This window comes from Ruminococcus sp. Marseille-P328, from assembly GCF_964249465.1.
Classification (GTDB): domain Bacteria; phylum Bacillota; class Clostridia; order Lachnospirales; family Lachnospiraceae; genus Blautia_A; species Blautia_A faecis.
Genome location: NZ_CAXUBQ010000010.1, coordinates 59,697 through 117,367, shown reverse-complemented (window position 1 = coordinate 117,367; position 57,671 = coordinate 59,697). Strand labels below are relative to the sequence as shown.

The 57,671-nt window shown below is 45.2% G+C and carries 47 protein-coding genes, 1 pseudogene and 1 riboswitch (1 of these 49 only partly in view); of the genes and pseudogenes, 5 read left to right on the top strand and 43 right to left on the bottom strand.

Going from position 1 to position 57,671, the window contains the following annotated elements; all coding sequences use genetic code 11:
• From ACESTK_RS09055 to ACESTK_RS09000, 12 genes and pseudogenes are all read right to left on the bottom strand, one after another.
• Positions 1-883: the 5' portion of a ParM/StbA family protein gene (locus tag ACESTK_RS09055; RefSeq protein WP_118584046.1), read on the bottom strand. Its footprint begins 65 nt before the window's first position; the window shows 883 of its 948 coding nt (coding positions 1-883); the start codon lies at positions 881-883; its stop codon lies off the left edge, out of view.
• Between the two features lie 114 nt (positions 884-997).
• Entirely contained in the window at positions 998-1,561 is a 564-nt protein-coding gene (locus ACESTK_RS09050) for a hypothetical protein (RefSeq protein ID WP_118584045.1), read from the bottom strand.
• Positions 1,537-1,710, bottom strand: coding sequence for a hypothetical protein (locus ACESTK_RS09045; RefSeq protein ID WP_173719018.1), 174 nt, complete (start codon positions 1,708-1,710; stop codon positions 1,537-1,539). Before ACESTK_RS09045 ends, ACESTK_RS09050 begins: the two co-directional genes overlap by 25 nt.
• Before the next feature lie 435 nt (positions 1,711-2,145).
• Entirely contained in the window at positions 2,146-3,087 is a 942-nt protein-coding gene (gene metA / locus ACESTK_RS09040; RefSeq protein WP_173716862.1) for a homoserine O-succinyltransferase, read from the bottom strand.
• Positions 3,088-3,379: 292 nt separating this feature from the next.
• Positions 3,380-5,335 carry an NAD-dependent DNA ligase LigA gene (gene ligA, locus ACESTK_RS09035; protein WP_373119564.1) on the bottom strand — a complete coding sequence of 652 codons (1,956 nt, stop codon included), beginning with the start codon at positions 5,333-5,335 and terminating at the stop codon, positions 3,380-3,382.
• A gap of 259 nt (positions 5,336-5,594) precedes the next feature.
• A pseudogene (locus ACESTK_RS09030) lies at positions 5,595-6,248 on the bottom strand (pseudouridine synthase); the annotation flags it as partial.
• Positions 6,249-6,564: 316 nt separating this feature from the next.
• Positions 6,565-8,187 carry a Na+/H+ antiporter NhaC family protein gene (locus tag ACESTK_RS09025; RefSeq protein ID WP_187565602.1) on the bottom strand — a complete coding sequence of 541 codons (1,623 nt, stop codon included), beginning with the start codon at positions 8,185-8,187 and terminating at the stop codon, positions 6,565-6,567.
• A 158-nt stretch (positions 8,188-8,345) separates the two neighbouring features.
• Positions 8,346-8,565, bottom strand: a riboswitch (Lysine riboswitch).
• A gap of 61 nt (positions 8,566-8,626) precedes the next feature.
• Positions 8,627-9,403, bottom strand: coding sequence for a hypothetical protein (locus ACESTK_RS09020; RefSeq protein ID WP_373119562.1), 777 nt, complete (start codon positions 9,401-9,403; stop codon positions 8,627-8,629).
• Between the two features lie 11 nt (positions 9,404-9,414).
• On the bottom strand, positions 9,415-10,530 hold the full coding sequence (locus tag ACESTK_RS09015) for a DUF6077 domain-containing protein (protein ID WP_373119561.1): 1,116 nt from the start codon (positions 10,528-10,530) through the stop codon (positions 9,415-9,417).
• Positions 10,531-10,533: 3 nt separating this feature from the next.
• A complete protein-coding gene (locus ACESTK_RS09010; RefSeq protein WP_373119560.1) occupies positions 10,534-12,822 on the bottom strand; it encodes a xanthine dehydrogenase family protein molybdopterin-binding subunit in 2,289 nt (762 codons plus the stop codon).
• A complete protein-coding gene (locus ACESTK_RS09005; RefSeq protein ID WP_118584038.1) occupies positions 12,819-13,304 on the bottom strand; it encodes a (2Fe-2S)-binding protein in 486 nt (161 codons plus the stop codon). Before ACESTK_RS09005 ends, ACESTK_RS09010 begins: the two co-directional genes overlap by 4 nt.
• A complete protein-coding gene (locus ACESTK_RS09000; RefSeq protein ID WP_173719042.1) occupies positions 13,294-14,112 on the bottom strand; it encodes a xanthine dehydrogenase family protein subunit M in 819 nt (272 codons plus the stop codon). The genes ACESTK_RS09005 and ACESTK_RS09000 overlap by 11 nt, the downstream gene beginning before the upstream one ends.
• Before the next feature lie 318 nt (positions 14,113-14,430).
• Here ACESTK_RS09000 and ACESTK_RS08995 point away from each other — a divergent pair, with 318 nt between their 5' ends.
• Complete coding sequence (locus tag ACESTK_RS08995; protein ID WP_173719024.1) at positions 14,431-15,027, top strand: AAA family ATPase; 597 nt, start codon at positions 14,431-14,433, stop codon at positions 15,025-15,027.
• Between the two features lie 174 nt (positions 15,028-15,201).
• Here ACESTK_RS08995 and ACESTK_RS08990 read toward each other — a convergent pair whose 3' ends face one another.
• From ACESTK_RS08990 to rfbD, 6 genes are all read right to left on the bottom strand, one after another.
• Positions 15,202-16,482 (bottom strand): DUF362 domain-containing protein, encoded by a 1,281-nt coding sequence (locus ACESTK_RS08990; RefSeq protein ID WP_373119559.1) that lies wholly within the window; start codon positions 16,480-16,482, stop codon positions 15,202-15,204.
• 7 nt (positions 16,483-16,489) lie between these two features.
• On the bottom strand, positions 16,490-17,158 hold the full coding sequence (locus ACESTK_RS08985) for an ABC-2 transporter permease (protein ID WP_118578594.1): 669 nt from the start codon (positions 17,156-17,158) through the stop codon (positions 16,490-16,492).
• Positions 17,155-18,003 (bottom strand): ATP-binding cassette domain-containing protein, encoded by an 849-nt coding sequence (locus ACESTK_RS08980; protein WP_373119574.1) that lies wholly within the window; start codon positions 18,001-18,003, stop codon positions 17,155-17,157. The genes ACESTK_RS08985 and ACESTK_RS08980 overlap by 4 nt, the downstream gene beginning before the upstream one ends.
• Before the next feature lie 5 nt (positions 18,004-18,008).
• Complete coding sequence (locus ACESTK_RS08975) at positions 18,009-18,380, bottom strand: GntR family transcriptional regulator (protein ID WP_117853413.1); 372 nt, start codon at positions 18,378-18,380, stop codon at positions 18,009-18,011.
• A gap of 352 nt (positions 18,381-18,732) precedes the next feature.
• Positions 18,733-20,028, bottom strand: coding sequence for a dicarboxylate/amino acid:cation symporter (locus ACESTK_RS08970; protein WP_118578602.1), 1,296 nt, complete (start codon positions 20,026-20,028; stop codon positions 18,733-18,735).
• 1 nt (position 20,029) lies between these two features.
• On the bottom strand, positions 20,030-20,878 hold the full coding sequence (gene rfbD / locus ACESTK_RS08965; protein ID WP_118578604.1) for a dTDP-4-dehydrorhamnose reductase: 849 nt from the start codon (positions 20,876-20,878) through the stop codon (positions 20,030-20,032).
• Positions 20,879-21,064: 186 nt separating this feature from the next.
• Here rfbD and ACESTK_RS08960 point away from each other — a divergent pair, with 186 nt between their 5' ends.
• The gene (locus ACESTK_RS08960) at positions 21,065-22,834 is read left to right on the top strand and encodes a PQQ-binding-like beta-propeller repeat protein (RefSeq protein ID WP_373119558.1); all 1,770 of its coding nucleotides are present in this window, start codon (positions 21,065-21,067) and stop codon (positions 22,832-22,834) included.
• 160 nt (positions 22,835-22,994) lie between these two features.
• Here ACESTK_RS08960 and rsmH read toward each other — a convergent pair whose 3' ends face one another.
• The 9 genes from rsmH to deoC all read right to left on the bottom strand — a co-directional run bounded on the left by rsmH (position 22,995) and on the right by deoC (position 31,199).
• The gene (gene rsmH / locus ACESTK_RS08955) at positions 22,995-24,092 is read right to left on the bottom strand and encodes a 16S rRNA (cytosine(1402)-N(4))-methyltransferase RsmH (RefSeq protein WP_148462297.1); all 1,098 of its coding nucleotides are present in this window, start codon (positions 24,090-24,092) and stop codon (positions 22,995-22,997) included.
• A 161-nt stretch (positions 24,093-24,253) separates the two neighbouring features.
• The gene (gene udk / locus ACESTK_RS08950) at positions 24,254-24,877 is read right to left on the bottom strand and encodes a uridine kinase (RefSeq protein ID WP_173716872.1); all 624 of its coding nucleotides are present in this window, start codon (positions 24,875-24,877) and stop codon (positions 24,254-24,256) included.
• Between the two features lie 9 nt (positions 24,878-24,886).
• Positions 24,887-25,807 carry a carbohydrate kinase family protein gene (locus tag ACESTK_RS08945; protein WP_118578612.1) on the bottom strand — a complete coding sequence of 307 codons (921 nt, stop codon included), beginning with the start codon at positions 25,805-25,807 and terminating at the stop codon, positions 24,887-24,889.
• 76 nt (positions 25,808-25,883) lie between these two features.
• Positions 25,884-26,705 (bottom strand): purine-nucleoside phosphorylase, encoded by an 822-nt coding sequence (locus tag ACESTK_RS08940; RefSeq protein WP_373119557.1) that lies wholly within the window; start codon positions 26,703-26,705, stop codon positions 25,884-25,886.
• A 119-nt stretch (positions 26,706-26,824) separates the two neighbouring features.
• Positions 26,825-27,553 carry a Crp/Fnr family transcriptional regulator gene (locus ACESTK_RS08935; protein WP_373119556.1) on the bottom strand — a complete coding sequence of 243 codons (729 nt, stop codon included), beginning with the start codon at positions 27,551-27,553 and terminating at the stop codon, positions 26,825-26,827.
• Positions 27,554-27,669: 116 nt separating this feature from the next.
• Positions 27,670-28,860, bottom strand: a complete 1,191-nt coding sequence (locus ACESTK_RS08930; protein ID WP_187565611.1) for a phosphopentomutase — start codon at positions 28,858-28,860, stop codon at positions 27,670-27,672.
• 25 nt (positions 28,861-28,885) lie between these two features.
• Positions 28,886-29,866, bottom strand: coding sequence for an adenosine deaminase (gene add / locus ACESTK_RS08925; protein ID WP_373119555.1), 981 nt, complete (start codon positions 29,864-29,866; stop codon positions 28,886-28,888).
• A gap of 117 nt (positions 29,867-29,983) precedes the next feature.
• Complete coding sequence (locus tag ACESTK_RS08920) at positions 29,984-30,409, bottom strand: cytidine deaminase (protein WP_373119572.1); 426 nt, start codon at positions 30,407-30,409, stop codon at positions 29,984-29,986.
• A gap of 124 nt (positions 30,410-30,533) precedes the next feature.
• Positions 30,534-31,199 carry a deoxyribose-phosphate aldolase gene (gene deoC / locus ACESTK_RS08915; protein ID WP_373119554.1) on the bottom strand — a complete coding sequence of 222 codons (666 nt, stop codon included), beginning with the start codon at positions 31,197-31,199 and terminating at the stop codon, positions 30,534-30,536.
• Between the two features lie 124 nt (positions 31,200-31,323).
• On the opposite strand from deoC, the gene ACESTK_RS08910 reads away from it, so the two are divergent.
• On the top strand, positions 31,324-31,446 hold the full coding sequence (locus ACESTK_RS08910) for a DUF6783 domain-containing protein (protein WP_373119553.1): 123 nt from the start codon (positions 31,324-31,326) through the stop codon (positions 31,444-31,446).
• Here ACESTK_RS08910 and udp read toward each other — a convergent pair.
• The 9 genes from udp to ACESTK_RS08865 all read right to left on the bottom strand — a co-directional run bounded on the left by udp (position 31,443) and on the right by ACESTK_RS08865 (position 45,779).
• Positions 31,443-32,222 carry a uridine phosphorylase gene (gene udp / locus ACESTK_RS08905; RefSeq protein WP_373119552.1) on the bottom strand — a complete coding sequence of 260 codons (780 nt, stop codon included), beginning with the start codon at positions 32,220-32,222 and terminating at the stop codon, positions 31,443-31,445. The genes ACESTK_RS08910 and udp overlap by 4 nt on opposite strands.
• Positions 32,223-32,228: 6 nt before the next feature.
• Positions 32,229-33,170, bottom strand: coding sequence for an ABC transporter permease (locus ACESTK_RS08900; RefSeq protein WP_173719035.1), 942 nt, complete (start codon positions 33,168-33,170; stop codon positions 32,229-32,231).
• Complete coding sequence (locus ACESTK_RS08895) at positions 33,170-34,300, bottom strand: ABC transporter permease (protein ID WP_226821942.1); 1,131 nt, start codon at positions 34,298-34,300, stop codon at positions 33,170-33,172. The genes ACESTK_RS08900 and ACESTK_RS08895 overlap by 1 nt, the downstream gene beginning before the upstream one ends.
• Entirely contained in the window at positions 34,293-35,834 is a 1,542-nt protein-coding gene (locus ACESTK_RS08890; RefSeq protein WP_373119551.1) for an ABC transporter ATP-binding protein, read from the bottom strand. The genes ACESTK_RS08895 and ACESTK_RS08890 overlap by 8 nt, the downstream gene beginning before the upstream one ends.
• 200 nt (positions 35,835-36,034) lie before the next feature.
• Positions 36,035-37,201, bottom strand: coding sequence for a BMP family protein (locus ACESTK_RS08885; RefSeq protein WP_118578632.1), 1,167 nt, complete (start codon positions 37,199-37,201; stop codon positions 36,035-36,037).
• Positions 37,202-37,416: 215 nt separating this feature from the next.
• A complete protein-coding gene (locus ACESTK_RS08880) occupies positions 37,417-38,757 on the bottom strand; it encodes an MATE family efflux transporter (protein ID WP_373119550.1) in 1,341 nt (446 codons plus the stop codon).
• A gap of 141 nt (positions 38,758-38,898) precedes the next feature.
• Positions 38,899-41,529 carry a pyruvate, phosphate dikinase gene (ppdK, locus tag ACESTK_RS08875; protein WP_118578636.1) on the bottom strand — a complete coding sequence of 877 codons (2,631 nt, stop codon included), beginning with the start codon at positions 41,527-41,529 and terminating at the stop codon, positions 38,899-38,901.
• A gap of 166 nt (positions 41,530-41,695) precedes the next feature.
• Entirely contained in the window at positions 41,696-42,952 is a 1,257-nt protein-coding gene (locus ACESTK_RS08870; protein WP_118578638.1) for a 6-phosphofructokinase, read from the bottom strand.
• A 274-nt stretch (positions 42,953-43,226) separates the two neighbouring features.
• Positions 43,227-45,779: a family 78 glycoside hydrolase catalytic domain gene (locus tag ACESTK_RS08865; RefSeq protein WP_295261755.1), complete on the bottom strand. Its 2,553-nt coding sequence runs from the start codon at positions 45,777-45,779 to the stop codon at positions 43,227-43,229.
• 221 nt (positions 45,780-46,000) lie between these two features.
• On the opposite strand from ACESTK_RS08865, the gene ACESTK_RS08860 reads away from it, so the two are divergent.
• Positions 46,001-46,879, top strand: coding sequence for an aldose 1-epimerase family protein (locus ACESTK_RS08860; RefSeq protein ID WP_226836935.1), 879 nt, complete (start codon positions 46,001-46,003; stop codon positions 46,877-46,879).
• Positions 46,880-47,045: 166 nt separating this feature from the next.
• Here ACESTK_RS08860 and ACESTK_RS08855 read toward each other — a convergent pair whose 3' ends face one another.
• The 5 genes from ACESTK_RS08855 to ACESTK_RS08835 form a co-directional block, all read right to left on the bottom strand.
• On the bottom strand, positions 47,046-48,116 hold the full coding sequence (locus ACESTK_RS08855; protein ID WP_226855375.1) for an acyltransferase: 1,071 nt from the start codon (positions 48,114-48,116) through the stop codon (positions 47,046-47,048).
• Positions 48,117-48,330: 214 nt separating this feature from the next.
• Positions 48,331-49,725: a glycine--tRNA ligase gene (locus tag ACESTK_RS08850; RefSeq protein WP_118578644.1), complete on the bottom strand. Its 1,395-nt coding sequence runs from the start codon at positions 49,723-49,725 to the stop codon at positions 48,331-48,333.
• Positions 49,726-49,934: 209 nt separating this feature from the next.
• The gene (gene recO / locus ACESTK_RS08845) at positions 49,935-50,702 is read right to left on the bottom strand and encodes a DNA repair protein RecO (protein WP_373119549.1); all 768 of its coding nucleotides are present in this window, start codon (positions 50,700-50,702) and stop codon (positions 49,935-49,937) included.
• A gap of 2 nt (positions 50,703-50,704) precedes the next feature.
• Positions 50,705-51,613, bottom strand: coding sequence for a GTPase Era (gene era / locus ACESTK_RS08840; protein WP_118578648.1), 909 nt, complete (start codon positions 51,611-51,613; stop codon positions 50,705-50,707).
• 31 nt (positions 51,614-51,644) lie between these two features.
• A complete protein-coding gene (locus tag ACESTK_RS08835; protein ID WP_373119547.1) occupies positions 51,645-54,569 on the bottom strand; it encodes an insulinase family protein in 2,925 nt (974 codons plus the stop codon).
• 51 nt (positions 54,570-54,620) lie between these two features.
• On the opposite strand from ACESTK_RS08835, the gene ACESTK_RS08830 reads away from it, so the two are divergent.
• A complete protein-coding gene (locus tag ACESTK_RS08830) occupies positions 54,621-54,890 on the top strand; it encodes a DUF6783 domain-containing protein (protein WP_373119545.1) in 270 nt (89 codons plus the stop codon).
• A 114-nt stretch (positions 54,891-55,004) separates the two neighbouring features.
• Here the strand turns inward: ACESTK_RS08830 and ACESTK_RS08825 are convergent, their stop codons facing one another.
• Positions 55,005-57,398: a Spy0128 family protein gene (locus ACESTK_RS08825; protein ID WP_373119544.1), complete on the bottom strand. Its 2,394-nt coding sequence runs from the start codon at positions 57,396-57,398 to the stop codon at positions 55,005-55,007.
• Positions 57,337-57,671 (bottom strand): hypothetical protein (locus tag ACESTK_RS08820; protein ID WP_373119543.1); only part of this gene is annotated, 335 nt, incomplete at its 5' end. The genes ACESTK_RS08820 and ACESTK_RS08825, both read right to left, overlap by 62 nt.

Here is a 57,671-nt window from a genome sequence, read left to right as displayed (position 1 = left end):
TATCATTGATAATATTGTATTCTACACCGAATCGTTTCCATACAATTTGGATGAAATCTGCCAATAAAATAGAACCTCCTCCAAGAAATACTGTCTGTGTCGTATTGAAATCAATTCCAAGCTCACGAAACTTTCCAAGTAATTCTGTCACATATCCGATAGCAACCTCACGTACACGTTCTTTTAACTCTGGTTTATAGCAACCACCTCTTTCCAATATAATATTGTCAATATCCTCTTCATCCAAGAGAATACTGTATTTTTGTCTTATCGCAGCTTTAATACTGTTATATAACCGAATGACACCATTTTCTAATGAATCGACATACTCCATTTCCAGCTGTCCAAATCTTAAAACCATATAATCTACGGTAAAGCCACCAATATCGATTAATAAAATTTTTGGTATTACCGATAACTGTTTCTTCACAGCAAGAAGACAATATGCGGCATATGCCTGTATATAAACTTTTACTTCTTTGAAAACAATTCGGTATGAAATGCCTTTATAGCAAAATTCAACTACTGCCCCATTCCGATAAAAATACTCCCTGAATTTTTTTCGCTGTTTCCCATAATGCGCAGGCGGCAGTCCTACCAGAAGCTCAATCTCCTGTAAATTTTGCGGAAGCAAACCTTCATTTTTTTCGCGGTAAGATAATTCTTTTGCAATGGCAAATAATGTCAGAATATAATACCGATCATCTGCGGTCTTATCTTCCATATACGAGATTCTTCTATTCGTTGTCATATAATATTTTCCTTCGTACTCAATCACCTCTTCCAACTCTCCTGGCAGTGTATCCAAAATTTCCACCCCGGAATTGAACTCACAGTTCTCTGTTTTCATGTGTTTATTACCGGTATCCACTGAAATAATCATATGTATTTCTCCTTTCAAAATCCAAATATAGTATTGCTATACGCCTTTTTTGCGTCCTTGCAATTTCACTATAGAGATTTTGGAAAATCTGTGTCAATAGGATTTTGGAAATAATTATTTTTCTACGTAATCTTCACAAACCAGCTTCAGTACACGTTCACTTTCTCCCTCATAGCCCCATAATATGCTTCCTACAGCTTCAAAAGCCTGTTCACGCCAACGAAAATATGTAGTCCTGTGAACTCTTGCATATTGCGGAAAATGTAGTTCCAGCTTGTCCAGGATTTCATCAATGTTCTCTGGTTTTGTTGACGATAAATAACTGTAATAAAGTACCCAATAATACCGCTCCCCCTGCGGATGGTACCTTCGCATAAGATCAACGGCTTCATCAATTAAACGCAAATATTGGTTTGATCGGTTGATGGCCTCTACACGCTCTTTCTCAGATGCCAAATCTCTTTCCACGTCCATTCCCGCTTGATAAATGCTTTCTAAGAATTCATCCACGTCTGTACCATACTCCATATGGAATCGACGTTTAACCTGATTAATTTTAATTTGCATCTGCCAGTTTACAGCCCGATAAATTTTGAATAATTTAATAACGTCATGATAGGCAGTATTTTCTTCCCCCTTATATTCCTTTGAAATTACTCCTGATCTTCCCCTTGCCACAGCTCTGTCTCATCCTTTCTCTTTTCATTTAATTTTCTAAACGCCTTCTCCATTTCGTCGTCCATTTTTCCAGCTCTAACAAGGCAGCAATACATGAGTATAATTACCACTGCCAGCAGGATCCAGAAAAAAAGCCAAAAATGCCACATTTTTGATTCCTCCGTTTCTAATTTTATGGAGTGGTACTATACTCTCCTATTATAAATAATGGAATTACTTGTCGAAATGTGTAAAAAAATGGAAAAAAAATGCGATTTTTTTAAGATTTTTTTGATTTGAAATAAGAACCACATTGAAATACAATCGCACCAATAATGCATCTTCTCTTTTTCTAAAAACAAAGCCCAATAATATCTGGGCTAAAAATTGTCCCAAACACTAAAATAAGCCCATAAGTTATCAAATAACCCATGGACTTATTCATGTATTTTTATTCATCAAAATTTATAAAAAATATTCATTTACACACCTTTTACATTCTTATTTTGATACCCCATTTTCACACCTCTAGTACTCCATTTTTACTCCATTTTCGTAATAAATAGCGTGAAATTATAATAATTTACGTGAAATGCGCAACTCTCTTAACCCCTGGAAATACTGGAAAAATCAGGTGTTCCGTACAGGTCATACGGGGTGCTCTGGTAGACGTAATAATTTAGCCAATTGGTATACAGGTTGTTGGCATGGGCTCTCCACAGCAGAAGCGGACCGTTTTCGGGGTTGTTGTCGCGGTAGTAGTTTTCAGGCATTTCGATGGGGAGACCTTTGCCAAGATCGCGTTTGTACTCGCCGTCCAGGGTGACACGGTCGTATTCCGGGTGACCCATCACAAAAATCTTGCGGCCGTCTTCTGCCATGGCAAGAAAAAGACCTGCTTCGTCGGATTCTGCAAGGACAGTAAGGTCTTTGCAGGCGTGTACATCTTCAATAGGAACTTCTGTATGGCGGGAATGAGGTGCCAGAAATACATCATCGAACCCTCTGACCAGCGGAATTTTGCGGTTCATTACCTTGTGCCAGAAAAGGCCAAACATTTTCTTATCCAGCTTACGTTTCTTCAGTCCATAGAAATGGTAGAGCGCAGCCTGAGCAGCCCAGCACAGGAAAATGGTAGATGTCACATGGGTCTCTGACCAGTCCATGATCTGGGTAACTTCCTCCCAGTAATCAACCTCTTCAAACTCCATCTGCTCTACCGGTGCTCCTGTAATGATCATTCCATCAAACTTCTTATCTTTCAGTTCAGAAAAAGTCTGATAAAATTTGTTCAGATGACTCCTGGAAGTGTTTTTCGCCTGATGGGACTCCACTGCCATAAAGCTTACGTCAACCTGCAGAGGAGTATTGGAAAGAGAGCGAAGAAGCTGAAGCTCGGTTTCCTCTTTCAGTGGCATTAAATTTAAGATCAGAATATAAATCGGACGGATATCCTGGTGCATAGCACGGTTCTCGTCCATAACAAACAGGTTTTCTTTTTCCAGAATCTCCTTTACCGGGAGATCACTTTGTATTTTAATTGGCATTGCAATTTCCTCCTACTATTATACATACTTTTTGTCATTCCTTTCGCTTCGCTCAAGGCACAAGCAAGTTATGAAAAAGTTACTGTTCACTGGTAACGTTCCGCGAGGTGTTTTTTATAAACAAAGTTCACAGAAAACCCGAAAACCTCGTCGCGAGATCATGGGATTGCATGATTTTTATGCATCGCAAAGGGGATTGCTGTAAACGAAGTAAGCAAAAAACACAGATTACCAAAAGGCATTCTGCAAAATATACCGCAAAGTACAACGTACAGATTACCCAAATTTTCTTTTAAATCCCCGCCAGCTCCAGGAAATCCTCCTCCGACAAAATCGGGATTCCCAGTTCCTGAGCCTTCTTGTTCTTGGAAGAAGCAGATGTTTTATCGTTATTAATCAGATAGTCTGTTTTCTTTGTTACAGAGCCGGTCACCTTACCGCCGCGGGCTTCGATAAATTCCTTTGCCTCAGAACGGTTGGAAAAATGCTCCACACTGCCTGTAATAACAAAGGTTTTCCCTGCAAAAACCTGTTCTGCTGAAGTCTCCTCATGAACCAGATGAAGATGACTGAGCAGATGATCCAGCTTCTGATTATTCTCTGCGCTCTTAAAATAATCAGCCAGACTTCCGGCGATTACCGGACCGATTCCTTCAATCGAGCTGATCTCTTCTTCCTCCGCATGGCGGATTTTCTCTATATCATCGTCAAAATATTTACAGATCACCTTGGCATTTGCAAGACCGATACCTGTAATCCCAAGACTGTAGATCACCTTGGCAAGAGTAGTTTTTTTCGCTTTCTCCAGACTCACCATCAGATTATCAAAGGACTTCTGACCAAATCCTTCCATTTCTACGATCTGATCTTTATATTTTCCAATTTCAAAAATATCACCAAAATTATGAATAAATCCCATTGCAATAAACTTCTCCAGAGTTGCCTCTGAAAGTCCGTCAATATTCATGGCATCACGGCTGGTAAAAAGGCTGAAGGACTTAATCTTCTTGGCAACACAGTCCGGATTCATGCAGTATAATGTCTCCACATCGTTTTCCTTGCGGATACGCGCCTCCCGGCCGCACACCGGACATTTATCCGGAATTACCAGATTGCCGCTTCTTGTAAGATTCTCCGCAATCTGTGGAATGATCATATTGGCTTTATACACCTTAATGGTATCTCCAATTCCAAGCTGCAGTTCCTTCACAATACTGATATTGTGCACGCTTGCACGGCTTACTGTAGTACCTTCCAGCTCCACTGGTTCAAAAATTGCAACCGGATTAATCAGTCCGGTTCTTGACGGACTCCATTCCATATCCACCAGCCTGGTTTCCCGCATTTCATCCGCCCATTTAAAAGCAAAGGAATTTCGCGGAAATTTCGCAGTACTCCCCAGAGACTCCCCATAGGCGATGTCATCGTAGGTCACCACCAGTCCGTCTGACGGAAAATCGTTGTTTACAATTGTCTTTGAAAAATAATCCATGGCTTCATCCAGACTTTCAGAGGTAACCAACTTATACTCCACCACCTCAAAGCCCTGTTTCTTCAGCCAGATAAACTGCTGCTCCCTGGAATTAGAAAAATCCACATCCCGGGCACTTACCAGGGCAAAGGCATAAAAACGCACATTTCGTTTCGCCGTAATCTCGTTATTCAGCTGACGCACGGAACCACTGCAAAGATTCCGCGGGTTCTTATATTTGGCATCTGCATCGCCTATAGTCTCGTTGATCCGCTCAAACTCAGAATAAGTGATAATCGCCTCACCCCGAAGCACCAGCTGACCTTTATAAGGGATGCGAAGAGGAATATTCTTAAACACCCTGGCATTGTTGGTAATAACCTCACCTACAATTCCATTCCCCCTTGTTACTGCTTTCACAAGTTCACCGTTCTCATAAGTAAGAACAATGGTCAGTCCGTCCAGCTTCCAGGATAAAAGGCATTTGTGATTTCCTATAAATCCACGGAGCACTTCCCTGTCTTTTGTCTTATCAAGGGATAGCATGGGGCTTGGATGTTCTTCCTTCGGAAGTTCATTGACTGCCTCGTATCCTACACGGACAGTAGGACTATTTGTGAGTACAGTGCCGGTTTCTTTTTCCAGCTGCTCCAGCTGGTCGTACAGGCTGTCGTACTCCTGATTGCTCATGATTTCCCTGTCTTCCTGGTAATATGCCTTCGCGGCCTGGTCCAGCTTTTCTACCAGTTCTTTCATTCGCTGTAGAGAGTGTTCCATGATGTCCTCCTGTTTTACTGTTATAATTACTGCAAGCAGACTTCCTCTGTGAGACAGACTGCCGTTTTTTTGAAATAGTGCGGGAAGCAGCTGGCTTATTTTGCCTTTTTTCTTCTGGAATTGAAGAAAAGGGAATGCTGTCTCTCCCCTGTTTTTTTGAAAATACAGGTACACTGTCCTGCCTTCTGGCTGCGGGAAGCTGGGAGGAATCTGCAATTCCACGTTCCAGCTTCTTCCACTCCTCCTGGGTGGCTTCTCTGTACCCGCCCTCTTTCAGGCCATCTATTGTCAGTTCCATGATTCGTACGCGCTTCAGACTAAGCACCTGATATCCCAGATATTCACACATTCGGCGGATCTGCCGGTTCAATCCCTGGGTGAGAATAATCCGAAAAGAATTTCTCCCTGTTTTTTCCACAAAACACGGACGGGTAATGGTATCCAGAATAGGAATTCCAGATGACATTTTTTTCACAAAATCACCATCAACTGGTTTATTCACAGTCACCAGATATTCTTTCTCATGGTAGTTTCCCGCACGCATGATCTTATTTACCAGGTCTCCCTGGTTTGTTAAAAGCAAAAGCCCTTCGGATTCCTTATCAAGACGTCCTATGGGATAAATTCGAACCGGATAATTCAGATACTCCGTAACTGTAGTCTCCTGGCGCTGTTTTTTTGTGCTGCACACCACACCTCGGGGCTTGTGAAATAAAAGTAGAACTTTTTCTTCTACTTTTTTCACAGGCTTACCATCCACAAATACAACTGTATCTGCTGTAATCCTTTCTCCCGGTTCTGCCTTATGACCTTCCACAGTCACCCGTCCGTTCTGGATCAGGCTGTCAGCCTCACGTCTTGAACAGAATCCCGCTTCGCTTAAGTATTTGTTGATTCTGATTTTTTCGTCCATTTTTCCATTATATAGTTTTTCCCGGGCATATGCAAGGCAAACCTTGCCCCAAGCTCCAAAAGCTCCAGAACACATAAAAAAAAGCTTTCCCGCAAAGTGTAATGCACATCTTGCAAAAAACCTTCTCCACACACGCTCCAAAGCGAATATTAAGCAGCCAATAGAGAAGATAGAAGCATGCAAAAAAGCCAGGACAATTTCCCCGCCAATACTCTGCAGACACTGTAAATTCTTTCACACTGCCGCAGGCATTACACAGGAAAATCCATCCCGGCTTCCACATTCTTTTCTTATTTTTCCAATAAGAAAAACCTCTTTATTCCGTTTTCAGATCTGAAAACTTCATTTTCACAACACACATAGCTCCCATCATCAGTGCTACACCGATGATCAGGCACAGTGGGCTCTGGATAAAGCCGGCGAAAATGTAAGTTACAAAGGATACCACTGCTGCCACAATGGCATAAGGCAGCTGGGTTGACACATGATTTACATGATCACACTGAGCTCCCGCGGAGGCCATAATAGTCGTATCCGAAATCGGAGAACAATGGTCACCGCAAACAGCACCAGCCATACAGGCAGAGATGGAAATAATCATCAAGTCTCCCGGTGTGTTTTCAAATACATGAACAACAATCGGGATCAGAATACCGAAGGTTCCCCATGAAGTACCAGTAGCAAATGCCAGGAAGCAGGCTACCAGGAATATAATAGCCGGAAGCATATTTACCAGTCCTTCTGCAGAAGACTTCACCATTTCCGCAACAAACTCAGCAGCTCCCAGACTGTCCGTCATACTCTTTAAGGTCCATGCAAAAGTGAGGATCAAGATTGCCGGTACCATGGACTTAAAGCCCTCCGGAATGCATGCCATACAATCGCGGAAGGACAGCACTCTGCGCACCATATAAAGAAGAATGGTAATCACCAGACCGAAAAAGCTTCCAAGCACCAGTCCGACAGAAGCATCACTCTGGGAAAAAGCAGTTACAAAATCTGTACCGCTGAAAAATCCTCCAGTATAGATCATACCGATTACACAGCAGATAACCAAAGAGATGATAGGGATCAGAAGATCCATAACCTTTCCTCTTGGATTCACCGGTCCATCACCTTCGCCAGAAGCATAAGGACGGGCTGCTGTGGTAAACAGATCCCCTTTTAACGCATTGGACTCATGCACACCCATAGCACCAAACTCTTCTTTCATCAAAACCATGGATACCATCATTACAATCGTAAGAAGTGCATAATAGTTATAGGGAATAGCTCTTACAAACACGGACATTCCATCCTCTCCCGGAACAAAACCGCTGACAGCAGCTGCCCAGGATGAGATTGGTGCAATGATACATACCGGCGCAGCTGTGGCATCGATCAGGTATGCCAGCTTCGCGCGTGATACATTGTGCTGATCTGTGATTGGTCTCATAACACTGCCTACCGTCAGACAGTTGAAATAATCATCAATAAAAATCAGCACTCCAAGCAAAATGGTTGCCAGCTCTGCCCCAACTCTTGTCTTGATGTGTTTGCCTGCCCAGCGTCCAAAAGCGGCTGAGCCTCCAGCCCGGTTCATCAGGCAGACCATAGTTCCAAGAATTACCAGGAACACCAGAATACCTACGTTACTGCCGGATGATAACACACTGATCATTCCGCCTGAAAAAATATGGTTAACCGTTCCCTCAAAATTACCGCCAGAGTACAGAAGTGCTCCAACTAAAATTCCAAGAAACAAGGAACTGTAAACCTCTTTTGTGATCAATGCCAGAACGATTGCCACAACTGGCGGTATCAATGACCAGAAAGTAGCGTACACAGCAGGTGTGCCAGCCTCCTCTTCTGCCGCTGCCAGAACAGTCACCGGACATGCCAGGACAAACATCATAACAGCTGCAAAAAGAACAGACAACTTTTTACAATTGTACTTCATTATCGATTTCCTCCCTCTTTTTTCCTGAATACCAGATGACCAGTCACAAACCGGTCAGAGCGTTTTCTTAAAAGCCTCCTCTTCTTTAACGCAAAAAGCCATGAATGCACTCCCATTATGGGGACACATTCATGGCATTTATTCTTCACAGGATCTATACCTTAGATAGCGCTCCACAACAGTGACAGTCTGCCGCATATTCTGCGTCAGCCCAGAACTTCTCTCCTGGCTGAGAAAAAAATCCTTCGGCAGTCTCCCCTTTCATTCCAGCCAGTCTGCCATACGACCCAGAGCCTGTATCTGCGTATGCCCATACTCTGCACACAACCAGTCTCTGCAGCTGAAATTACTGATGAAGCCTGCGCCTCTATCATAACTTCCCGTATTCAGTTTATTCACAAACTAAATGTATCAGCTTTTTCCTGTAAATGCAACCCTTTTATTCACAATATTTGAAAATACCGTACTCATTTACCTGACCGATCAGTAAGAACCCTTTTGTTTCCATATACAGCTGCTTCTTTTTGCTTGGAACAGGGAAAACCAGGTAATTGCATTTCAGTCTTTTTGCATTTTTTACTACCTTTTTGATCACCGGTACTTCTGCCACAAGCTGTTTATGGAGCCATCTTGCAGCTTTTTTTCCAGAGGCTCCTTTACCGCCTCTTCCGTAAGGCATTTTGATAGATGGATCATAAACTCTCACGTAGGAAGCTATTTTGTCATCTGTTGCCAGGTAGATTTCTTCATTTTCTTCCTTCTGCTCATTGATCAGATTGCAGATGCTTACTACCTCATCAGGAATCTTCTGTACATTCTGAACCTTTTTGTAAAAACCATCTCTATTCAGGCCAGTTCCGCAAAAAGCCAGCACTGCCGCAATAAAAATCAGAAGTATGTACTGCCGTGGTCTGGAAGCTCCCGCCTTTTTTACCAGGCAGGTTCCGGCATAAGCTATAAGCGGCACTGCCGGAAGAACCCATAATACTCTCCAGTAAACCGACCGTCCTATACATTTCTGTATAATATAAGCAGTCACCGGACAGAAAAACACAGCAAGAAAAACTACAATATAGCCGGATAAAATTCTGGCTCGTTCTTTTTTTCTTCCGAATACCAGGAAATACAAAAATGCAGCCAGCAGTAAATAGACATAAAATCCGTTTCCCCAGTATTTCTGCCAGGCGTCCAGTGAAGCCAAAAGTGCTCGTTTCATCTCTCCACCTCCTAAAATACCAGAATGTATACCACGCCAAGTATCAGGGATGGCAGACAGCAGACTACACTCTTTAAGAATCTTCTTCCGTCTCTGAATTTCACCAGACTAAGCAGAGCAAATACTCCCATCAGAAGAGGGGCAAGCATGATTCCCATTGAGGAAAACAGACAGCAGGCTCCATTTGCCAGAAAAGCTAGGCTCCATGGATATTCCGGTTTTTCCTGCATAAAAATCTCCATACAGAGCAGAAATAAAAATGGTAAAAATACCCCTGCCAGCACAGCTTTTCCCTGCCAGATCCTGCCCATTGTAAAAATTTCTGAATTGTATACCGAATATCCGCAAAACCACAGGATCACGGCACAAAGGATCATAAAAATCCCCTGTTCTCCAGCCTTTCCCTTGAAGAATATGCGGCTGTACTGAAAAAGCACCACATATGCCAGAAAAACAAATACCGCCGGAAAAACAGTATGTGCCACAATGGCTGGATGAAGTCCTCCGCATAACCGGCTGGTCACAGCAAGAAATGCAGGAAACGGAGAAAGAATGTAACGGCTTGGCAATACATTGTAAGCGGCTCCGGTGTAGGGGTTATATGCATAAAGAGAATCGGTTTCCACCGCGGTAGTGGCTGTTCCTACATAAAAAGCATCATCTTCATCCATATGGGCATAAAGCACCACAACGACAAGCTGGAACAGAATCAGAATTCCTGCCACCACAAGCTCCGGGGAAATTCCATTCTTCTGCAAAAAACTTTTCAAACCGGAAGAATTTCCGATCTGCGGCTTGAAAACATCTGACTCTTCTGCCCTTTTGCTGCAATATGTACCAGCACACTTACCGGTTTCCTTCTGCCTCTTCTTATAAAGACTCCAGACACCCAGAAATGCCAGCACACCAGCCGTCACACCATATGTAGCTGTCAGCAGATGAAGCGGCTGCTTTGTAAAGATCATGATAAGGGAAAGCAGCTCTGTAATGGCAAATAACAGTGTATAACCGGCCAGAAGATATTCACCGCAGGTTCTTTTTTCTCTGCGGAAATAGAATCCCCCTGCCAGGCAGGGAACTACCAGCAGCCAGATCACTGCCAGTATCCCCTTAAAAATAAATCCCATATATTATTTCTCCAGTTCTTTTTTCAGAATTCCCATGGCAATCTTCTCCGATGTGATCGGCAGCTCTCTTATCCGGACACCGGAAGCATTGTAAACCGCATCTGCAATTGCAGGACAAGGGGTATCGATTACCAGCTCACCGATGGACTTGGCACCAAAAGGACCGCTCTTTTCATAGCTGCTCTCAAACTCAACCCGGATATTTCCAATATCCTCACGGCTTGGGATCTTGTACTGCATGAAAGAATTCTCACGAATCTTACCTTCTTTGGAATACTGCACATTCTCCATAAGTGCCATACCGATTCCCTGGGCAACTCCTCCCTCAGTCTGCACACGGGCAAGATTGGGATTAATAGGAGTTCCGCAGTCTACAACTGCCACATAATCGATCAGGTCAATATTTCCTGTCTCTTTGTCTACTTCCACCTCTGCTGCCCCAACCATATAAGGCGGCGGAGAAATCTGGGAAGAATAGGAGGCAGTCACCTGCATTTCCAGGGTATTTCCGCAGGTTCCCTTATAAGCAATCTCCTGAAGACTGACCTCTTTTTCCCCTGCGTAGACTTTCTTTCCATCAAAGTCTGCTTCCTCAGGACTTACACCCAGCATTTCAGCACCCAGCCGGATAATCCTCTTTTTCAGCTCATTGCAGGCGTTAATAACTGCATTGCCTGTAGCGTAAGTAGTGGCAGATGCATAAGAACCGGAGTCATATGGAGAAACATCCGTATCCACACCAAATGCAACAATATTCTCAAATTCTGTTTCCAGACAGTCGGCTGCCATCTGAGAAAGAATGGTATCACAGCCCGTACCCATATCTGCACATCCAAGGGAAAGTGTATAGGATGCGTCCTCATTCAGCTTCAGGGTTGCGCCTCCCACGTCTACATTGGCAATAGAGGAGCCCTGCATCGCCATGGCAAGACCTACGCCACGGACTTTTCCATTTCCCATATCACGGCATGGATATTTCTCATCCCAGCCGATCATCTCCTTGGCCCGGGCAAGGCAGCGATCCATCGTACAGCTTGCTGTATGAGTCAGGTTTCCATCATAGTCATACATTGGCTCGCCTTCAATTGGCATATTCAACTCACGGATCCTTGCAGGATCCATATTCATCTTATGGGCCAGCTCATTAACAGCGGATTCCACTGCATAAATTCCCTGTGTGGCACCATATCCACGATATGCACCGGATGCCTGCACGTTGGTGTAAACAACCTCATAGTCAAAAGCATAGGCTTCCAGATTCCGGTACAGGGCAATTGCCTTATGACCTGTAAGTCCGATGGTTGTAGGACTGTGATCTCCGTATGCACCAGCATTGGAAAGCGCCTCTACTTTAATTCCTTTTACGATTCCGTTCTCATCTGCACCAACTTTTACGTGTACTTCCATCTCATGACGGGGAGAAGCGCAGATTAAAGATTCATAACGGCTGTAAACGATTTTGGATGGACGTCCTGTCATCCAGGTAACAATTGCCGGATAAATTTCACAGACCTCTGTCTGCTTGGCTCCAAAGCCGCCGCCAATACGAGGCTTGATCACGCGGATCCTGGAGGATGGGATTCCAAGGGCATTTCCAAGGATTCGGCGAAGGTGGAACGGTACCTGTGTGGAGGAAACCACATTCAGCCTGCCGAAATAATCCTTGGTACAATATGTGCGGAAGGTCTCCATCATACACTGCTGATCAGCCTTTGTGTGATAAACTTCATCTACTGTATATTTGCATTCTGACAAAACCTTGTCAATATCTCCCATTTCCTCATGGCCTTTTGCTGCAAGGTTCCGCTTGTTATCTGCACCAACCGGGAACTTGGATTCCCAGTCCTCTTCCGGGTGGACCAGAACCGGATTATCCTTAGCTGTATGCATATCAAGAACCGGTGTTTCCACGCGGTATTTCACTTTAATGCGCTTCATGGCAAGGTCTACAGCTGCTTCTGTTTCTCCTGCCACAATTGCCACTGCATCCCCTACGAAACGAAGATGCTGATCCAGGATCATTCTGTCATAAGGACTGAACTCCGGATAGGTCTGTCCGGCAGAGGCGAAACGTCTCTTTGGAACATCTTTCCAGGTAAGGATCAGTGCCATTCCTTCTACCTTCATGGCTGTGTCCGTCTTGATCTCTTCCACCCAGGCATTGGCATAGGGACTCCTTAAGATCTTGATGATCAGGCAGTCCTTTGGTGCCAGGTCGTCTGTGTAGACTGGCTTTCCGGTCACCAGAGCCATGGCATCCTTTTTCTGCAAAGACTTATTTACATAGCTCATGCCTGCACCTCCTTCTCCTGGATATTTCCGTTTTTCTTATATTCCAGATATTTCAGGATACTTCTGGTCTGTCCAACAAAACCGGAGCAGCGGCAAAGATTGCCTGCCAGATATTCCTTAATCTCTTCTTCGGTTGGATTTTCCAGTTCTTTTGTCATCGCAAGTACATTCATGATAAATCCCGGATTACAGAATCCGCACTGCTCTGCGCCTTCATTGGCAAGAAAAGTTCCAAATTCTTCAGCTTCTGCCTGAAGTCCCTCCATGGTGGTGACCTTTTTGCCGTCAATACGGGCGGCAAGGACACTGCAGGACAGCATTGGCTTGTCATTTACCAAAACGGTGCAAAGACCGCAGTTTGCAGTTTCACAGCCTCTTTTTACACTGTAGCAGCCAAGGCTTCGAAGAAACTCCAGAAGCATGGTGTCAGGACTGATTTCCGCTTCCTTTTTGGCTCCATTCAGCCAGAAATTAATTTTCATCTGTCATACCTCCCACTGCTTCTAATGCTCTTCTTGTGAGAACCTTCACAAGAAGGGTTCTGTACTCTGCGCTGCCTCGCATGTTTCCAAAGGTAGGAACCTTCCGTGCTGCATAGTCTGCAAATTTCTGAACCGCTGTCTTCTTCTCTTCCGAAGACATGGTTTCCATGCCTGCAAGGAGACCTTCTTCGTCTTCCAGAAGAAATGCCTTCGCCGGACGGGCACCGTAAACCGCTCTCACGCCATTCTCAGACAGCCTGATACAGCATGCCAGTACCGGGAAATCGGTCTTGGTATTACGATGGCTTAAATAGGCAACCTTCAACGGAGTTTTCTTTATGATAATGCGTACCAGAATATCTCTGTCTTTTGGCATTTTCACAAAATCAGAAAGACAGACTCTGCCGCCTTTAAAAAGTTCCACCTCTGTATCAAGTGCCAGAAGCATGGTGAGTACATCAGAAAAGCCGAAGCGTCCCCAGATACTTCCGCCTACAGTGGCGCAGTTGCGGAACTGTACGCCTACAATATGGCGCAGGCTTTCTCTTATGGCACCTTTCGTATATGTATGAAGTCCCTGATGAAGTTCCAGGTCCCGCAATGGGGTCATACAGCCAATCACAAATTCACTTTCTGTTTCTGTGATGGTATCCAGACCAAGCCCGGAAAGATCAATGGCTGTGGTTACAACACGGTTACCCATTTTCAGCCACACCATGCCACCAAGCACACAGGCAGTCCGCTTCTGGTTCAGCTCATAAGCCTGTTCCAGAGATTCTGCTTTCACATAATTTTTTATTTTGAGCATGTTCAATTCCTTTCTCATATTGTATCACTGTTCATCGTTTTCCAAATACGCTTTTCCAGAGCGTGTTTGAAAAAGGCTTTCTGCAATCTGTACATGCAGTGAACAGCAATCGTATTGCTATTTTTAGTATAACAAGAAAGGGTTCAAATTTCCAGCGAAATGACATATTCAGAATATTTTTTTGTTTTGATTTTATGCAAATTATATAGATATTTTCATACAATTATGTTATAATGCGAAAAAGAACAGAAAATAGTTTTCATAAACTATTTTATAACAAAATTATTTACAAATCCACCACAAAAGGAGGCGCCGTTTATGAGTAACCGTGTTATAACAATCAATCGTATGTTTGGAAGTAATGGACGTATTATTGGAAAGGCTCTTGCGGAGGAACTGGGATTTAAGTTCTATGATAAGGAGCTGATCGAAATGGCCAGCAGGGAGAAGAATATTCCTTTTGATGAGTTTGCCAGAGTAGATGAGAGAAAAGCCAGCCAGTGGCTGTATCCGGTGGATTACGAGCTGCAGATGAATCCGGAATACCATTTTGTTCCCATGAATGATGTGCTTTACGATCTGCAGAAGAAGATCATTTTGGAGGCAGCCGAAAAAGAGAATTGCGTGATCGTTGGGCGATGTGGCAATTATATCTTACAGGATAATAAGGATAAGCATCTGAGTCTGTTTATCTATGCTCCGTTTGAGGACCGTGTGAAGACGGTGATTGCACGTACCGGCCGGGAGGAAAAGAGTGTAAGGAAGCTGGTGAAACGTACGGATAAGGAACGCCGGGCTTATTATGAGTATTTTACGGATACTAACTGGCTGGATATGTTGCAGTATGATCTGTGTATTAACAGCAGCAGGGTGACGAAGGAAGAGATTGTGGAGATGGTGAAGAAGTTGATCTAAAGTGTATAGAAAGACAGCCCCGTTTTTGGCGGGGCTGTGATTTTTTGCTATTTAGTTGATTAAAAGTTCTTCAATGCGGACGCATTTGGACAATGTGTATTACTCACTCGCCGGCGCAACGCTCCAGCGAGTGAGCAATCACCATTGTCCGAATGCGTCCGCCTTGAATAACTTTCAACCAATTAAATAAATTTTCAGGAACTCATAAATCTCTTCTTCAGTTGGCGGACATCCTTCCAGGTGGTGGGTGAAGTGGCGGGTGCAGTGGCCGATTCCCAGGATGCCTTCCTGGTTTCGGTAGCCTTGACCGATGGAAATTCGGGTGGTCAGGTTTGAAAGGAGGCCTTCTTGCTTCAGGCGGTCAAGGGCAGGGATCAGGTTGCCGTAGCAGGCGCTGCAGGATTCTACTTCTTCTACAGCGTCGACAAGCTCTACCACTTTCCGTGACTTGGGAATGGGGGCACCGGGGTTGCCATCGAGGGCACGGATTTCTACCTGGCGGATGTCGGCGCAGCCAACACCAAGGGTGGCAGCCTTTGTGATGTAGGGAACCTCTTCTACCTGGTAGTACATCATGTCGCAGACATAGGCATCCATAAGAACCGGATCCACAGCTGCCAGAACGCGGTTCATCTCTACGGGGTTGCCGCCATCCTCGAAATCCAGGTCTCCGCAAATATTGTCTACCACGATGAAATCCTGGTGGATAGCAAGGCCCAGGTGAGCGATGGGGTCATGGAGACCTAATGCGTGAAAACGGCGCTTCTCAGAATTAGGGAGAAGACCTTTCATGTTCTTCAATGCACAGGTGATTTTGGTCTGACAGTGACCTTTTAGTACCGGAACATTAATAAGGAAGTCCAGGTCAAGGACACTTTTACAGATGTTTAAGATCATATCGCCACATTGTACAGGCACTCCCTTTTCCTTTTGCATGTCAAGGAACGGAACGTTATATTTTTCACAGAGGGACTTGAAACCACAGACTTCGTAGGATTCGGAGGTCTTATCTCCTACCCAGGAACCTTCCATGATCACCAGATTGGAAAACCCTTTTTCCTGAAGATATTCTACGATTCCGGCGACTACCTCTGGGTGAGTGGTGCCGCCCCAGTAGGCTTCCATGGGGGCGACCAGGTTTGGCTTGATGCCGATCCGCATATTGTACAAACCAAATTCTGAATTCTGTTTTTCCACAGAATCCGAAGAATAAAAACAGTCCACTTCTGCTTCAGAGTTGTCAATAAGACTGCTCTTTGTTTCAAACTTCGCTTCTGTTATAATCTTCTCACTATTCTGCTGTAAACCTGCCCCGGAATTTTCTGAAAGCACCTTCAATCCGCATTTCTCAAACTTCTTCTCTATCTCCCCTGCCAGATTGCACGCCTCCAGCAGTTCTTTCGTCATCTCCTTATATTCAGTTCCGCATTTTATAAAAATCTGATTCTTCTTCATTTCCGGATCAGTACTCCTTTTTCTCCATAATCTTTATGGATATTGTACAGGAAATCAGAAGCATTAGCAACATAAGAACAAATAGCATCGCCAGACAGACTGGGATTCCAAGGTTCCAAATGCGCAGGCCCAGATTTTTCAGACCTGAAAAATCCACTTTCATTTTCTGGCATAGTTCTACGCCAATCCATCCTACAGCCATGATGCCAAATACAAGAACAAGTAGCACCAGCCTTCCTGTAGAGCTTCCATATTTCAACTGTACCGGAAACACAACCGCATTTGCGAAAACAGCAAGAAAAAGACCGGCAGCTGCAGAAGCGATCAGTTCTTCCCAGGACACCATACGATATCCGGAAGCATTTACACCAATTGCAATTGCAACAGCAACAGCCCACAATACCGTGACCATCCCTGCACCCAGCAGATACTTCTCCTTCACATATTCTTTCCTGCTGATAGGAAAAGTAAAAATATAAGGCATACCATTATCCATATCATCACTTGCTATGGTATTCAGTGCCATAACAGCAGCCAGAACAGACACATAACTGATTAGAAAAGAAGGACCTGCGGAAGTACTAAGGAAACAGAAAATGGCTATAATATATACGCCAATGAACGTTTTCATGTTTCCCCTCATAATTTCCATGTCTTTTACAAACATACCTTTCATAATACTTCCCCCTTGATCATCATAGTAATAACCTTGTCCACAGACCCACGTTCTATTGCAAGCTGCGGGTAGTTCTCCGCATAAAATGCACGCTCATCTGTGAGACAGCTGTAGCCGTATTGCTCCTTCTTCACCTTGAGAATATGCTGCTTATCAAGCAATTCATATTGCTTCTCGTCAGCCTTGATAAGACCATATTCATCCAGCAGCACATCTGTATTCTCATGAAGCACGATCCGTCCCTTATCAATCATATAGATATCATCACACAGGCTCTCCAGATCTGAGGAAATGTGGGAGCTGATCAGAATACTTCTTCCTTCCGTCTCCATATATTCCCGAAGGAGTTCCAGAATACTGTCCCTGGCAATCACGTCCAGACCGGCTGTAGGCTCATCCAGAACAAGAAGTCTGGCATCAAAGCTGGTGGCTGTCAGCACTTTTAACTTTGCTTTCATTCCTGTGGAAAACTCTTTTAGTTTCTTATCCAGGGGGATGGAAAACAGGCTGCACCGCTTCTCAAACATCTCCCGGTCAAATTTCTCATAAGTCTCTGTCAGAATATGCACAATCTGTTTCACTGTCAGACAATTGGAAAAACCGCTGTCAGAAAGTGTCGCGCCTATATCCGCTTTCTCTTTTTGGGAAATCTGCTCCATATCCTTATTAAACAGACGAATCTCTCCTGCATCAGGATGAACCAGCCCCAGAATAACCTTAAAGGTAGTAGACTTCCCTGCTCCATTGGCTCCGATCAGACCGGTGATCTGTCCTTCTTCTATTTCCATACTTACATCCAGGGAAAATCCAGGATAATTCTTCTGCAAATTCTTCAAACTCAGCAGCATATCTACTCCTCCATAATAAGCTCAAACAGTTCCCGGATCTCTTCCTCAGACAATCCGCTGATCCGCGCTTTCCGGATCACTTCCTCCAGTTCTGTCTCAATCTCCCGCTTCCGCTCTTCCATAAGAAGTCCCTGGTTATTCTTGGCAATAAAGCTGCCTTTCCCATGCACCGTAACCACGAACCCCTCTTCCTCCAGAAAGTCATACGCCTTCTTCACCGTAAGAGCACTAATCTTCAGCTCCTTCGCCAAAGTTCTCACAGAGGGAAGCATTTCCTCTTCCTTTAACGTCCCGTCAATGATCATCGCCTTAATCTGATCTGTGATCTGCTCATAAATTGGCTGCATCGACGAGTGATTAATTATGATCTTCATGTGACTCCTCCTTATGTAAACAGTATATAACAGTATTATACTGTTGTCAAGTGTTATACGCTGTTTATTTCCACTTAATTCATAGTTACTTTGAACAATCAGCCTGGGATGGGCAGTGTGTTGCGGACAGTTAGTCAAAAAGCGGGATTTTATGAGTATAGCGCAGGTTCCATAAACACTGTCTGAGCCCAGCAGGGGCGAGTTTGTTTATGGAACCTGCAATCGACGACGGAGTAAAATCCCGTTTTTTGACGTTGTCCGCAACACACTGTCTCTCCCAGGCGTCCGCCTTCGCCACACAAAAAAAGACGTGCATACCTGAGTCTAAACTCACATACACACGCCAATATTTTTATTCAGCTTTATTAAACACTTCTTTATCCACAGCCCCATTCTGGCAAGCCACAATGGTCGTACAAACAGCATCACCGGTAATATTAACCGCTGTTCTTGCCATATCCAGAATACGGTCAATACCCATGATAATACCGATTGCCTCAACTGGAAGACCAACAGAATTAAATACCATAGTCAAAGTAACAAGTCCAACACTTGGAATACCTGCGGTACCAATGGAAGCCAGTGTGGCTGTTCCGATTACTGTAATATAATCCATAGGAGTCAGCTGGATTCCAAAAGCCTGGGCAGCGAACATAACCGCAACTCCCTGCATAATGGAAGTACCATCCATATTGATAGTCGCACCAAGAGGTATGGTAAAAGAAGAAATCTTCTTGGAAACACCCATCTTCTTGTACAGCGTATCAATAGAAAGCGGAATCGTCGCATTGGAGGTTGCAGTGGAAAAGGCAAAGGCCATAACCGGGAAAAACTTTCTGATAAACTTCACCGGATTCAGGCCTGTGAACAGCTTCAGCAAAATCTGGTATACACCAAAACACTGGATTGCCAGAGCGATCAGAACTGCGATCATATATTTTGCCAGAGGCACAAATGCGCTGAAACCAATGGTTGCAAAAGTTCTTGCGATCAGACTGAATACACCAATGGGAGCCAGACTCATAACCATCATAGTCATTTCCATCATAATATCATTAAACTGGCTGATAAAATTGGAAACGGTCTCCGCACGCTCCCCAAGCTTTGCCAGGATCACACCAATGATCAAAGCAAACACTATGATCTGAAGCATTTCCCCACTTGCCAGGGACTTGATGGGGTTATCTGGAATGATATTGAGAATGGTCTGAACCAGAGAGGTGGACTCCATAGTCTCAATATCGGAAGCATTTACCTGGATCTTACTCATATCAAGACCAATTCCCGGTCTCAAAAGAGTTCCGATTCCAAGGGCAACTGCAACTGCCACCGCTGTTGTGACCAGATAAAATGCAAGTGTTTTTCCACCTACATTTCCCAGCTTCTTAGTATCACCAATAGCCATACTTCCACATACCAGTGAGCAGAAAACAAGAGGTACTACCAGCATTTTCATAAGGCGGATAAATCCCTGCCCAAGAACGTACAGCACTCCCTCAACGATCACATCATTCTTCACACTGCTATCCGGCACCAGGTAATGGAGAACCATTCCTGTGATTGCTCCGGCGATCAGCGCAATAAAGATCATACTGGTTAAGCTGATCTTCTTTTTCTCTTTTACATTCTTTTCTTTCTTCGCGCTCATCTTAGCCCTCCCGTTTTTCTTTCATAAATTCTTCCAGAGAATCCTTCCAGCCAGGCATCTCATATACATCGATAATGCGAAGGATGAAATTATCCAGAACTGCATATGCAGGTCTGGCAGAAGAAAGATCAGACTGCGGGGTAGGTACCGGATTCAGCTGCTCCTCTTTGCCTGCAAGGCGAAGTATCTCCTTTGCAAATTCATAACGATTGCAAACGCCCTGACAGGTTGCATGATAGGTTCCGTACTCATTGGTACGGATCAGATGCAGGATAATTCTTGCCAGATCTTTGGCACTTGTAGGGGAACCATACTGATCCTCCGCTACAGCCAGAGCTCTGCCCTGATCTGCAGCCTCCAGAACACGGTTTACAAAGTTATTTCCCTTTCCGAATACCCAGTTGCTTCGGATGATAAAGTGCTTGTGGGTAAACTCCTTCACATAATTCTCCCCGGCGCACTTGGATTTTCCGTAAACAGTCTTAGGATTTGTATTGTCAAACTCCGTGTACGGCTTCTGTGCCAGACCATCAAAAACGTCGTCTGTGGAAAGCTGCACCATCTTTGCCCCTGTTTTTCTTGCCACAAGGCTTAAGTTACGGGCGCCTAAAGCGTTTACACGAAATGCTTCCTCCGGCTGCTTCTCGCAAAGCTCTACGTCTGTGATCGCAGCACAGTTGATGATCACATCCGGACGGTTGATCTCTCCAAAATGGAGAACTTCGTCTGTTTCTGTAATATCAAGCGCATTTTTGTCTGTATTCAAAACTTCAATTTCCAACGGATCCAGCACTTCATTAATTGCCTCGCCAATCTGGCCTTCAGATCCTACGATCCATACTTTCAGCATGTTTTCTCCTCCTTTTCACACGATAAATAATATTTTAACAAGCCAGGCCATACACTGTCAAGAAAAAAGATTGCGTCCTTTTTCCCAATCTGAAAATTGAATTTCCAAAACAGCTGTTAGCATCTTGAATTTCCCAGTCATACCTTGTATAATTTTTGCCAAATGAACAGGGAAGGATTCAGAATTATGAAAAGAAAAGTAGGGAAACGAAAAAAGCAGCTGCAGCAAAAATATTTCTTCCGAAAACTTCTTCTTACAGAAGGGATCCTGATCATTGCAGCAGTTATTATACTGGGAGGAGTTTTCCTCGTAAAAAAGATCCGGGAAAATGTAAATACAGTTTCCATGGTTGAGGAAGCCAGCGGTCTGGACATGGATGACTCCAATTCTCTTGCCGCTGTAAAAGCCGCAATGGCAAGACCGGCAGAATTTTCTCCTAAATGCGTAGATTCCACCAGCCCATCTTTATACATAGAAACCACAGACATTGAGGTGGACGGACAGATACTTGCCAATACTTCGGATTATACCTCCACAGATACCCACTCCTTCGATGCCGGGATCAGCTACACAGATGTGGATGGAATCGTCACCTTCCGCGGAAACAATTTCCGCGACACTGCAGCCTATGGCAATACACAGATTAAAAATGGAAAAATCCAGGATCTCTGGACAGCAAAAACCGGCTCTATTACTTACGGCGATGCCACCTGGTCCGGAAGCGGCTGGACCGGACAGCCTCTTATGGAAAAATGGTCCCAAGAAGTAAAGAAGTCCATGAATATGTACGACTGGGCAAAGGAAAAAGACGATCTTGTGGAAGTGATCTATGCCTGCATGGACGGCTATGTATATTTTCTGGATCTGGAAACCGGCGAGGCTACCAGAGATCCCCTTTACCTTGGTTTCACCTTCAAAGGAGCAGGTGCACTTGATCCCAGAGGTTATCCAATTATGTATGTGGGCGCAGGTTATGACAGCAATGAAGGCACTGCCAGGGTCTTTGTTGTGAATCTTCTGGACTGCAGTGTGATGTATACCTTTGGAAATAATGATGAATTTTCCCTTCGCGGAAATTTAAGCTACTTTGATTCCTCCGCCCTTGTGGATGCTGCCACAGATACCCTGATCTATCCAGGAGAGAACGGAATTCTTTATCTGATCAAACTGAATACCAGTTATGACCCGGAAGCAGGCACCTTGTCCATAAATCCGGATCACATTGTAAAATGGCGCTACTACGGAACACGTACCAGCGTAGGCTCCTACTGGCTTGGCATGGAGGACAGCGCAGCCATCTATGACGGTTATCTTTTTATTGCTGATAACGGCGGCAATCTGATGTGCCTGGATCTGAATACCCTGCAGCTTGTATGGGTGCAGGATATTCTGGATGACTCCAACTCCACTCCTGTTTTGTCTGTGGAGGACGGACACCTTTACCTGTATGTCAGCACCTCTTTCCGTCTGGGCTGGCGAAGCAGCACCACTGCAGAGGTTCCTGTCTGGAAAATTGATGCGGAGACAGGAGAGGTCATCTGGCAGACCTCTTACGACTGTTCCTCCGAGGACAGTGTTTCAGGTGGTGTACAGTCTACCATCGCCGTTGGAAAAGAAGAATTGTCGGATAACATTTATGTGACTGTTGCCAGAACCGGCGGACAGGCACAAGGTGTACTTGCATGCATTGATAAAAATAGCGGGAAAGTAAACTGGGAACATGAATCTGCCTATGCCTGGTCTTCACCTGTATGTGTATACAATCCGGATGGCAGCGGAAAGGTTCTCTACTGCAACAGCACAGGACATATCTATCTTCTGGATGGAAAAACAGGAGATGTTCTTGACTGCCACCAGATCAGTGAGGGAGTCATCGAAGCATCTCCTGCTGTATATCAAAGTTATATGGTTGTGGGAACCAGAGATTGTAAGATATGGGGGATGGAACTGCAGTGATGCGGTTCCTCCCCATTTTATTTATGCGATAGGCGAGCCAAAGTTCGTGCCTGCACGAAAAACCTTGGTGACTGACGCGATAACGAATAAAACTCGCAGAGCGTGCTTTGTCTCATTTACTTGATAGGCGAGCCAAACTCGCGCAGCGTATTTATCGCGTTTACTCCGATTTAATCGCCCAGCGCATTTTCGTAGACCGTGCGCGTCCATTCTGGGCACATTCCTGGGCTGACGGACGAATCACATCTTTGGAATAATCGGAATAAATTCCCTCCTTGTATCCAGCCTTCAGTGCTTTCTTCACCAGCTTATCCTCTCCTGAATGGAACGTAAGGATTGCTGCTCTTCCTCCGGGCTTCAGTGCTCCCGGCAGCTTCTCCATAAACTCATACAGAACCTCAAACTCCCGGTTCACATCAATCCGAAGGGCCTGGAAGGTACGCTGGCAGGTCTTTTTGATGGTCTCCTTCTTCTCTTTTTCCGGAAGGAAATCCAGAGTTTTCTCAATGACCTGGCGAAGCTTTGTGGTGGTATCCATGTGGTTTCCCTTGCGTATCTCATCTGTGATCGCCTTGGCAAGCTCTTCACAGTATGGCTCGTCTGAATTTTCATAAAGCATTCCTGCAAGCTCATCCCGGGTAATATGTTCCAGGCGCTCTGCCGCACTGATCCCGGCTTCCTGATTCAGGCGCAGATCCAGAGGTCCGTCTGCTTTGAAGGAAAAACCTCTCTTGGGATTATCGATCTGCATGGAGGACACGCCGAGATCAGCAAGAAGGAAATCAAAACCTCCCACTTCTTTTGCGATCTCATCAATGGTACAGAAATTCTGAAGTTTAATGGTAAGAATATCCTCCCCAAAGCCAAGATCTTCCAGTCTTTTCTTTGTCTTGGCTGCTTCCTCATGGTCTACGTCAGTGGCATACATATGCCCCTGTCCCTGCAGGCACTGAAGCATGGCCTTTGTATGACCGCCGTAGCCAAGTGTGGCATCAAAGCCAATCTGTCCTGGTTTGATCTCCAGAAAATCAATAATCTCTTTTACCATAATAGAAATATGCATGCCTGCCGGGGTATTCCCTTTTTGCATTACATGCTGAATGGTATCCTGGTATTTCTCTGGCTGAAGTTCTTTATATTTCTCCTCAAATTTTTTCGGGTATCTGCCCTTGTAGCGCACTCTGCGCTTATGAGACTGCTGCCCCTCCTGCACACTCTGCGCATTCTCATGCTGTCTGTTCTCTTTTTCCTGTGACATTCTGATCTCCTGTATCTTTTTATCTGTTGCCATCTACCAATTTCGCAGAAAAATTCTTTATGCCGGAATTCTCACCCATTTCGTAAACAGCAACTTTCATTTGCTAATTCTGCCGCATCATCACATCAATGTTTCCAAACTACAGCTAACATCTTCTGTAATTACCCCTGCTTCCGTTTCTCCAATTCCATACTGATTTTCGAAACAAACAGATCAAACGCCACGTCATTCTTTCCGCTGTTGATCACAATATCAGCCTTGGAACGAGTGGGCTCTACATAAAGGTAATGCATGGGTTTCACTGTATTTAAGTACTGTTTAATAATTCCATTCAAGTCTCTTCCCCGCTCTTCCACATCACGGGAAATCCGGCGGAGGATACGCTCATCGGCGTCAGCTTCCACATAGACCTTAATATCAAGGAGCTCACGCACTCTGGGATCTGCCAGAAGAAGGATTCCCTCCACAAGGATCACCGGACTTGGGGTGATATGAAGGATCTTGTCGGAACGGTTATGTTGGGAATAATCGTAAACCGGACAGTCAATAGCTTTCCCCTGCCTCAGAAGTTTCAGATGCTCCACCAGAAGCTCTGTCTCCAGGGAATCCGGATGGTCGTAATTCACAGTCACACGCTGCTCAAAAGGGATTCCATCCTGTCTGCGGTAATAATTGTCGTGATAAAGGACTACTACGTCATCTCCAAAACGCTTTTTAATTCTGTTTGTAAAAGTAGATTTACCGGAGCCGGAGCCGCCGGCAATTCCTATAATAAGACTTTCCATATTCTTCTCCTACCTGTCAAGATCAAATTCTTCCGGCATAAATCTCGGACAAATGTTCTCTGAGGTACAAATTACAGTTGAGGAAAGACGGGTACCAATGGCACATGCCTCTCTCATTGTTTTTCCATAGGTAAGACCTACGCACACACCTGCAAAAAAGGCATCTCCCGCGCCTGTGGTGTCAACCACATCTACCTTCATAGCTGGGTAAACGCCCCAGTTTCCTTCCTGATCTGCATAAGCTGCACCATCACTTCCCATGGTAACCACCATCTTTGGAATATGGGCGGACTGGATCCTTTTTGCCAGACACCGGGCCATCTCTTCAGGCTTCAGGTCACCGTAATCCTCAGAAAACAGGATGCCCGCTTCCTGCTGGTTGCATACAAAGCAGGCTGTCCGCCTTAAGAAGTCACGTCTTTCAATGGCAATGGTCATATTCGATACAAGAGCGTATACTTTTTTGCCGTATTTCTCTGCATAGTGAAAGGTCTTCTTCACAATTTCCTTGTCAATATCGATTTCGATCACAACGCTGTCCGCATCCTGGAAAATTTCATCTCCGTGTTCATCCAGGATCTGCTCTATCGGACGATGGTCCGGACGTTTGGAAATAGATGCCACCACATCTCCGTCCTGGTCAAAGACAGCCAGCCAGGTTCCCATGCCGTTTTTTACCTTACGCATATATCTAGTATCTACTTTATGACGCTCCAGTTTGCGGATCACATCATCCCCCATAGCGTCGTCATCTACCAGACTGACAAAGGTTGGTTTCAACTCTATATTGGCAATATCTTCCACTACATTTCTTCCTACACCGCCGTGGATCTGCTGGATCACACCGGCATTTCTTCCTCCTGGAATAAATGGTGCTGTGGAATAACCTTTCACATCGATAAAAACATCACCGATTACAACAATTCCCATATTATAACTTTTCTCCTTTGTTACGTTATATCTTTTGGTTTGCGCTGCCTCTTATGAAACCCGCACTTCCTTACGGCTACATACCGGCTATGATTTCCGTCACCAGCTTTTTAAAAGATTTCGCCACTCTGTCTGCAGTCTCCTGAACCTCCTTGTGGTTCAGCTCCTGCTTCGAAATGCCAGCTGCCATGTTGGTGATACAGGAAATTCCGCACACTTCAATTCCCATATGACGGGCTGCCATTGCCTCACATGCAGTGCTCATTCCAACTGCGTCACCGCCCCATATAGCCGCTATTCTCACTTCAGCCGGAGTTTCATAGGCAGGGCCTGTAAACTGCACGTATACGCCCTCCTGGAGACCTATACCACATTTTTCCGCACTGGCGCGGATCACCTCTCTCAATCGTCTACTGTATACCTCACTCATATCCGGAAATCTGCTTCCCAGTTCCTCAATGTTCGGTCCGATCAGCGGACTTGGAATTCCTGTGGTAATATGATCGGTGATCATCATAAAATCGCCTGGTTTAAAATTCGGGTTCACTCCACCGGCTGCATTTGTAAGAAACAGCTTCTTCGCCCCCATCATGCCCATCAATCTTGTGGGAAGAACTACATCCGTCATTGGATAGCCTTCATAGTAATGCACTCTTCCCTGCATGATCACAACCGGCACATTTTTCACATATCCAAATACAAATCTGCCTTTGTGGCCTGCAACTGTGGAGGTTGGAAAACCTTCAATCTCTGTATAGTCAATGGTGGTTTCGATCTGGATCTCATCTGCATAATCTCCAAGGCCGGATCCCAGGATCAGCGCCACTTCCGGTTTAAAATCTGTCCTTTTTCTGACACTTGCAAGGCAAGTCTCTAATTTCTGATATAAATCGCTCATGTACACCTTCTCCTTTATCTACAGCTATCCGGCTTATTGCCAGGACAGCTTATAACATTATTTTCATATAAACAGAAAACCTTCAATACCATGCATTTTGCCATAGTCTTGTTTTCCGTTTATACGTTGCCGATTTTCTCATCAACAGTCCTCTTTAGCCTTTCGTACTGCTTCCTGTCGATGCAGATCTGATTGCCTTTTTTCACGATCAGCTGTTCTGCTTGAAACTTCTTGATGGCGCGGCTGATGCTTTTCAGGCAAAGGCCTGTCTCATCAGCCAGATTCTGCCGGCTTTCGCCGATGCATAAAATGTCATTTTTGTTATATTTTTCGAACCATTCCGAGAAAAGTACAGCTAATCTGTCAGCCCCTTCCAAAAACAGGTACAGACGGTTCCGCCGCTCTTCCTCTAACAGGGAAGCACAGGTAAGCTTTGCCTCCAGGCGAAAAGCTTCCGTATCTGAATAAATCCATTTCTCATACTGCGCTCTTGGAAGCTTGGTAACAATACACTCTGTCTCTGTCTGCAGGGTGGTCTGGTAGGTATCCTGTCCCAGGATCACCTCCATACCACCAAGCGCAATGAGATTCATAGGCTTCATAAAATCATAGGCAATGCCGGAAATCCGGTAATCAGTGGCTTTTACCCTTCCTCTGGCAACAAAGAAAATCGTATCTGCCGGTTCATTTTCCCTGATAAAAGTAGTTCCGGCTTCCATTATCTCACTCTGAAACAGGTCCATAAGCCATAATGGCGCAGTACGGAAATACGCCTCAAATTGTTTCTGTTTCTCACGTTCCAGTTCACGAAGGAATGGAAGTACATCGTGTAAATAGGTGTGTTTCATATGATTTCCTCATCTTCTGCCATGTGCTGCAAATCATTTGTTTCTATCCGGCTTCTGCCGCAAAAGCAGACAATCCACCGGATGAACAACCGCTATCCAACAGCTGCTTTTCTATTTTAGCATAATTTCTCAAGAATGGAATGTCCGATAGTTCCTTCCGGCATTTTCACGTCAAAATTATCTGCTACTGATGCGCCAATAACGGAAAAAGTATCCTCGTTTTCAAGGGGGCCACCCTCTTTCATAGTCTTGGAATAAGCCAGGAAGGGAACATACTCTCTGGTATGGTCAGTGCCGCTATAGGTGGGATCATTCCCATGGTCCGCGGTAAGAATAAGAAGATCATCCTCCCGAAGCTCTTCCAAAAGAATGCCCAGATTCCTGTCAAACTTCTCGATTTCCTTGCCGTAGCCTTCCACGTTTCGTCTGTGTCCCCACAGGGCATCGAAATCAACCAGGTTCACAAAGCAAAGTCCCCTGAAGTCTTCTTTGCAGATCTGGATGGTCTGCTCCATGCCGTGTACGGAGCTGTCAGAATGATAGGTCTTTGTGATTCCTTCGCCGCAGAAAATATCGTTGATCTTCCCTACACCGATCACATCCAGCCCATTATCCTTTAACGCATTTAATGCAGTCAGACCTGTTGGCTTCAAAGCATAGTCATGACGATTACTTGTTCGCCTGAACTCACCTTTCTTTTTGCCAACGTATGGTCTGGCGATGACACGGCCTACACGCCATTCATCCTTCCGTGTAATTTCTCTTGCGATCTCGCAGCAGCGATACAAATTCTGAAGATCAAAGGTTTCCTCATTTCCGCAGATCTGAAGAACAGAGTCGGCTGAAGTATACACGATCATGGCACCTGTATGGATTTCTTCCTCCCCAAGCTCTTCAATGATCTCCGTTCCGCTGGCGCTCTTGTTTCCAATCACGCGCTTGCCGCAGCGCTTCTCCAGCTCCGCGATCAGCTCCGGCGGAAAGCCGGTGGCTGTGAAAGTCTTAAACGGCTTCTCTGTCTTAATTCCCATCATTTCCCAATGACCAGTCATTGTATCCTTGCCATTGCTGGCTTCGCCTACGCGCATGTAACGTCCAATCGGCTTCTCCACACCTTGCATATTTCCTGCCGGATGAAGATTTAACATTCCAAGCTTCTTAAGGTTTGGTATTTCCAGGGAGCCCATTTTATCCAGAATATGTCCGAATGTATCCACTCCCACATCCCCGAATTTCTCTGAATCCGGCATGGCACCGATTCCCAGAGAATCCAGAACGATCACGAAAATCCTTTCATATTTTTTCAAAATAAAATCCCTCGTTTCCAATATTTTATCCTTTTATTCCCAGTTCAGAATACAATCTCGCTTTCGCCTCATCAGTGGCAAATGCCGTATCCACTGCATTCTTCATCATCAGCCGTATCTCTTCCTCCTGAATGCCATACGTGTCCTGAATGAACTGAAGCTCTTTGGTAAGGCTTGTGTTGCTCACTGTACGGTTGTCCGTATTTACGGAAACCTTCAATCCTGTGTTCAGAAATTCCCGGATGGGATATTCTGACGGACTGTTTACTGCTTTTGTCTGAAGATTGCTGATGGGACACATTTCAATTCCAATGCCTCTGTCAGCCAGCTCTTTTTGAATATTATAATGGCCTCGCATGGCGATTCCATGTCCGATCCTGCCAGCTCCCGCTTTTACAGAATCCACAATGTTCTGTACGCTTCCACACTCTCCTGCATGAAGGGTAAAGGGCATCTCCAGCTTACGGGTATTCTGAAAAAGTTCCATAAACTGTGCCATGGGATATGCTGCTTCCGCACCTGCCAGATCCGCTGCACATACACCATATCCCAGATATTCACGGGCTGTTTTTATCATCCGGCTGTTGTCCTCCTGGCTGTGATGACGCATGGCACAGGTAATCACACCAAACTCCGTTCCAAAGTCTGCTCTGCCCCGCTCAAGACCTTTTAATACCGCCTCGATCACAGCACGGCAGTTCATTCCGGAGGTCTCTGAAAGAAGAGGTGCAAAACGGATTTCTGCGTAGCGTACATTTTCCTGGCTCATGGTGCGAAGTACATCGTAGCCAGCTGCCTCAAGCCCCTTTTCATCCATAATGCACTGACCCGGAAGCGAAAATTTCTCCAGGTATTCTGCAAGGCTTGTGCAGTCATCGGACACGCTAAGCTCTTCCTGCTGTACCCTTCTTCCCAGCTGACGCTCCATAAACTCCCGGCTTAAAGACCCATCCAGATGACAGTGAAGTTCTGCCTTTGGTAGTGCTTTTAATTGTTCGATTGTCATAATTTTTTCTCCTGCAATTCTTTATGCTGCCTTATAACCACCGGATTCAATGCCAGATCACTCTGTTTTCGGCATTTTCCGACATACTTCATAATACTATTCTCCAGTCAGCAGCTTTCATGCCAGATTAGAAGGTCCGAATCCTAACGGCAGGAGTTCTTTTAGTGTATACACATCATAATGCTCTTTGTCCACCGCCAGAATGACCTGGAAGGTTTCCGGGTTGCAAAACTCCATCATGACCTGTCGGCACACGCCGCAGGGAGCTGCATATTCTGTGAGCACGCCAGCCTTACCGCCGACAACACAGATAGCCTGAAAATCCTTCACCCCTTCGCTTACTGCCTTGAAAAATGCGGTACGCTCCGCACAGTTTGTGGCTGTATACCCGGCATTTTCAATGTTGCAGCCTGTGTAAACCTGCCCGTTTTTTGCAAGGAGGGCTGCGCCTACTTTAAAATTGGAATATGGTGTATAGGAATATTTCAGCTGGTGGATTGCTGTATCAATCAGCTGGTTAATCATCTCTTTTTCCATTTTCACACCTCTCTTATCATTCACATTTTCTGATTGTCTCTGACAACATAATGCTCTTCTCGATGAACGTCGTTATAATCTGATCAATTCCGGAGACAGCATCTGTTCGCCTTTACAATCAATGACCAGATCAATATCCTGTGGCTTTCTCATTTTTTACAATTTTTATAATTCGGCTGGTTCCCAGTCGGTCTGCACCAAGTGCAAGGAACTTCTCTGCATCCTCCAGGGAAGAAATTCCGCCTGCTGCTTTCATCTTTACATTTGGTCCGATATGTCTGGAGAAAAGCTCAATGTCTGCAAAGGTTGCACCTGCACCGCCAAAACCGGTAGAGGTCTTAATATAATCTGCGCCTGCTTCTGTTACAATCTGGCACATTTTAATTTTTTCCTCATCTGTGAGGAAGCAGGTTTCAATGATAACTTTCAGGATTTTGTCACCGCATGCAGCTTTTAAGGTGCGGATCTCGTTCTCAATCAGGTCATATTTCTGATCTTTCAGCCAGCCGATATTGATTACCATATCGATTTCGGAAGCACCATTTACAAGAGCATCTTTTGTTTCAAATTCCTTGGCTGCTGTTGTCATGTAGCCATTTGGGAAACCGATAACCGTGCACACTGCCATTTTTCCATTCATGTATTCTGCTGCCTGTTTTACATAGCTTGGCGGAATGCATACGGATGCAGTTCCGTATTCCATCGCATCGTCACAAATCTGTTTGATTTCTTCCCAGGTAGATGGCTGGAGAAGAAGGGTATGATCCACATGTTTTAAAATCTCTTTTACGTCCATTTATTTTCCTCATTTCTGTTATCTCTTTATATTGCCCGAAATTACTGTATCGCAATTTACTGGCAGGATTCATATCTGTTCTTTATTTGATTGTCTAGTACATCGAATATTAAGTAACTGCAAGATGTTCGTCACAATTTGTGGGAGATTTCGCCCGAATGAAGGCGCCGTAATGGGCTACGGCAACCGAATTCAGGCAAAATGTAACGCAAAGTGGGGCGTGCAGATTGCGATGTCATGGTCTTAATTCGACGAATCCTCCCGGATCAGCTTTCTCACAGCTTCAACAGCCACCTGGATTGCCATATCTGTATCATGCACAACCGGATTATCCAGTCCCAGCTTCTCTCTTTCCTGATTTGCAAGCACCAGGAAACAGGAGCCAGCTCTGGCACGAAGCTTGCCAGCTGCAATAAAAAGCGCTGCAGATTCCATCTCGGAAGCAAGACAGCCCATTTTCTTCCAGGCCTCCCATTTGTTGAGCAGCTCATAACCAACTGGCATTGCTTCAGGCTCATGCTGTCCGTAAAAAGCGTCTTTGCACTGGACAACACCTGTATGACAGGAAAGTCCTTTTTCTTTCGCAGCTGCCACAAGGGCGTTTGTCACGTCCAGATTAGCTACTGCCGGATACTCTATGGGGGCATATTCCCGGCTGGTTCCCTCCATACGGATGGCACCTGTGGCAATTACGATATCTCCGCTTTTTACCTCAGGCTGTATACCGCCGCAGGTTCCAATGCGGACAAAAGTATCTGCGCCGCACCGGGAAAGCTCTTCCATGGCAATGGAGGCAGACGGTCCGCCGATTCCGGTGGATGTCACGCTGACTTTCACGCCGTCCAGGGTTCCTGTATATGTGATATATTCTCTGTTGTCTGCAATGAGAACCGGGTTATCGAAATACTGGGCGATTTTCACACAACGTTTCGGATCTCCCGGCATGATCACATACCGTCCCACTTCCCCCTTTGCAACCTGGATATGATACTGTCTGCTGGCATCTTCAGAATAGTTTTTCATAGTATATCACCTCTGTCCTTTATCGTACGGAATACCTTCCGCCTTCGGTGCCCTGGAGTTCTTGGATACAAACACCAGAACGATCAGGGAAATAATGTACGGGAACATGTTGTATAATGTGCTGGGAAGCTTCAGTGCTACCAGCGCATCAAATCCGGTGTAAACGTTTGACAACGCACGGAAAAGACCGAACAGAAGGGCTGCCAGTCCGATGTTTACCGGCTTCCACTGTCCGAAGATCATAACAGCAAGTGCAAGGAAACCAAAACCAGCAACTCCGTTCTCAAATTTCCACTCACTTACACCGGCAGTGATATAAACCAGTCCCCCAAGACCGCCAAGTGCGCCGGAGATCAAAACGCCTGCGTAACGCATTTTAAAAACATTGATACCTACCGAATCGGCTGCCTGTGGATGCTCACCACATGCCATCAGACGAAGTCCAAATCTGGTCTTATAAAGTACCACATAAGAAGCAATGAGGATCAGCAGTGCAAAAAGCATGAACCAGCTGAATTCAAATTTTCCAATTCTTATCAGGAACGCTTTCTTAGCCACCTTGTAGGCAACTGTGGAAGAAACGTTGTCTGGGTTTTCTGCCATGTTGATGGCTCTTACGATAACAACGGCTGCAGCCGGTCCAAGAAGATTCAGGGCCGTACCAACCAGTGTCTGGTCTGCATTGAAATGAATGGCAGCCACACCAAGGAGCAGGGAAAATATCATTCCCACAAGCACACTGGCCAGAACCACCAGAAGGATCACAACTGGTGCCGGAGCGGAATCCGGAAGATATTTCATCATCAGGGCACCGCCAAGTGCACCCATAACCATAATTCCCTCAAGACCGATGTTGATGACACCGCTGTGCTCGGAAAAACAGCCGCCAAGTGCTACGAGAATCAATACAGAAGCAAATATTAATGTATACTGAATCAATAATAACATTATTTTTCTCCTCCTTTTGCAGCTTTTTTCTCATCTCTCCTGTCGAGATAACGGTTTAACCAGAGTTTGAAGAAGAATACAAATCCACACAGATAAATGATAAACGCGGAGATCAGATCAGAGATCTGTGCACAATACATGGTCTTATCCACATAGCTTCCACCACTTGTAATATGCTGGATAAAATAAGAGGAAAAAATTGCTCCGATGGGGTGAAGGCCGCCAAGGAAGGCTGCTGCGATTCCATTAAAGCCCATGCCCGGAACGGTTGTCTGCTGAACCATCCAGGTCTCAATTCCGCTGAGATAGAAAACAGCTGCGCCAAGTCCTGCAAGACCGCCAGCGATCATCATGGTTACAATGGTATTTCTCTTCTCTTTCATGCCGCAGTATTTTGCAGCATTTTTGTTCATACCTGTTGCGCGAAGCTCAAAACCGAATTTTGTTTTTTCCAGAAGTACCCACACTACGATTGCCATTACCACAGAAATAATAAGACCGATGGATACGAATTTGTTTCCGGAAAAGATCTCGTCCAGTCCACAGTTGGGAAGAAGAGCACTCTTATTGCCGCTGGAAAGATCTACAGTGTATGGAGTAGACTCGGATTTCACCTGGGTAAGAAGCATATTCACCACATACAGGGAAATCCAGTTCAGCATGATACAGGAAATAACTTCGTTTACATTGAAGTAAGCCTTCAGTGCACCGGAGATGCCGCCTACCAGGGCTGCGATCACGATTGCTGCGATCATGCATACATACCAGGGCATGCCAAGTTTCAACGCAAAATACAGAGAAGCTCCGGCTCCAACTACATACTGTCCTGCTGCTCCAATATTAAAAAGTCCAACCTTGTAAGCAAACAGAACGGACAGGGAACACATCAGAAGTGCGGAAGCCTTTACCAGCGTAGTTCCCATATATTTCATCATAGCCTTCTGGCTTGGATAGTAAAAATAATTCTTGATAATTGCGGTAATCGCACCTGCTGCTCCTGCAGGATTAATAATAAGAAGTACCAGATAACCGATGAGAAGACCGATCACAATGCATAAAAGAGAGGCAATGATGGTCTGAACCGCATTGTTTCTCAGAATGCTTTCTTTCTTTTTGGATTCATTATTCATTGCTCTTCGTCTCCTTTCTCTTCGATCCTGCCATGTAAAGGCCAAGTTCCTCTACGGTTACTTTCTTCGGATCAAATTCTCCTACGATTTCTCCTTCGTACATTACCAGAATCCGGTCTGATACGTTCATAACCTCATCCAGCTCCAGACTGATCAGAAGAACGCCTTTGCCTGCATCTCTTGCCTGTACCAGCTGTTTGTGAACATGCTCGATTGCTCCAACATCCAGACCACGGGTAGGCTGAACTGCGATCAAAAGCTCCGGATTCTTATCGATCTCACGGGCAATGATTGCTTTCTGCTGGTTTCCACCAGACATGGATCTCGCCTTGGTGATGGCACCCTGACCGGAACGGATATCGTACTGTTCGATCAGGCGGTTGGCATATTTGCGAATCTCTTTGCGTTTCAAAAAGCCCAGTTTATTGGTAAACTGTGGTTCGAAATATCTCTGAAGGACGATGTTGTCTTCCAGGGAATAATCAAGTACCAGGCCGTGTTTGTGACGGTCTTCCGGGATATGGCTCATACCGGAGGTAAGACGCTCACGGATTGGCATGTGAGTAATGTCTTTTCCATTCATAGTGATGGTGCCGCTCTTCAGTGGCTCCAGACCGGAAAGCCCATAGACAAATTCAGTCTGACCATTTCCGTCGATTCCGGCGATACATACGATCTCACCTCTGTGGACCTGAAGGGAAACGCCGTTGACTGCGTTATTCTTATGATGCTTGGAAGCAACCACCATATCCTTGATATCCAGAACAACTTCACCGGGCTTTGCTTCTTCTTTCTCTACAACGAAGTTTACGTCTCGTCCAACCATCATGGCGGAAAGCTTCTCCGGGTTGGTATCCCTGATGTCTACGGTTCCGATGCATTTTCCCTTACGAAGAACGGTACAGCGGTCTGCAACCTGCATGATCTCACCAAGCTTGTGGGTAATGAACAGAATGCTTTTGCCTTCGGCTGCCAGATTTTTCATGATCTGCATAAGCTCCTGGATTTCCTGCGGAGTAAGTACTGCGGTAGGCTCATCAAAGATCAGGATCTCGTTGTCACGGTAAAGCATTTTCAGGATCTCGGTTCTCTGCTGCATACCTACTGTGGTATCCTCGATAATGGCATCCGGATCTACAGCAAGACCATATTTTTCGGAAAGGGCCATAACCTTTTTACGTGCGCCCTCTTTCTGAAGGAAACCGTTTTTTGTGGTCTCAACACCAAGGATAATATTATCCAGAACGCTGAAGCATTCTACCAATTTGAAATGCTGATGTACCATTCCGATGCCCAGGTCATTTGCATCGTTTGGATCTTTGATCTCAACTTTCTTTCCATCTTTGTGGATTTCACCCTCTTCCGGCTGATACAGACCGAACAGAACACTCATCAAAGTGGATTTACCTGCTCCATTTTCGCCAAGCAGAGCGTGGATTTCACCTTTTTTCAATTGAAGTGTGATATTGTCATTTGCGATGATTCCGGGAAAACGCTTGGTTATTCCCAGCATTTCAATTGCATATTCACTCATCTTCGCTTTCTCCTTTTTTCATGGCAGAGTCACAGCCAGAAAGCACAGGTACTTACAAATGTAAAAAAGGGAAGTGGCCACTGCTCACTCCCCTTTTTATCACTGCATGGCCATTCTTCATGTTAAGACCAGTCTGCTTTCCTGTCGGAACCCTACCCGTGATTTATAATTGCATTTACTATGCGGAGTAGTTGGTTGTCTTATTTGATGCTGCCGTAATCATTTACTGTGATCTCAGTCTCTGGCATTGCTGTGATGTCGCTGCTTACTTCAATCTCGCCATTGTATAATTTCTTTACAAGATCTTTGTAATCATCTACAGTGAAATTGTCATCCCACTGGGTTGTCTCCATTGGGAGCTGTACATAGTTGTCTTCCGGGTTCTCAGATACAAGACCAAGATTGTCGATCTTTCCAGCGTAATCAGATTCCCAATTGCCATCCTTGATCGCATCAAGTGCAGTCTTTACTGTCGGTGCAAGACCCTTCATAGCGGAGGTAACAGTGATGTCCTCACCGATGATTCCGGACTGGTCAGAGTCAACACCGATTACCTTGCCGTCAACCTTCGCTGCTGCTTCTGCTGCAGATGTGTAGATTCCACCGCCGCATGCGAATACAACTTCAACGCCCTTGCTTCCGTACCAGGTATCCATGTAAGCTGTGATGTCTGCATCGCCGTAGAACTGTCCGCCGCATACATACTCAAGCTCAACGTCACTTGTGATTCCAAGCTCTTTGGCTGCTTCGTCTACGCCCTGAACATATCCATATCCAAAACGGGTAACAGCCGGTACAGACATACCGCCGAGGAATCCAAGATGCTTGTATCCAAGCTTCACAGCTGCATATCCAGCCATGTATCCGGAGATCTCTTCCTGATAAGTACAGCAGTAAACATTGTCTGCATTGTAGTAATCGGTCACTTCATAATCATCCGGATTGTAGGTGTATCCTTCGCCAACACCTTTCTCGCAGATATCGCCTGCACTTACGTCTGGTGCAATAAACTTCACATCCGGATACATCTCAGACTGCTCTACGATAGTAGCTGCGAACATATATCCCGGAAGTACGATCACGTTAGCTCCATCTGCTACAGCCTGGTCAACACTTGCGTTACGTGCCTCATCAGAGTCGCTCTCTGGTTTATAATAGTTGAACTCAGAACCATTCTCTTCGGACCACGCCTTACATGCCTCGTAAGTGGTCTGGTTAAAGCTCTGGTCTGTAATATCACCGGAGTCAGTTACCATGGCGATCTTCATATCTCCAGCCTCAGCCTTCACCTCTGTCACTCCGTAAGCTGGTGCAAGGGAAAGTGCCATTGCACCTGCAAGAACCATAGCTGCAATTCTTTTCTTCATATTATTTTTCCTCCTTTTTTTAAAATTGGCTTTGTTATCTCTACAATGACATATGTCTCACTTTTAAAACAGGACACATGTCCCTTTTTCTATATTTATTTTCATTTTCGTACAAAAAGGATATTTTTTCAAGTGTTTTTTAGTATATTTTTTTACATTTGATTTTTTGCAAAAAGACATATGTCCTTTTTATCTTTCATGTCCTATATTTTTCCTTAATGATATTTATGCATCCGCACATAATAGCTGATGCATAAGATCACAGTAGCTCCGCTCCATGCTGCAATCTCTGCAAAGAAAATACCGTCCTGCCCGATAAAATGGGGAAGAATCAGCGCAGCACTGATACGCATGACAAATTCGGCCATACCACTTACCATAGGCATTAACGTATCTCCCAGTCCCTGCAGTGCAGATCTGTACACATACAGGAAGTACAACACCCAGAGCATGGCAGCCATAATAGAAAGGTATTTAAAAGCAATTGCAAGTACCTCCTGTGTCTGCTGCGGTTCACCTGAGATGAAAAGTGAGAGGATATTTTTTCCAAATAAAAACATGGCAGCAGAAATGATCAGTGAGGTAAGCAGCGAAAGCAGCATACTGCTGCGGACTCCTTTCCTGATCCTGTCGATCCTTCTGGCTCCCAGATTCTGGCCCACATAAGTAACGATGGCATATCCATAAGAAATCGCTGCCATTTCCAACAGACCATAAAGCTTGTTTGTAGCTGTAAATCCTGCCACAAAAAGAAAGCCATAGCCATTGATCACATACTGGACTACCAGACCGCCTACACCGATAATGATATTCTGAAATACAACAGGAATACCAAGCTTCATCAGACGGGCATTCATTCCTGTGGCAGTCATAAAATCTGCTCTGGACAGATGAACAATATCAATTCTGCGTAAAATCAGAAAACAGTACACGGCAGAAAAACTCTGCGCAATCACAGTTGCGATTGCTGCCCCTGCCACCCCCCATCCGAAGCCTGCCACAAAAAGGATATCCAATGAAATATTCAGTACCGATGCGATAATCATTGCAGTTAATGGTGTTTTACTGTTTCCCATAGCCCTTAAAGCAGCGGCAAACATATTATAGGCTGCAGTAGCCGGAATTCCGCAGAAAATAATACGCAGATATAATAATGACATTCCGATAATATTGGAAGGTGTATGCAGCCCTGTTAATACCAGTGCCGCAAAGGACTGGCTGAGAATGAATACTCCCACTGCGATGAATGCGGTCAGCCGATAACTGTGTGCCAGAGATTTACGCAGATTTTCAAAATCCTTTGCACCATAATACTGCGCGAGCTGAATGGAAAATCCCTGAGTAAGACCAGTGGATATTCCTGTGACAACCCACAACAGAAAGTCAACCGCACCCAGTGCAGCAAGGGCCTCCACACCTGCTATCTGGCCAACGACCATAGTATCCACCATTGTATAAAGCTGTTGACAGATATTCCCCAGCATCAGGGGAATTGCAAAAAGAATGATCAATCTCCCCGGCGAACCGGAGGTCATATCCTGAATCTTGGTTTTCATTTGTATAAAATTTCCTTTCCGGAGCATATTCTAGAAACAAAAAAACCTTGAAGAACCGTATTTCTACAATTCTCCAAGGCAATTTTTACGCTTGGACACATATCATACTGAAGTATGACTTAAATATATATTCAGAATGAATTATTTATTCTTCTGAGCGATAGCTGCCTGAGCTGCTGCCAGACGAGCAACCGGTACACGGAATGGTGAGCAGGATACATAGTCAAGACCGATCTTGTTGCAGAACTCTACAGAAGATGGATCTCCACCGTGCTCTCCACAGATTCCGATGTGAAGGTTCGGGTTAACTGGCTTACCAAGTTTGATAGCCATATCCATAAGCTTACCAACGCCAACCTGATCCAGTTTTGCAAATGGATCGTTCTCGAAGATCTTAGCGTCATAGTATGCGTTAAGGAATTTACCAGCGTCATCACGGGAGAAGCCGTATGTCATCTGAGTTAAGTCGTTGGTACCGAAGCAGAAGAAGTCAGCCTCAGAAGCGATCTGGTCAGCTGTAAGAGCTGCACGTGGGATCTCGATCATTGTACCTACTTCATATTTCAGATCTACGCCTGCTGCTGCGATCTCAGCGTCAGCTGTCTCAACAACAAACTTCTTAACATATTTAAGCTCTTTGATATCACCTACTAACGGGATCATGATCTCTGGGCAGATGTTCCAGTCAGCGTGAGCTTTCTTTACATTGATAGCTGCACGAATAACTGCTGTTGTCTGCATCTTAGCGATCTCTGGGTAAGTAACTGCCAGACGGCATCCACGATGTCCCATCATTGGGTTAAACTCATGAAGAGAATTGATGATAGTCTTGATCTCTTCTACAGTCTTGCCCTGAGCGTCAGCAAGCTTCTTGATGTCTTCCTCTTCTGAAGGAACGAACTCATGAAGCGGCGGATCCAGGAAACGGATTGTTACAGGGTTGCCCTCGAGAGCCTCGAACAGACCTTCGAAGTCTTCCTGCTGATATGGAAGAACCTTAGCAAGTGCTGCTTCTCTCTCCTCAACTGTTGTGGAGCAGATCATCTCACGGAATGCATCGATACGTCCCTCACCGAAGAACATATGCTCTGTACGGCAAAGACCGATACCTTCAGCACCAAGCTCAACTGCTTTCTTAGCGTCAGCAGGAGTATCAGCGTTTGTACGAACCTTCATTGTTCTGTACTTGTCAGCCCATGCCATGATACGTCCGAACTCACCAGCGATTGTAGCGTCTACTGTCGGGATGATTCCGTCGTAGATGTTACCTGTTGTACCATCGATAGAAAGGAAATCTCCCTCGTGGAACTCTTTGCCAGCAAGTGTAAATTTCTTATTAGCTTCGTCCATAGCGATATCACCGCATCCGGATACACAGCACTCACCCATACCACGGGCAACTACTGCTGCATGAGATGTCATACCACCACGAACTGTCAGGATACCTTCAGCAGATTTCATACCTGTGATATCCTCTGGGGATGTCTCAAGACGAACGAGGATAACCTTCTCGCCTCTCTCAGCCCACTCTACAGCGTCATCAGCTGTGAATACGATCTTACCACAAGCAGCTCCTGGAGAAGCTCCAAGACCTTTACCCATTGGTGTAGCAGCTTTCAGAGCCTTAGCGTCGAACTGCGGATGAAGAAGAGTATCAAGGTTACGAGGATCGATCATAGCTACTGCTTCTTCCTCTGTTCTCATTCCCTCATCAACAAGGTCACAAGCGATCTTCAGAGCAGCCTGAGCGGTTCTCTTACCGTTACGTGTCTGCAGCATGTATAACTGGCCATGCTCAACAGTGAACTCCATATCCTGCATATCTCTGTAGTGTGTCTCCAGAGTATGGCAAACTTCTGTAAATTTCTTGAATGCTTCCGGGAACTTCTGCTCCATCTCAGCGATGTGCATAGGTGTACGAACACCAGCAACAACGTCCTCACCCTGTGCATTGGTAAGGAACTCACCGAACAGACCTTTGTTTCCTGTAGCTGGGTCTCTTGTAAATGCAACACCAGTACCACAGTCATCACCCATGTTACCGAATGCCATCATCTGTACGTTAACAGCTGTACCCCAGGAATATGGGATATCGTTGTCACGACGATATACGTTGGCACGTGGGTTGTCCCAGGAACGGAATACGGCTTTGATTGCACCAACTAACTGCTCTTTCGGGTCAGCCGGGAAATCGGAACCGATTTTTTCTTTATATTCAGCCTTGAACTGCATAGCAAGTTCTTTAAGGTCGTCAGCTGTAAGCTCAACGTCAAGTTTAACGCCTCTTTCAGCTTTCATTTTGTCGATAAGCTCTTCGAAATATTTCTTACCAACTTCCATAACTACGTCAGAGTACATCTGGATAAATCTTCTGTAGCAGTCCCAAGCCCAACGTGGGTTGCCGGATTTCTCAGATAATACAGCTACAACGTCTTCATTTAAACCAAGGTTCAGGATAGTATCCATCATACCTGGCATAGAAGCTCTTGCGCCTGAACGAACGGAAACAAGCAGAGGATTCTCGATGTCACCGAATTTCTTTCCGGTAACTCCTTCCATCTTGGTGATTGCTTCCATGATCTGACCCATGATCTCGTCGTTGATCTGTCTTCCATCCTCATAGTACTGAGTACAAGCTTCAGTAGTGATTGTAAATCCCTGAGGTACAGGAAGTCCAAGGTTTGTCATCTCAGCAAGGTTAGCACCTTTACCACCCAGAAGGTTTCTCATATCAGCGTTACCTTCTGTAAACATGTAAACCCATTTTGCCATTTTACATTTTCCTCCTAAAAATTTGTTCATTGGTAACTGTTCAGTATCTTCACAGTTACTTTCATAAACATAAACTATGTTTTATACGCACATAGTTATTTTATAGGCTTATTCGTCATTCGTCAAGGTAATTCTGGCAAAAAACAGTCAAATTTTTATCATTTTCTCAATTTTTCTTTTTTCTTCCAGTATTCAGCACCAGATGACGGGGAACACCATTTACCATGATCGGCTGATAATCGCCCTGAATCAGTGGTTTAATATAGTCGATAAAATCTTTGGTCACATTATTTGCATCCTTGTTCATCCAGCTTCTCGGAACCAGCTTCTCTTCATTGGCGATTCGGTGTACGTCGTAAATTCCGGTAGCTGCCATATATGGATCGTCAGATACACGGTCGATGACTACCATCTTGCCGGTGTCTCCTTCATCTGCTGCCTTTACGGCTGCACCGCCAACCATCATAGCCTCATCAATATCCACACGGGATGCCATATGGGAAGCGCTTCTCTGAAGAGTGGAAAGCTCTACGGCACGAGTTTTGCAGCCGCACTCTGCTGCCAGGAAATTCGCCAGATAGGTGGCAGTTCCCTGCAGCTGCTTGTGTCCAAATGCGTCCACATAATCTCCTACGCTTCCAAGCTCGCAGACATACCGTCCGTCAGCTAGCTTGATTCCTTCTGATACAGCAATGACAACGGAGGATTTCTTTTTCAGAAGGTCTTTCACTTTTGCGAGGAATTTCTCAATGTCAAAGGGAACCTCCGGAAGGTAAATAAGGTCTGGTCCTTCGCAGTCTTCTGATTTGGAAAGTGCAGTGGCGCCTGTAAGCCAGCCCGCATTTCTTCCCATGATCTCCATAATGGTGATCATATTTTTCTTATAGGTGAGGCCTTCTGCGTCACGGATCACTTCCTTGGTGGAAGCTGCAATATACTTAGCTGCGCTTCCAAAGCCTGGGGTATGATCGGTAAGCGCAAGGTCATTGTCAATGGTCTTCGGAACACCAAGGAATTTCTGGGTCTGTCCGGTAATGATGGCATAATCAGACAGCTTCTTGATAGTATCCATGGAATCATTTCCGCCAATGTAGATAAATGCATAGATCTCCAGTTTGTTCAGAATATCAAAGATTTTCTCATAGATAGCTCTGTCTTCATGGATTTCCGGAAGCTTATAACGGCAGGAACCAAGAAATGCGGACGGAGTCCTTTTCAGAAGCTCAATGTCAAGCTCGGAATGGATCTGGGTAGAAAGGTCGATATACTGCTCGTCAAGCAGCCCCTGTATTCCGTGAAGCATTCCATATACCTTGTCAAAGCCACGCTCTACTGCATTCTTATATACACCTGCAAGACTGGAATTAATTACAGATGTTGGGCCGCCGGACTGTCCTACAATAATATTTCTTTTCTTTGCCATCGTGGTATTCCTCCTCTATTCTGGATAATTTGGGGCGGCGGATACTTTTTCGCCCTATAATTGTATAGTTTACCAAACGTCTATAGCAAAGTCAATGTGATATTGTGTATTATGTATATTTTTTCGTTGTCTTTTTGTTTTTTTATATATACTTTTGCTTTTTTTGTAGATGCGAGTGCGTATCGTTAGTCATTTTGTGCATATTGTATGGCATTTTCTCTTTCCCAATTATCAAAGCACCTTCTGGAGCGTGTTTATACTTTTCCAGGAAATCTCAGCCAAGCAGCTCTTCATAGGAATAACTGCCGCTTCCTTCTGTAACCTTTCGTCCTGATGGAAGTATGATTTCGCATCTGGTTCCGGCAGGAACTTCTATTTTCAGCTTAAAACGGTCGTTCTCTATGGTCCATGAAACCCGGATCCGGCCATATGGAGTATTTACATTTCCTTTTGCCCAGGAAAGGCCGCCGCCAGGCTGCGGTGCAATGCGAAATGTCTTATATCCTCCCTCTGTGGCTTCAATCCCCAGAATACGTCTGTAAAAGAAATCCCCCACTGCACCATTTGCATAATGGTTGAAGGATACCATTCCACCGCTTCCGTTGTCCTCCCCCAGATTGCAGCTGCCATCCTCCCGGAGGGCATCCCAGCGCTCCCACATGGTCGTCGCACCAGCTTTTACCTCATAGAGCCAGGAAGGGCAGGTATCTGCGAGAAGCATTTTGTACGCATCCTCCAGATAACCGTTATCTGCCAGGGCGAAAAGCACATATGGCGTTCCCGGAAATCCTGTTTTTATATTGTAATTGTTATCACGAATCAAATTTACCAGATTTGCAGCCGTTTTCTTTTTGTCATTTCCAGACAGCATATTGTAATACAGGGGCAAAACAAACGCGGTCTGAAAATCTCCACCTTTAATATGGCAGTTTTCATCCATCAGAATATTGCGGTAAGCTCGGGCTGTTTCCTGGCTTAGTTTCATATATTCCTCTGCTTCTTCTGTTTCTCCCAGAACTCCGGCAATTTCCGAAACAATTCCAGATGAATGTGCAAGACAGGCAGTTCCGGTCCATTTTCCACGCTTCATCCAGTCTTTGTAGCCCATATCCGGCGCACACCAGTCACCATAATGAAACAAAAGCTTCCAGATCCGTTTGTTTTTGGGAGCAGAGAAAAGTCCCGCCCAGAATTTACATGCTTTTATATATTTTTTCATGGAAGGGTACATTTTTCGAAGAAGTTCTATGTCACCTCTTGCCTTATATTCTGCCCATGGAACAAGAATACAGGCATCTCCCCAGTGATCTGCGGCCAATGGGAACATCATCTCAAATTGCCCCGGAATCTTTACCATGGGAACGATCATGGGAATCCCTCCACCTTGGTTCTGCTCTGCCCGCATGTCCTTCAGCCATTTGTCAAAAAAGCGGCTCATATCAAAATTATAGGCAGCTGTAGGCGCAAAAAGCGCAATATCTCCTGTCCAGCCCAGACGTTCATCCCTCTGTGGACAATCCGTAGGGATATCTACGAAATTGGATTTGGCACTCCATTCAATGCAGGATTGAAGCTTATCCAGCATAGGCTCTGAACAGGAAAATTCTCCATTTTCTGGAAGATCTGAATACAGCGCGACCGCCTTTAATTTTATTCTATCCACAGGGATTCCGCTTACCCCAACATACCGAAATCCCATATAGGTCATCCTTGGCGAATACTTCTGTTCGCCTTCTTTGCAGATATAAACAGCCTGCTGCCTGGCACTTCGCAATGGTTTTGTATATAATTCTCCGTCCAGAAGGACTTCCGCATGATGAAAAACAATTCTTTCTCCGGCTCTTCCCTGTATGTCTGCCTGTATCACACCTGCCATATTCTGGCCGAAATCATAGATCAGCATACCCGACGGAGATATCTGGCAGGATATTGGTTCAAACTGTTCATGTGCTTTTACCAGGCTTCCATACTGGGCCAGCAGCTGGGGCCTAATTTTCACCTTTTCAATACTGGCATTGTGAAAAGAAGCTTTTTCCAGATTCACAGTCGCATCATAGACTTCACCATCATAAAATTCCGCCTCCCGGAAATTTCCATTTTCCGTCACCTGCCAGGTTTCATCTGTGCTTATGATTTCCTGTGTACCATCCTTATAGAGTATGTGGATTTCTCCAAGAAATGCCTGGCGTTTTGCATAGATCCGGTTCATTCTTTTGTAGGTATAGGAGCCTGCTGCCCAGCCTCCGCCCACAACTGCCACAAGCTGATTCTGTTTCCTTAATTCTTCTGTAATATCGTACATCTGATACTGAAGCTGATGTTTATAGGAGGTGTAGCCTGGAGCAAAATAATCATTTCCCATCTTTTTGCCATTCAGTTCAAGCTCATAGATTCCAAAAGCTGTAGAATAAATTCTTGCCTGTCTGATTTCCCCTTTTATGAAAAAATCCTTCTTAAATGTCATTGGTCTAGGGGATTTTTTGCGCTCTTTAAACTGATAAGCACCGTCTGTTATCCAGGAAGCGTTCCATTCTTTTCCCACAAAACCAGTTTCAAACTCCAGGGAAGTGCTTGCCGTTTCCCCATAATTATCTGTAATTTCCAGAGTTGCCAGATATCTGGTAAAAGGAGTCAATTTAGGTCCATTATACACAATTCCTGTCTGCTGTCTGAATTCCTCCATCCAGTTATTCACAGACAACACTGCTTTTTTCAGCAGAACATTTTTCTCTGAACTTATCATGGAAAAAGAAAATACAGGTGCCGGATTGTCTGTAACACAACCGGAGGACAGATTTTCGACTTTAAATTCGTTAATGCGTAACATAAGCTAAACTCCTTCAACTATTTTATTTCTGTATATCCATAACGGATGCTGTTAATACGTTTTTTATAGCACATCTCGCATCTCTGTGAGAGATTTTTTTCCAAATGGTGCTTTTTCTGTCCTAAATGGTAGCCCCAAAGCTCCTAATTCCAAATTAAGATACACAATTGCCACCCGCCGTAGTATAATATACCCAACATCACACACGGAGGTTTTTCATCATGAAACGAATTATCGAAAATGATTTTCTGAAAGTGACCATCGACGACCATGGCGCTGAGCTTGTAAGTATCTATGATAAAGAAAAAGACAGGGAAGTGATCTGGCAGGGAGATCCCAAATTCTGGGGACGTCATGCGCCGGTTCTATTCCCTAATGTAGGAAAGCATTACAACAACCATTATCGCATTCACGGACAGGAATATGCTTCCAAGCAGCACGGATTTGCCAGGGATACGGATTTCACCTGCATTGATTCCACACCGGATTCCGTGACCCATCAGATCCGTTCTACCGAAGACACCCGTAAGGTTTATCCTTTTGACTTCGTGCTGCGCATCCGCCACATTCTGAAGGGCCGCACTCTTACCGTCAGCTGGAAGGTGGCAAACAACAGCGAAGGGGACATGTATTTCGCCATCGGCGGACATCCGGCGTTTAATGTCCCGGTTCTGCCAGACACCAAGAGAAGCGATTACCGCCTGACCTTTGACGGACAGGACAGCCTTACCTACCTTCTTCTGGATCCTGAGACCGGCACAGCCAAGGCAGATGAAGAAGCCACTCTCAAACTGGAGAATGGTACCTGTCAGATTGATGACCATATGTTTGACCATGATGCGCTGGTATTTGACAACCAGATCACCAAGGCCGGAATTGCACTTCCGGACGGCACTCCTTATCTGGAAATGCGCTGCGTGGGCTTCCCGAACTTCGGAATCTGGTCCGCTTCCCAGGACGCACCCTTTGTATGCCTGGAGCCATGGATGGGCCGCTGTGATGACTGTGGATTTACAGGGGATCTTTCTGAAAAACCATTTATCAACCATCTGAAAATGGACGAGATGTTTGAGACTGCGTATACCATTGAGGTGTTCTAAAACCCGTTTTAAAAAGGCCTTCTGCACACAAACTGCAAATACTGTTGTTCAAAGCAGCCTGCAAACAATATAAAAATACAAAATATCCTGACAAGTGCACTGCCCATTACACAGATTTTATCACTTGTTCAGGATATTTTTATTGTCTACTTACAGGAATGTTTTTTCAAACACGCTCCAGTACAGCATTCCCTACTTTAACAGTAGAATTCTCCCTCAATTTTCTCTTCGCAGCTCCATAAGCCGCCACCAATACCACGGTAGCCGCAAAAACAAACATCATCCCATACTGTCTGTATCCTCTTGCCAGCATAGTATGCCTGCCTTTAAAGCACTTTGATAGCGCCTGCAGCACCGCATAATGCAAAACATAGATCAGCATAGAATAATCTTTCCCGATTTTTGCCATTATCCGGGTTACCACATTTTCCTTATAAAAATTCTGCCATCCTATAAAAAGAAGGAAGATACAGACTGCCAGAAAAATGGTTCCACCATACTCTTCTTCTGTTCCAAGAGCATTCATTTTCGTAAGCCATCTTTGCTCCATAAGTGCCATGTTCCAGAAAACCAGAATACCGCCCAAAAGCAATGTCATTTTCTTTTTGTCGAGACAGCCCTCCAAAGCTTCTTTTCTCTCTCCAAACAGGCAGCCCAGCCAGAAAAAGGGCAGGCCACAATACAGAAAATTTCTCGCATAATAAACATGGCAATAATCTTTTCCCAGAAGGAGCAGAGAATAATTTCCCTTTATCAGGTTTCCTGCCAACAGTACCGGAATTGCCAGATATGCAAGCTTCCTTAAGCCTAAATGTTCTACAATAAATGCGATCACCAGCACATACACAAGCGCCTGTAAATACCACAAATGTGGGGACAGTGGGGAAAAATTCCATAAAATGAAATCTTCTGGCATTCTTTCTTCAAACCTGGCCAGCAGTGCATCTTTTATATTATTTTCATCTTCCAGAGCCAACAGAACCTTCCAGATCAAGTAAAACAGATTAGCTCCTATGGTAATCGTAAGGATTTTTCCAATCTGCTTAAGCTCCCGCCTGTGTGCCACTGTTTCTGAGTAAAAGAAACCAGTGATCATAAAGAAAACCGGCACTGCAAACCGACACAGAATCAAAAGTTCCGCTCCGCTTTGCACCTTCAGTGGCTTATGAATCTCCACAACAGCAAGAGCAGCAAGACATTTCAAAATATCAATACACGTCCAACGTTGTTTCTTCATTTCCTCATAACTCCCAAAATCCAAAGAACTTAACTGCCCCGCGGGCAGCACCATAAATAGTATCCCCTAACAATCCATCCATGGTATTTCTTAACAGTTGAAAGGGACTAACTTCCCATACAGATAGAAAGTCAGCCCCCTTTTATTCACTTTATTCGCTCTATTATTTCCAAAAACACCAGTCGCATAACTTACCTAAATGCGTTCCCACATCTTAGAAAGTAAATTTATCAGCAAAATAAGCATCCAGCTCGTCAATCTTAATACGAACCTGCTCCATGGAATCACGGTCACGGACAGTTACCATTCCGTCAGTTTCTGAATCGAAATCGTAGGTTACGCAGAACGGAGTACCGATCTCGTCCTGTCTTCTGTAACGTTTACCGATATTTCCGCGATCATCAAATTCGCAGTTGTATTTCTTGGATAACTGAGCGTAGATTTTCTCAGCGCCCTCGTTCAGCTTCTTGGAAAGCGGAAGCACACCAATCTTAACCGGTGCAAGTGCCGGATGGAAGTGAAGGACTGTACGAACATCGTTCTTCTCTGCATCCAGAACCTCCTCATCATATGCACTGCAAAGGAATGCAAGAACCACACGGTCAGCACCAAGTGACGGCTCGATTACATATGGGATATATTTCTGCTTCTTCTCATCATCGAAATAAGTAAGATCCTGTCCGGATACATTCTGGTGCTGGGTAAGATCGTAGTCTGTTCTGTCTGCGATTCCCCAAAGCTCGCCCCATCCAAATGGGAAAAGGAACTCAACGTCTGTAGTAGCCTTACTGTAGAAGCTCAGCTCTTCCTTGTCATGGTCACGGTAACGTACTTCCTCATCCTTCAGTCCAAGAGAATGCAGCCAGTTCAGGCAGAAGCTCTTCCAGTATGCAAACCATTCAAGGTCTGTGTCCGGCTCGCAGAAGAACTCAAGCTCCATCTGCTCGAACTCACGGGTACGGAATGTGAAGTTACCAGGTGTGATCTCGTTACGGAAGGATTTACCGATCTGACCGATACCAAATGGAATCTTCTTACGGGATGTTCTCTGTACATTCTTGAAGTTTACAAAAATACCCTGTGCTGTCTCAGGTCTTAAATATACAGTATTCTTAGCATCCTCAGTTACGCCCTGGAAGGTCTTGAACATCAGGTTGAACTGACGGATGTCTGTGAAATTGTGTTTGCCGCAGGAAGGACATGGAACATTATGCTCTTCGATGAAATTCTTCATCTCTTCCTGAGACCATCCGTCTACAGAGCTCTCAAGCTCAATGCCGTGCTCCTGGCTGTAGTCCTCGATGATCTTGTCTGCGCGGAAACGCTCATGGCACTCTTTACAATCCATAAGCGGATCAGAGAAGCTTCCCAGATGTCCGGATGCGATCCAGGTCTGCGGGTTCATCAGGATGGCACAGTCAACACCTACGTTGTACGGAGACTCCTGAATGAATTTCTGCCACCATGCGCGCTTTACATTATTCTTAAGCTCTACGCCAAGGTTGCCGTAATCCCATGTATTTGCAAGACCTCCATAGATCTCAGAACCCGGGTAAACAAATCCTCTTGCTTTTGCCAGAGCAATAATCTTATCCATTGTTTTTTCCATGATATCTCTCCTCATTGTTTGATAGATGATTTTCTAACATTATACTCGCAACTTTTCTTTTTGTAAAGTTTTACCGCGTACTCAATTCCGTACATTCTGCCGCAAAAACACAATTTCCGCACTTTTAAGCAGCAAATCATGTGCTGCTATCGAAGTATAGAGCAAAGCACGTTAATCAACTTTCCTGTTATGTGCAACATCTAATCCACTTACATCATAACTTCTAATATCTGCAAACTCTTAAATTTCTTATCCGTATTCCCTGCCACATAAGGCTGAATATGCCGTTCCAGCTCCCACAGCACCTCTTCGGTCACTGTAAAGCTATACAGCTTCGTCATGGGCGAGCTTACAATGTACTGCATGGTATAAAGTGCTGCCTGGGAAATCCGGCGGGCGGTTCTGGCTTCTCCGGGGCTTGCTTTCTTCAGGCAGTCCCCATCCAGGATCCCATGTGCCTCCTGGGAAAAGAACAGATTCTCTTTTCCGGCGATCTCCTCCCCACAGTTCACACACCGGAAAAGCTCCGGCATCAGCCCCTGCTCCGTCATAGTTCGCAGTTCAAAAATGCACCTTACCAGCCGGTCATCGATTTCCGGATTCAGGAGAGCCTTCACAGTGAGATAAAGAAGATTCATCATATTCTTCTCATCTGTGCCCTCTCTTCCGAAATAATCTGCCAGCTCCAGAAAGTAATAGCCATAATAAACTCCCGGCTGTCTGGCGGCCAGCTCCACAAAATGATGGGTCACGGTCACCTGGTTCAGATTGTAGCTGCTGCGCCCTTCATACAGGGTAAAATTCCCGAACACAAAAGGATTGACAGCTGCCATAAACGGGCTGTTCTGCCGTCTGGCGCCCTTGGCGAAAGCAGAAATCTTCCCCCGCTCCCTGGTAAGAAGCACGATCCGCTTGTCATACTCTCCCACGGGCTGCGCAGAAAGTACAATTCCCTGTACCGTGATCAGATCACTCATTTTCAGATTTCCTTCTTATCATATCCAAAGTTTTTGATCATAAAATCACTGTCACGCCAGTCTTTTTTCACCTTCACCCAAAGCTTCAGGTTTACCTTGGAATCCAGCATACGTTCCAATTCAAATCTGGCATTGCTGCCGATCTTCTTCAGCATGGCGCCGCCTTTTCCAATGATAATGCCCTTGTGGGAATCCCTCTCACAAATAATGGTCGCCTCAATATCCACCATAGGATTTTTGCCCGGACGCTCCTTCATTTTGTCAATTGCCACTGCGATTCCATGTGGAATCTCAGCATCCAGTGCGTGGAGCGCCTTCTCGCGAATCACCTCTGCCACAATCTGGCGCTGAGGCTGGTCCGTTACGGTATCCTCATCATAGAACATGGGTCCATAAGGAAGATATTTCAAAATACTGTCAATAATATCCTCTGTATTCTGTCCGCGGAGTGCAGAGCAAGGGATAATCTCGGCAAAATCACAGATCTTGCGGTACGTATCGATTGCCGGAAGGATTTCCTCTTTTTTCACTGTATCGATCTTATTAATGATCAAAATGACCGGCACGCCAACGCCCTGGAGCTGCTCTGCAATGTGGCGCTCACCGGCTCCGATAAAGGTAGACGGCTCAACCAGCCACATAATTGCATCCACCTCTTTCAGGGTACGCTCTGCAACGGCTACCATATACTCTCCAAGCTTATTTTTCGCCTTATGGATACCTGGCGTATCCAGGAAAACAATCTGTCCCTTCTCACAGGTATAGACTGTCTGGATGCGGTTTCTGGTGGTCTGGGGCTTCTTAGATGTGATCGCGATCTTCTGGCCGATCAGATGGTTCATCAGGGTAGATTTCCCAACGTTCGGGCGGCCAATAATTGCAACAAATCCGGATTTAAAATCTGGTGTCATTAAAATATATCCTCATCTTTCTTAACTTTTATCAACAGCTTACCAGCGGCTTGGTCTCCATAAATACATCCTTCGCCTTCTCGATTGCATTCTCGCTTCCAACCACACAAAGCTGGTCATCGGAGAGAACTGCCTGGATCAGCGGAGCCAGTGCATGGATATCCTCCACCGTAGCATTCAGGATCTGGTCACGCTCTTTTTGCAGCATCTCCACAGTGAGACCTCGGAAATAAGCCATTCTGCCAAGGGCGCCCTGTGTCTGCGGCGTTCTTGGGACATCCTTTCCGCTGATAGTACCGATAATGTATTTGGTCATTTCACGTTCATCCGCTGCAAAGGTACGCACATATTCCGGCACACCCTCATATACTTCAAGAGTTCTGCGAAGATGGGGATCTCTGTAGGAAACGAAATAACTCTCCCCGCTTCTCTTAAAGCCACTCATACAGCCATATGCGCCCCCCTTTACACGAAGATTGATCCACAGATAATCATAGCTTAAAGCAACCTTCAGAATTTCCAGGGCACCGGTATAGGTAAAGCCTTTTTTTACAAAGTTACCGGTTCTTGCCACATACTGAACCTGTCCGGAGGTCTTAAAGCCCTCGTTCTTTTTCCTGCAGGTAATGGCAGTTTCCGGAACCTCACAGGTACTCTCCGGCAGACTCTTCTTCAGGGCACCGCTTAGGGCCTTCACCTGTTCCACAGACTCTCTTTCTCCGGTATAGCTTACCATGAAGGAATCCTTTCGGATGATCTCTGCCATGGCATTCTGAAGTCCGGCTACGATCTCGTCCTTTTTCTCCTGAAAATTCTTCTCAAGGTCTTCAATAAATTTGTAATAGCCAACGCCTGCCATCTCATCCTGATATTCTGCCATTGGAGAACCGTAGGCAGCGCTGCGGAGTACTGCTGTCTGATGGCCTGCGCCAATCAAGGAAGCCTGTCCTCTGGACCTGATCTCCCCGATAATCTCACCAAGACGTCTGGTATCTGAAAGCTTAGAAGTATTCAGGATTTCTTCCATCATCTGGAACAGGAAATCCATCTGGGAATACAGTGCTTTGCCCCGGATGGTAAACATGGTACGGAATGCTTCCGGGTCGTTCGCCTTGTCAAAAACATCTATGCCGCACTGGATACCGCCGGTTCTGGCATTGGTCTCATTAAACAGCTGACCGTAAGTGTAATTCTTTGTATCCACATATCCGAGAACAGACTTCAAAAGTCCAAGATAATGAACCTTCTCAACAGCCATATCCTTAATCTCGAACATAATATTTACATAACCGATTCCATTGGTGCACACATCCTGATACAGGAACAGACTGTTCTCCACCTGAAGCTCTTCGTTGGAAAAACCATTCACTTCTTTGCGGATATCGGAACGCTTCAGCATAGGAATGCACTCCAGATCCTCCGGTCTCTCCTCAGACTCCTGGTAAGCCTCAAGGGCTTTTGTCTTTCTTACCATTTCTTCCAGCTGTTCATCGGAAAGGCTGCTTCTGTATGCTTCCAGCCTGTCTGCCAGCTCTTTCTCACGCTGGGCTGCAAGACCACGCTTCGGCACAAGAGTCAGGATCACACCATGGGTGTTGTCCAGAAGCCATTTCTGGATCAGATTTTCGAAATAGCCTTCATTTACTGCAATTTTCAGCTTATCATAAATCTCCAGAAGCTTTACCTGGGAAAAAGCATTCTCATCATCATAAAGCCAGCTTCCCATAATATCCAGTCCATACATCAGACCTTTGGGGAACTGTCCAAAATCTGCCTCGCGGTAGCGGAACTCCATGTAATTAATTCCGGAAAGGACCGCCTTCTTATCAATTCCATTTTTCACAATGTCCTGAAGGCAATTTCGGATAATGGAAACAAATTCCTCTTTCCGGGCAGTTCTGGCACCCTTTGCGATCACGGAGAAATAAGGTTGCAGAACGCCATCGCTGTAATCGCCATAAATATCTTTACCGATTCCGGCGTCCAGAAGAGCCTGCTTCAGCGGTGCTCCCGGCGCACTTAAAAGTGCATAATCCAGCACATCAAACGCCACACCCAGGGTGCTGTCCATGGCATTTCCCACAACCATGTTGTAGGAGAGGTAGGTGTTATCCTCTTCTTCCTCATTCTCCGCAATGGGATACTCGATCTGCAGGTCCTTCACCTGGGAAAAAGCAGCCTGCTCCTTAATGCTGGAATCTACGTCCAGAGCCTCAAATGCAGACAGATATTTCTCATCAATAAATCGCAGCCTCTCTTCCATATCCATATTTCCGTAAAGGTAAATATAGCTGTTGGACGGATGATAGTAGGTACGGTGGAAATTCAGAAACTCTTCATAGGAAAGCTCCGGAATATTCTCAGGATTGCCGCCGGATTCCACGCCGTAGGTATTGTCCGGGAAAAGATGGTTCATAATTTCTCTTTCCAGCACCTCGTCCGGGGAAGAAAATGCACCCTTCATCTCATTGTATACAACGCCATTGTATGTGAGCGGACCTTCCTTCTGCTCCAGATGGTAATTCCATCCTTCCTGGCGGAAAATCTCCTCTTTCTTATAAATATTCGGGTAAAAAACAGCGTCCAGATACACATGCATCAGGTTCTGGAAATCCTGGTCATTACAGCTTGCCACCGGATAACAGGTCTTGTCCGGGTAGGTCATAGCATTCAGGAAGGTATTCAGAGAGCCCTTTACCAGCTCTACAAATGGATCCTTCAGCGGAAACTCGCGGGAACCGCACAGAACGCTGTGTTCCAGAATATGGGGAACACCTGTGCTGTTCTTCGGCGTGGTACGAAAGGCAATGGAAAATACCTTATTCTCATCATCATTCTCGATCAGAACCAGTCTGGCTCCTGTTTTCTTATGGCGAACCAGATATCCGGTGGAATGGATATCGGTCAGATTCTCCTGTTTCAAAACCTCGTATGCAGGAATGTTCTCTTTTTTCATTTTTTCCTCCAAATAATGCCCAATCAGTTTGTTTAAACAGCCGGTATTGGGATGTATTTAATTAATTTCTTCGATTATGCTGAATTATACTGCACTATAGCGTGTTTGAAAAAGGCTTTCTGCAAGATGTGCGTCACAATTTGTGGGAGATTTTGTCCGGATAAGGGCGCCGTAGCGGGCTACGGCAACCGAATTCGGGCAAAATATACCGCAAAGTGGGGCGTGCAGATTGCGGGAATGATTTTTCAAACAGGCTCTAAAAAGCTTTATACAATGCAGCTGATAATTCCGGAGCATCTTCAACTTCTTGCATTAGTATAACACACAAAAAAGTATCTTACTACAACAAAATTCTTTTAAAAAGAACCGCCCCTGCGGGCGAATCTGGTAGGATTCTTCCTGCAGGGGCGGTTCTGATTATTTAATTGTGATTTGTTAATCCCGTTCTTTTTTGCGGCGTCTTCTGGTTGTTTCTTCGATTGCGAGAGCTGCAACAAAGAGCAATGCCATATAGAAGCCGATTGGTGTGTCATCACCTGTCTTAACACCTGTGGAGGTGCCTGGGGTTGGTGTAGGAGTTATTGTCTCCTCAGGAGTTACAGTAGGTGTTGCTTCCGGCTGTTCCTGGTTGATGATGGTTACCTCTGCATTGAGATTATTTTCATCAAACAGTACATTTCCATTTTCAACAGTTACTGCGTATCTGAATCCGTCTGTACCATCTACCAGATTTCCTTCTGCATCTGTCTCTGCAACATAGAGCGTAAAGGATTCATCCGGTATTACAACTGCCTGTGTACTCTCAGATACTGTTGAGCCGCCTGCAAGATCAAGTGTCAGGATGTTCTTCTCCGTTCTTGTGGAAAGAGTTGTGCACTCTTTGTCATCAAAGATACCTGCATAGAAAATCTCATCACTTTCCAGGGCATTTCCATCTGCACCAAGAAGCTTCTTGGTTACATTCAGAGTCGCGATCTTGTAGAATCCATCCGGCCATTCGCTGAACTGGTTCTCAAATGTGATGCTGCTCTTTGCGCCATCCTCAGTTACAGTGATTGCCTGTCCCTGTGGATAAACCGGAACATAAACCTTTTCATCCGGCGTCATGCCTGAATCAATTGCTTTTCCGGTTACATCCGTCTCACTTACATAGTAGGTTCTTCCAAGATCCAGATTGGTAAAGGTAACTGTGGAAGAAGCTGCATTCTTAAACTCAAGTGCTTTTACATCAGAAGCAGGAATTGTGCATTCTGCATCTGCGAAAAGTGCTGCGTAGAAGGTCATGTCCTTAGCGCCTGCAAGTGCATCGTTCAGCTTCAGTTCCTTGGTGATCTCAATTGCAGCGGTCTTGCTCCTTGTCATGGCATCCTTCATCTCAACTGCATTTTTGGTGTCATCTGCATCAACAGTGAAGGTGATCGGCTCTGCGATCTCATATCCTGATGGTGCTTCTGCCTCAACCAGTTTGTAGGTCTTGCCAAGAACAAGTTTCGCTGTGATCACATGTGGTGTACCATCTGAGGTCCACTCTTCCACAACCTTATCCTGGTCATCTACTACCTGAAGTTTTGCTCCTGCAAGAGCTTTCAGGGTGGTGTCGTCTACCTTGGAAATGGTAACCTTGGTAGTATCGTTGATAAATTTCATAGCTGTCTCGGTGTAATCTTCTCCATTTACCTTGGTGGTAAGCTTCAGAGTTCCGTCACGGTTGTCTTCTACATTTACAGTTACTGTATAAACATTCTTGTCGTATACGTAGGTGTCTGCCTCTGATGGGAGCTTTTCGTTTACGGTGTAGGTAAAGGTCTTACCAGCATCTTTCTCTGTATAGGAAAGCTTGCTGAAGCTGATCGCACCTTTTTCGTCGTTCTTAACTGTCTCAATTACCTTGCCATCTGCATCTTTCAGTTCGAATTCGAAGGTTCCAATCTGTTCAGCTTCTACCTTCATGGACTTCTGGGCTTTCAGTTCAAGGTCAGCGGAAGCACTGTAGGTATTCGTGAAGGTAACTGCTCCAGTGAGATCTTCACTCTTTACAGGTTCGCCGTTCTTTGTAACAGAAGTAACTTTCGCTGTTAACTTGCCTGCATTGTCGTCTGTTACGTCTACTTTTACAACGTATTTGCTTTCATCATACTGATATGCCGGTTTCTCATCTTTTACTTCAGTAATCTGGTAATAATGGGTTCCGGATTGCTTGTATGTGATGATTGGGAATGTGATGGCACCGCCGTCAGCATTCTTCACAGTTTCGCTGTAACCATTTTCTACTGCCTTTCCATCTGCATCCATTTCTGTTGCCTGGAAGCTGAACTGCTCTGCCTCCAGTGTCTGGCCTTCCAGAGTCTTGGTTGCACCAAGAGCGATCTGACCAGATGTGGTGTAGGTGTTGGTAAATTCCATACCTGTTACAGTGGCATCCTCGGAAGTTGCCTTGGAGGAATGGATGACTGGGGTTACGGTTAAGGTACCGTTGCCTGCGTCTTCTACGGTTACGTTGATGGTGTAGATGGTGTCGTCGTAGGTGTAACCTGCTGCGTCACCTTTTACTTCCCGTACTTTGTACTTGTAGGTACCAAGATCGTTCTTTTCTCCATTAAGCTGATAACTAATCGGAGCAAACTCTACTTTTCCCTCTGCATCATTGCTTTGAGTCTGGATTACATTCTCTGTTTTGTCTTTAATTTCAATAAGTTCGAATTCAAACTGACCTGCCTGAAGCGGAGTTTCTGCTGAAACCAATTTCTTTACCGCATCCACTTTCAGCTCACCCGTTGCCTCTATCATCGGTGTTGGTGTCGCTGTTGGTGTCGGTGTTGCTGTTGGCACTGGTGTCGCTGTTGGCACTGGTGTCGGTGTCGCTGTTGGCACTGGTGTCGGTGTCGCTGTCAGCACTGGTGTTGGTGTCGCTGTCGGCACTGGTGTCGCTGTCGGCACTGGTGTCGCTGTCGGCACTGGTGTCGGCGTCGCTGTTGGTGTTGGCGTCGCTGTCGGCACTGGTGTTGGTGTCGGTGTTGCTGTTGGCACTGGTGTCGCTGTCGGCACTGGTGTCGGCGTCGCTGTTGGTGTTGGCGTCGCTGTCGGCACTGGTGTTGGTGTCGG

Excerpts from the sequence above, each read along its gene's own strand:
- ACESTK_RS09015 (WP_373119561.1), bottom strand. The coding sequence starts at position 10,530 with ATGGGATTTATTTTTAAGGGGATACTGGCAGTGATCTGGCTGCTGGTA.
- ACESTK_RS08855 (WP_226855375.1), bottom strand. The coding sequence starts at position 48,116 with ATGAAGAAACAACGTTGGACGTGTATTGATATTTTGAAATGTCTTGCT.
- ACESTK_RS08890 (WP_373119551.1), bottom strand. The coding sequence starts at position 35,834 with ATGAGTGAATATGCAATTGAAATGCTGGGAATAACCAAGCGTTTTCCC.
- ACESTK_RS08985 (WP_118578594.1), bottom strand. The coding sequence starts at position 17,158 with ATGAAAGGTATGTTTGTAAAAGACATGGAAATTATGAGGGGAAACATG.
- ACESTK_RS09010 (WP_373119560.1), bottom strand. The coding sequence starts at position 12,822 with ATGAGCTATGTAAATAAGTCTTTGCAGAAAAAGGATGCCATGGCTCTG.
- ACESTK_RS09000 (WP_173719042.1), bottom strand. The coding sequence starts at position 14,112 with ATGCTCAAAATAAAAAATTATGTGAAAGCAGAATCTCTGGAACAGGCT.
- ACESTK_RS08850 (WP_118578644.1), bottom strand. The coding sequence starts at position 49,725 with ATGGAAAAAACAATGGATAAGATTATTGCTCTGGCAAAAGCAAGAGGA.
- ACESTK_RS08945 (WP_118578612.1), bottom strand. The coding sequence starts at position 25,807 with ATGGGAATTGTTGTAATCGGTGATGTTTTTATCGATGTGAAAGGTTAT.
- udk (WP_173716872.1), bottom strand. The coding sequence starts at position 24,877 with ATGGAAAGTCTTATTATAGGAATTGCCGGCGGCTCCGGCTCCGGTAAA.
- ACESTK_RS08975 (WP_117853413.1), bottom strand. The coding sequence starts at position 18,380 with ATGAAGATCATAATTAATCACTCGTCGATGCAGCCAATTTATGAGCAG.
- ppdK (WP_118578636.1), bottom strand. The coding sequence starts at position 41,529 with ATGGCAAAATGGGTTTACATGTTTACAGAAGGTAACGCTGATATGAGA.
- ACESTK_RS09025 (WP_187565602.1), bottom strand. The coding sequence starts at position 8,187 with ATGAAGTACAATTGTAAAAAGTTGTCTGTTCTTTTTGCAGCTGTTATG.
- ACESTK_RS08880 (WP_373119550.1), bottom strand. The coding sequence starts at position 38,757 with ATGAAAACCAAGATTCAGGATATGACCTCCGGTTCGCCGGGGAGATTG.
- ACESTK_RS08860 (WP_226836935.1), top strand. The coding sequence starts at position 46,001 with ATGAAACGAATTATCGAAAATGATTTTCTGAAAGTGACCATCGACGAC.
- ligA (WP_373119564.1), bottom strand. The coding sequence starts at position 5,335 with ATGGAACACTCTCTACAGCGAATGAAAGAACTGGTAGAAAAGCTGGAC.
- rfbD (WP_118578604.1), bottom strand. The coding sequence starts at position 20,878 with ATGCTGAAAGTATGGATCGTAGGATCTGAAGGCCAGATTGGCGAGGCA.
- ACESTK_RS08990 (WP_373119559.1), bottom strand. The coding sequence starts at position 16,482 with ATGAAGAAGAATCAGATTTTTATAAAATGCGGAACTGAATATAAGGAG.
- ACESTK_RS08910 (WP_373119553.1), top strand. The coding sequence starts at position 31,324 with ATGTTCGTCACAATTTGTGGGAGATTTCGCCCGAATGAAGGCGCCGTA.
- ACESTK_RS08995 (WP_173719024.1), top strand. The coding sequence starts at position 14,431 with ATGAGTAACCGTGTTATAACAATCAATCGTATGTTTGGAAGTAATGGA.
- era (WP_118578648.1), bottom strand. The coding sequence starts at position 51,613 with ATGACACCAGATTTTAAATCCGGATTTGTTGCAATTATTGGCCGCCCG.
- metA (WP_173716862.1), bottom strand. The coding sequence starts at position 3,087 with ATGCCAATTAAAATACAAAGTGATCTCCCGGTAAAGGAGATTCTGGAA.
- udp (WP_373119552.1), bottom strand. The coding sequence starts at position 32,222 with ATGAAAAACTATTCTGAAGATGCCAGCAGACAGTATCATATCCAGGTT.
- ACESTK_RS08835 (WP_373119547.1), bottom strand. The coding sequence starts at position 54,569 with ATGAAAAAAGAGAACATTCCTGCATACGAGGTTTTGAAACAGGAGAAT.
- ACESTK_RS09045 (WP_173719018.1), bottom strand. The coding sequence starts at position 1,710 with ATGTGGCATTTTTGGCTTTTTTTCTGGATCCTGCTGGCAGTGGTAATT.
- add (WP_373119555.1), bottom strand. The coding sequence starts at position 29,866 with ATGACAATCGAACAATTAAAAGCACTACCAAAGGCAGAACTTCACTGT.
- ACESTK_RS08885 (WP_118578632.1), bottom strand. The coding sequence starts at position 37,201 with ATGAAGAAAAGAATTGCAGCTATGGTTCTTGCAGGTGCAATGGCACTT.
- ACESTK_RS08935 (WP_373119556.1), bottom strand. The coding sequence starts at position 27,553 with ATGAAACACACCTATTTACACGATGTACTTCCATTCCTTCGTGAACTG.
- ACESTK_RS09005 (WP_118584038.1), bottom strand. The coding sequence starts at position 13,304 with ATGAAAATTAATTTCTGGCTGAATGGAGCCAAAAAGGAAGCGGAAATC.
- ACESTK_RS08870 (WP_118578638.1), bottom strand. The coding sequence starts at position 42,952 with ATGGCAAAGAAAAGAAATATTATTGTAGGACAGTCCGGCGGCCCAACA.
- ACESTK_RS08960 (WP_373119558.1), top strand. The coding sequence starts at position 21,065 with ATGAAAAGAAAAGTAGGGAAACGAAAAAAGCAGCTGCAGCAAAAATAT.
- ACESTK_RS09020 (WP_373119562.1), bottom strand. The coding sequence starts at position 9,403 with ATGAAACGAGCACTTTTGGCTTCACTGGACGCCTGGCAGAAATACTGG.
- ACESTK_RS08970 (WP_118578602.1), bottom strand. The coding sequence starts at position 20,028 with ATGAGCGCGAAGAAAGAAAAGAATGTAAAAGAGAAAAAGAAGATCAGC.
- rsmH (WP_148462297.1), bottom strand. The coding sequence starts at position 24,092 with ATGTCACAGGAAAAAGAGAACAGACAGCATGAGAATGCGCAGAGTGTG.
- ACESTK_RS08830 (WP_373119545.1), top strand. The coding sequence starts at position 54,621 with ATGTATTTAATTAATTTCTTCGATTATGCTGAATTATACTGCACTATA.
- ACESTK_RS08940 (WP_373119557.1), bottom strand. The coding sequence starts at position 26,705 with ATGAGCGATTTATATCAGAAATTAGAGACTTGCCTTGCAAGTGTCAGA.
- ACESTK_RS08900 (WP_173719035.1), bottom strand. The coding sequence starts at position 33,170 with ATGTTATTATTGATTCAGTATACATTAATATTTGCTTCTGTATTGATT.
- ACESTK_RS08895 (WP_226821942.1), bottom strand. The coding sequence starts at position 34,300 with ATGAATAATGAATCCAAAAAGAAAGAAAGCATTCTGAGAAACAATGCG.
- deoC (WP_373119554.1), bottom strand. The coding sequence starts at position 31,199 with ATGGACGTAAAAGAGATTTTAAAACATGTGGATCATACCCTTCTTCTC.
- recO (WP_373119549.1), bottom strand. The coding sequence starts at position 50,702 with ATGAGTGATCTGATCACGGTACAGGGAATTGTACTTTCTGCGCAGCCC.
- ACESTK_RS08865 (WP_295261755.1), bottom strand. The coding sequence starts at position 45,779 with ATGTTACGCATTAACGAATTTAAAGTCGAAAATCTGTCCTCCGGTTGT.